We start from the raw sequence: 49,345 nt of genomic DNA on the forward strand, positions 1-49,345 counted from the left end.
CCGCTACAATCCGGGCGCCCGCAACGGCCCCAATATGGGCCTCACCCAGATCAACCACCGCACCGCCCGCAGCCTCGGCTATTCGGGCGCCCCGGCGGGGCTCCTCGATCCCGAGACCAACCTGCGCTTCGGGATGAAGTATCTGGGCGAAGCCTACCGGCTCGCGGGCGGCGACACCTGCGGCACGATCCTGCGCTACCAGGCGGGCCTGCGGGCCGAGCGCATGACCCGCGCGGCCCAGGCCTATTGCGGCAAGGTGAAGGTCCTCCAGGCGAGCGCGGACTGAGCGCCCGCCAATCCCCGCTTGACGCATCGGGCCTCAAGGGACCACATGCCCCGGTCAGCCGGCCGGGCGGCCGCTCCGGGATCCGTCCCGGGGAGGAAAGTCCGGGCTCCATGGAAGCACGGTGCCGGATAACGTCCGGCGGGGGCGACCCCAGGGACAGTGCAACAGAAAGCAGACCGCCCCGGATCCGTCCGGGGTAAGGGTGAAAGGGTGCGGTAAGAGCGCACCGCGGACGCGGTAACGCGGACGGCACGGCAAACCCCACCGGGAGCAAGACCGAATAGGGGCGGCGCGGCGGCTTCATGCCGCCAGGGCACGCTTCCAGCCCAGTCGCCCGGGTTGGTTGCTCGAGGCGATCGGCGACGATCGTCCCAGAGGAATGGCCGCCGGCCCGGGATCCGTCCCGGGCTCTACAGAACCCGGCTTACAGGCCGGCTGACCCCGATCCCCCGCCTAATGGCGGCTGTCCCGGTCGCGATCCTTGCCCTTGCGGTCGGCCCGGCGCACCACGTCGTCGCTCTTGCCGCCCAGCGCGGTGGGCAGCACGTGGCGGGCGGCCTCCGCGACGAGGCCCGTCGCGACCTCGGCGGCGCCTCGCACCGCGTCCCCCGTCCGATCGGCCGCCTGAGCCCCCGCTTCAGCGGCATCCTGCCCCGCGCCCGCGATGGCCTGCCGGCTGGTGCGGTTGCCCGCGAGCGCGCCGGCGAGCGCCATGAGGGCCTCGGCCGCGATCATGCGGGCGGTCGGGCTCTCGAGGATGTCGACGAGGGAGCCGCCCTTCCTGCGCAATTCCTTGGGGATCTTCACCCCGGCGATGGTCTTCGGCAGCTTCTTGGCCTTGGCCTTCTTGCCCATGGCTCGCATCTCCCACCTGACGCCTGGCCAACGGAGGGCACGCCCGCGCGGTTCCGGCAGGTTTTGCGCTAGTGATGGGTCTCGGCCGCCTCGCGCCGGATCCGCACGGCCCGGATGCGGCGTGTATCCGCCTCGATCACCTCGAAGCTGAGGCCGCCCGTCCGAAGGCTCTCGCCGGGCTCGGGCACCCGGCCGAAATGATGCAGGAGGTAACCCGCGAGCGTCGCCGCGCCGTGCGTCTCATGGGCGAGATCGACCCCGAGCGCCTGCCCGATCCGCCGCAGGTCCATGCCCCCGTCCGCCACGAGGCCGCTCTCGGCGTCGATCCCAGGGACGTCCGCCCCGCCGAGGCCGCCCACGATGGCCTCCAGGATGTCGCCCTCGGTGGCGACGCCCACCACGGCCCCGAACTCGTCCGTCACGATCGCGATGGGCGTGCGCCGCTCCCGCATCGCCTCGACGAGCCCCAGAACCGGCATGCCCTCGTGCACCACGAGGGGCTTGCGGTCGATCCCGGCGGGGTCGAGGCGCCCCTGCTCGATGAGCGCGCGCACGATCTCGTGGGCGGGCGCCACGCCCACGAGATCGTCGAGCCCGCCGCGCGCGACGGGAAAATGCGAGTAGCCGCTCTCCACGATCCGGCGCCGCAGCACGTCCGCCGGCGCCTCGACGTCGAGCCAGACCACCCGAGGCGACGGGGTCATGGCCGAGCGGACCGGGCGGGCGGCGAGATCCAGCACGCCGCTCACCAGGGCGCGCTCGGCCGCCTGGAAGGGGCCGTCCCCGGTCCGCGCCGCCGAGGAGGCCGCCAGGGCCGCCACCTCCTCGGGCGCCGCCGCGTCGCCGCCAAGGAGCCGCAGCACGGCGTCGGCGGTGCGCTCCCGCAGGTCGCCGCGGGCCGCCTCACGGATCCGGTTGCGCCGGGAGAGCTGGTTGAGGGCCTCAATCCCGATCGAGAAGCCGATCGCGGCGTAGAGGTAGCCCTTGGGGATGTGCAGCCCGAAGCTCTCCACCACGAGGCTGAAGCCGATCATGAGGAGGAAGCCGAGGCACAGCATGACCACGGTCGGGTGGGCGTTCACGAACCGCATCAGCGGGCCGCTCGCCAGGATCATCACGGCGACCGCGAGGACCACGGCCGTGATCATGACCGGCAGGTCGTTGACCATGCCAACCGCTGTGATCACGGAATCGAGGGAGAAGACGAGGTCGAGGACGATGATCTGGGCGATGACCTGCCAGAACACGGCCCGGCCCCGCCCGCCCGCGGCGGCGGGTCCGTCCGCGCCCTCCAGGCGCTCGTGGAGCTCGGTCGTCGCCTTGTAGATGAGGAAGGCGCCCCCCGCCGCCAGGATCACGTCCCGGGCCGAGAAGCCGTGGCCGAGCAGCGTGAAGAGGGGCGCCGTCAGGCGGGTGAGCCAGGAGATGCCCGCCAGCAGCCCCAGCCGCATCACGAGGGCCAGCGACAGGCCGACGATGCGGGCCCTGTCGCGCCGCTCGGGCGGAAGCCTGTTGGCCAGGATGGCGACGAAGATGAGGTTGTCGACGCCCAGGACGATCTCGAGCACGATCAGCGTCGCGAGGCCGGCGAGGGCCCCAGGGTCGAAGAGCCAATCGAACATCGCACATCCCGCCGAGGCGCTAGCGCAACGGCGGGATGGGGAGGAGGGTTCCGCCTCCGGGCGGGGCAGGCCCGCCGGGCGGGCCTCCGGCGCGGGACGAGGGGGCGCCTATTCCCAGACGATGCCGCTGTTGCGCACCGTGATCTTGTCGGCGTTGCAATAGTCGATGTTGGCGTCGACGTGGGTCTTGTCCGAGAACGCAATCCGGGTGCGCACGGAGCAGTCGCCCTCGTCGGTGCCGAAATCCATGTCGAAGGTCTCGCCCGGGGCGACGTTCTCCTCGAGCCAGTTCTTGCTCCACTTGCCGTCTTCCTGCGTGCGGAAGGAGGTCACGTGGGCGGCCGACTTGTTGATGATCTCGAACTTCCATCTCTTGGCGGAAGCGGGCGCAGGGATAGCGAAGGCGAGAACGAGCGCGCAGGCGCCGAAACGAAGCATGGACGACATGAGGGGACCCCCGGGTGACGGCCGTCTGCGCGGCCACGGCGCCCGATTACCCGGCGCTTGCGAACATTTTCCTTAAACCAGGCACGGGAGCCCCGTCGGGGTGCCGATTCCGCTTGGGATGGTGAAGGGTTTCATAGCGCCGGGCGGATTGACCTGACGGCATCCTGAACTATTGATCCGCCCTAACGTTCTGGCCCGGCACGCCGTGCCGCCCCTCATGCCCCGCACCAGGAGACCTCCGATGAGCGAATGGCCCGTCCACGGCCGCATCACCGGCCCCATCGTCATGATCGGCTTCGGCTCGATCGGGCGGGGCACGCTGCCCCTCATCGAGCGCCATTTCGAGTACGACAGGAAGCGCTTCACCGTGATCGATCCGCAGGTGAAGGACAAGAACCTGCTCGACGAGCGCGGCATCCGCTTCGTGCAGGAGGGCCTGACCCGCGAGAACTACCGCAGGATCCTCACCCCGCTCCTCACCGAGGGCGGCGGCCAGGGCTTTTGCGTCAACCTCTCGGTGGACACCTCCTCGCGCGAGATCATGGCGCTGTGCCGCGAGATCGGCGCGCTCTACATCGACACCGTGGCCGAGCCCTGGGCCGGCTTCTACTTCGACAAGAGCAAGGGCGCGTCCGCCCGCACCAACTACATGCTGCGCGAGTCGATCCTGGAGGAGCGGCGGCAGAACCCCGGCGGGCCGACCGCCGTGTCGTGCTGCGGCGCCAATCCCGGCATGGTGTCCTGGTTCGTGAAGCAGGCGCTCCTCAACGTGGCAGCCGACACGGGCCTCGACGTCGAGACGCCAGCCACCCGCGAGGACTGGGCGCGGCTCATGCAGCGCGCGGGCGTCAAGGGCATCCACATCGCCGAGCGCGACACCCAGCGCGCCAAGCAGGAGAAGCCGCTCGGCGTCTTCGTGAACACCTGGTCGGTGGAGGGCTTCGTGTCGGAGGGCCTGCAGCCGGCCGAGCTCGGCTGGGGCACGCACGAGCGCTGGATGCCCGACAACGCCCGCACCCACGAGACGGGCTGCGGCGCGGCGATCTACCTGCTCCAGCCCGGCGCCGACACCCGGGTGCGCACCTGGTGCCCGACGCCCGGCGCCCAGTTCGGCTTCCTCGTGACCCACAACGAGGCGATCTCGATCCCCGACTTCTTCACCGTGCGCGAGGGGGATACGGTCGTCTACCGGCCGACCTGCCACTACGCCTACCACCCCTGCAACGAGGCGGTGCTCTCCCTCCACGAGATGTTCGGCCAGGCGGGGAAGGTGCAGGAGGAGCAGCACATCCTCGAGGAGGACGAGATCATCGACGGCATCGACGAGCTCGGCGTGCTCCTCTATGGCCACGCGAAGAACGCCTATTGGTACGGCTCCCAGCTCTCCATCGAGGAGACCCGCCGCATCGCGCCCTACCAGAACGCCACGGGCCTCCAGGTGACCTCCGCCGTGCTCGCCGGCATGGTCTGGGCCCTGGAGAACCCGAACGCCGGCATCGTGGAGGCCGACGACATCGACTTCCGCCGCTGCCTCGAGGTGCAGATGCCGTATCTCGGGCCCGTGCGGGGCTACTACACGGACTGGACGCCGCTCGCCGGCCGGCCGGGCTTCTTCCCCGAGGACATCGACGAGAGCGATCCCTGGCAGTTCCGCAACGTGCTGGTGCGGTGAGCCCGGCGATCCGCCTCTGCCGCGAGGACGACGCGGCGGCATGGCTCGCGCTGCGCCTGCGCTCCTTGCGCGAGCATCCCGAGAGCTTCCACTCCACCTTCGAGGAGTGGGAGCACACGACCCCGGCCCAGGCCGCCGAGCGCCTGCGGGTGAACCGGATGGTGGGCGCCTTTGCCGGGGACGGCACCCTGGTCGGCGCCGTGACCCTCGCCCTCCAGGCCCGCCCGGGCGCCAAGCGCCGCCACAAGGTGGAGATCTGGAACGTCTATGTCGCCCCCGAGGCGCGGGGCACGGGAACGGCGCGGGCCCTGATGGAGCGCGCCGTCGCGGAGGCCCGCGCGCTCGGCTTCGAGGCCGTTGTGCTCAGCGTCTCGGCCCATGCCGAGCGGGCCCGCGCGCTCTATGAGAGCCTTGGCTTCGTGACCTACGGCATCGAGCCCCGGGGCATGCGGCTCCCCGACGGACGAACCTTCGACGATCGCCTGATGCAGCTCGACCTGCGCCCCGCCTGACGGGGCGCAATGGCTTATTGCACATGTGCGCCGTGGCAGAGGACTCTAACGGTGTTATGCTTGGCCCGGATGTCCTGGGAGCACTCATGACCATCGCGGCTGGATCGGCATGGCGCCTGGCACAGCCGCCCTCGATCTGCCCCACCTTGCGGCACGGCTGGCCCTTGCCGACATCTACCGCGACATCCCCTTGAGCGACGGCTGATCACGTGCCCCATTTCGACCCGTTCTACGCCGACAAGCTGCGAGGCCCGCTCGGGGCCGCCGAGGCCGACGCGGTGCTCGACCTCACCGGCAAGGCGGCGGCCGAGGCCGAGGCCGCCATCCGCGACGTGCTGGAGCGCAGCCGCTTCGCCCGCCGCAGCACGCTCGCCGTGAAGCTCTCGCCGCCGCCCGAGGGGGGCGGGGAGACCCTGTTCCAGCCGGTGGGCCGGCAATTGCTCGACGCGCGGAAGCGCGATTGGATCGAGCACCTCCACACCCTGCCGGGCCGCGATGGCTTAGGGTTTTTCGTGGTGCTCGCGGGGCGCCCGCGCGAGGGTTGAAGACGGGCACCTGACGTAACGGAACGTTTGCACCGTCGGGGGCGTTGGAGGGCGCCTCTCCTCCCGAGAGCCCTTCCGGAGCCGCCCCATGGACCGACGCACCGCCCTCCTGGCGCTCGCGAGCGCCGTCGCGCTCGCGCCCGAAACCTTGAGCGCCATGCCGCTGCCCCGCGGTGCGCTCTCCCCGCGGGGCTATCGCATGGCGGCGCTGATGGGGGGCGACTTCGCGATCCTCATGAGCGAGCTGGCGCTCCAGCGCAGCCGCAACCCCCATGTCCGGCGCTTCGCCCAGCTCGAGATCAACGAGCAGGTCTCCGTCGCCGCCTCGCTCGGCGCGCAGCCCGGCACCGCAGGGCTCAGGCCCGACCAGGCGGCGCTCCTCGACCGGCTGAACGCCACGCCGCCGAGCCCCCGCTTCGACCAGCTCTATGTGCGCGGCCAGATCATTGGCCACCGGGAGCTGTTCGCCCTCAACACCGCCTATCAGCGCGGCGCCTCCGCCGGGGACCCCACGGGGCTCGCGGTCGCCAACCTCGCGGTGCCCTCCATCGAGACGCACCTCACCATCCTGTCGCGCCTTCCGGCCTGATGCGCCGCCGGCGGCGCAGGCGCCGCACGAGGGCGCCAAGGCCGCTCATCGACAGGAAGGCGGCGATCCAGGCGGTGCCGAACCCGGCGGCGGCGCTCACCGCGCCCTCCGTCGTCACCGGGACGGCGGGCTCGAACACCTCCAGGGCCCCCCGGGCGACGAGGGGATCGCGGTCGCGCACCATCGCCACGATGCGGCCGAACGAGCCCGCCTCGTCCATGCTGCGGCGCTGGCGCTCCAGGGCGTCGAGGCGCGCCATGGTGGACCGCATGCCCTCGCCCTGGCGCCGGGCGAGCTCGTCCGGGTTGGCGGCGAGCCGGCCCACCGCGCCCTGCGGGCTCTCGCTCACCGCCCGCGCGTCCGCCTCGAACCGGGTCACGATCGCGCGCAGCTCGTCGATCGCCGCGCCCAGGCGCTGGCGGTACTGCTGGGCATATTCGGGCGCCTGCGAGGCGCCGAGCGCGCCGGCGAGGCCGAGGCCGAAGGCGACGATGCGGGCGGGGGTGGTCATGGGATCCCCTGATCCTGGCTCATAGGAACACGACGGGTCCTGAGCCCGAGGGTTCCCGTGATCGATGGTGCATTGACCGCCGCCCGGACAACTCCCACTTGGCAGGGATGCACGACGACGACGAGAAGCGCTTCCCCCGGACCACGCTCTGGCAGTTCCTGGAAGGAACGCTCAGGCCGACGATCCGCTTTGTTCTCCTTGGGCCGCTCGCCCTGATCGGGAGCTTCTTCGGGGGAGAGACGGAGCGGCGCAAGACTCCTGATGGCGAGAAGCGTCCGCCCGATGGGCCGTGAGCGGCCCGTCTGAGGCTCGAGCTTCGCGCGGAGCATGCTCGTGGGGGAGTCCGCTGAGGTCACGCACCGGAAGGTGGGGCGGCACCCAGCGCCTCCCGCACGTCGCCCTCCGTGACGTCCCCGATCGCCTTCGGGATTTTCGCGGCCCGCGTCTTGCGGCCGGGCTCCATGACGAGGACCACGGTCTCCACCCCCGGGCAGCCCGGATCGTTGCAGGCGATCTCGTTAACCACCACCGTCGTGGCCGGATCCACGCCCAAGAGGGCCTTGGCCCAGGCCTTCACGCGTTCGATGGCGGCCTTGTCGGTGCGCGGGGCCGCCAGCCCGAGGAGCGCGCGAAGGGACATGACCGTCAGGTCGGCAGGGTGAGGACGCCTGCCTGCCCGTCGGCGCAGCCGAAGGCGAGGCGGGTGCCCTTCGCGTCCCAGGCGAGCGCCGTGACGCCGCTGTCCTTCACGGCGGGGCGGGCCAGCAGCTCGGCCGCGTCGTTGAGGCGGACGAGCAGGATGCAGCCGTCCTCATAGGCGGTCGCGAGCACGAGCGAGCGGGGATGGAAGGCGACTCGCGAGACCCGGGCCGGGCGCACGCCGCATTCGTGGGGCGCCTTGCCGGTCGGACCCTCCTTGGAGCCGAAGGGCCACACGATGGCGGCCTCGGCCCCGCTGGTGGCAAGCCACGCGCCGTCATGCGACCAGGCCAGGGAGCGGGTCTTGGAGGGGTATCCCGACATGCGCATGTGCCCGCGGTCGGGCTGGAGACGCCAGCCATGGAGCGCGTTCTCCTGCATCGACGTCACCACGAAGCGCCCGTCGGGCGACCAGGTCACGTCGAGATGCGAGCCCTTCCAGTCTAGGATCTCGGGCTCGGCCGCGAGGTTCGGGTACCAGAGGGTGGCGCCGTTATAGTGCGAGAGGGCGAGCCGGTAGCCTTTCGGCGCGTAGGCGATGCCGCGCACGCTGGAGGGGGCCGTGAAGGTCTTCTCCCGCCCCTTGTCGTCGCGCGCCGTCACAGCCTTGCCGGTGCTCCAGGCGAGGGCCCCGCCGGGGCTCACCGCCAGCGCATCGATCCATCCTTTGCCCTGATGCAGGGTCGCGGTGGCGCCGTCCGGGCCCGTCACCGCCACGCGCCCGTCGTCCCCGCCCGTGACGAGCCGCCGGCCGTCGCCCGCCGCCGCGAGGATCGCGCCCTCGGGATGGGCCGCGACGCGGTGCGTGGCGCCGTCCCGCCACAGCATCACGCCGCCGTCGGCCAGGGCGAAGGCGGCATGGTCCTTGAGCCAGGCCAGGCCGGTCACATGGGCGCCGGCCTCGACGGGCTGCACCGATTGGGTCAGGGAGGGCGCGTTCATGGGCGCCTGCCTAGCAGGTTCGCGGGCCGGAGGGGAGGGGGCGCGTTGGGCTGCGCGGCGGGCCGCATCCCCCTCCCCCTTGCGGGGAGGGGTTAGGGGTGACGGCGGAGGTGGAGCAGAACGAGGCTCGACCGATGGTTAGTGATCTTTTCGGGTAGGACAGAGCCGTCACCCCCACCCCAACCCTCCCCCGCAAGGGGGGTGGGAGCGCGGAGGCGCCCGTCATGGGGCCGCCTACCGCTCCGTGAGCTTCAGCTCGATGCGGCGGTTGCGGGCGAAGGCCTCGTCGGTGGTGCCGGTGTCGAGGGGCTGGAACTCGCCGAAGCCCGCCGCCACGAGGCGCTGGGGCGGGACGCCGCGGGAGACGAGGTACTGCACCACAGCGATGGCGCGTGACGACGACAATGCCCAGTTCGAGGGGAACTGGAAGGTTGCGATCGGGCGCACGTCCGTATGCCCGTCGACCCGCATGACCCAGGGGATGTCGGCGGGGATCTGGCGGTCGAGATCGAGGAGGGCGGAGGCGATGCGGTCGAGCTCGGGCGTCGCCTCGGGCTTGAGGATCGACTGCCCGGCGTTGAAGAACAGCTCCGACTGGAACACGAACCGGTCGCCCACGATGCGCACGTCCGGCCGGTTGCCGAGGATCTGGCGCAGGCGGCCGAAGAAGTCGGACCGGTAGCGGGCGAGCTCCTGCACCCGCTGGGCCAGGGCCACGTTGAGGCGGCTGCCGAGGTCCGCGATACGGGCCTGGCTCTCCCGGTCGCGGGACTCGGAGGCGTCCAGCGCCTGCTCCAGGGCCGCGAGCTGGCGGCGCAAAGCCGTGATCTGCTGGTTGAGGAGGTCGATCTGCTGGCCGGCGCGCAGCGCGTTCTGCCGCTCGGTCTCCACCTGGGCGCCGAGCTCCGCGATGCGGCCCGCCGCGCCCGAGCCCGCGTCGATCTGGCCGCGCAGGCGGGCCTGGTCGGCCTCAGACTGGGCGAGCGTCGAGCGCAGGCCGTTCAGGGTCTCCTCCAGCCCGCGCCGGTTCGAGCGCTCCAGGGCGAGCAGGTCCGTGAGGTCGGAGATCTGCCGGTTCAGCCGCTCCAGCACCGCGTCGCGTCCGGTGAGCTCCTGGGCGATGAAGAACTGGCTCAGCACGAAGAACGAGAGCAGGAAGATGATGACGAGGAGCAGGGTCGACAGGGCGTCGACGAAGCCCGGCCAGTAATTGAGCCCGGCCCTGCGGCCCCGGCCGCCCTCCGCGAGACCCATGGCCTAGATCCGCTCGCGGGTGAGGCGCTCGAGCAATTGCTTGAACTCCTTCTCCCGCGCGGCCTGGGCCTCGACCCAGTCCCGGATCATCTGCTGCTCGGCCCGCATGTGCTGCACGAGGCCCTGGATGCCCTCGGCGAGGTTCGCCATGGCCTGGGTGGCGGCGCGTCCGCCCGTGCCGTCGTTCACGGCCGCCGTGATGCGCGAGAGCGCGAGCGCGATATCGGGGCTCGTCCCGCCCATGCGCAGCGTCGGCTCGGGCCCGTCGACGGTGGAGGTGGCGAGCCAGTCCTCCAGCTCGGTATAGAACCGGTTCTGCGCCTGGCCGGCCTGGATGTCGAGGAAGCCCAGCACCAGGGAACCCGCGAGCCCGAAAAGGGAGGGCGAGAAGGCGAGCGCGAGGCCCGTGAGGGGCGCGGCGAGGCTCTGTTTGAGCTCGTCGAAGAGCACGCCCGCCTCCGCCCCCGTGCGCAGGCCCGTGATGATGCGCCCGAGCGCCCCGACGGTCTCGATGAGGCCCCAGAACGTGCCGAGCAGGCCCAGCAGGATGAGAAGGCTCGCAAGGTAGCGCAGCGTGTCCCGGCTCTCGTCGAGCCGCGCCGCGATGGAATCGAGGAGCGCCCGGGAGGTCGCGACGGGCAGCTGCACCCGCCCCGGCCGGCTGCCGATGACGGCCGCCATGGGGGCGAGCAGGACGGGGGCTGCGGGCTCGGTGCCGCCCGCGTCCTCGGCCCGGCGGCGGGCGTTGACCCAGCGCACCTCGCGAAAGAGGCGCCCGACCTGGCGCATGCCGAGCACGATCCCGACGAGCAGCACGCCGACGATGAGCCCGTTGAGGCCCGGATTGGCGAGGAACGCCGCCCAGATGGTGCGGTTGAGGATGTAGGCTGCGAACCCGGTCAGGACCAGGAAGACGCCCATGCGGATCAGGTAGATCCGCGGAGGGGTCAGAAGTCGCTCGCTCGACATCACGCCATCGCCTGCTTCGGAAGGCCCAATGTGCCGGGCGGGCGCCGCCGGATCAAGCGGACCGGGCGTACAGGCTGTGGGCGAAAGGCCGCGATCTCAGCGATTTGCGGCCTTCACGAGGTCGAGAAGCTCCTTGTGGAGGATCTCGTTGCCGCAGGCGACACTGCCCGCCGCGATCGGGTCGGGCCCGCCGTCGGCGTTCGAGACGAAGCCTCCGGCCTCGCGCACGAGGATGATCCCCGCCGCGATGTCGTAGGACTGCACGTCGCGCTCCCAATAGGCGTCCTGGCGCCCGCAGGCCACGTAGGCCATGTCGAGGGCGGCGGAGCCCATGCGGCGCACCCCGGCCACCGACCCCATCACCATGGCGAGCTCCTTGAGGAAGCGCGGATGGCTGCCGCGGCCGACCTGTGGGATGCCGCAGGCCACCACCGCGTCCCCGACGTCCCGGCGCGCCGCGACGCGGATGCGCCGGTTGTTGAGGAAGGCGCCCGCGCCGCGCTCGGCGATGAACATCTCGTCCTTGACGGGATCGTAGATGACGCCGGCCACGATCTGCCGGTCGCGCTCCAGGCCCACCGAGATGCAGAATTGCGGGATGCCGTGGAGGAAGTTCGTGGTGCCGTCGAGGGGATCGATGAACCAGCGGTGGCTCGTGTCCGAGCCCTCGACGACGCCGCCCTCCTCCATGACGAAGCCGTAGTTCGGCCGCGCCTTCTCCAGCGCCTCGCGCAGGATGGTCTCGGCCTTGCGGTCGGCGGCGGTGACGAAGTCGCCGGGGCCCTTGCGGGACACCTGCAGGTTCTCGACCTCGCCGTAGTCGCGCTTGAGGGACCGCGCGGCCTTCATCACCGCATCGGTCATCACGGTCATCAGCGGGGAGCGGATCATCGGAGGTCCTTGACGCCGGGTCGCGGGCGCTCCCGCATTCGGGGCGCAAACGCATGGACGGGGAGGGTGGTTTCGGCGTTGCAAGATCACGCGGGGGCGGAACCGTCAAGGGCGGCCCGCCTTTACGAGGGGCGGCGTGGCCGTCGGCCCGGCGCAGGCCGGCCCGGAATGCCGTGCCTCCGGGGCGCGCCGGGGCGTTGCAGCGCCGGCGAACGCGGCTGTGGGTTGATCGGCGTTCGACGCCGCTTGCGTTGAAAGGTGGCGCCGCAAGGGCTAGGTAGGCCGCACCGGGCGTGCCCGGGACCCGCCCTCGGGCGATTGGAGGACCCATTGCCTGATGCCCGCGCAGACGGCCTGATCCGATGAACGTGATGCCCAAGGGGCCGCCCGGCCCCCCGCTCGAGCAGGCCGAGCCGGCGCCGGCGCGCCGCAGCCGGTGGCGCTGGTTCGGGCCGGTGGCGAGCGTCGTCCTGTTCACGGCCTCCCTCGTCGTGCTCTGGACCGTGGTCTCGGAGGTCGACGCGGCGGAGCTGCGGGCGGCGTTCCGGGCGGCGTCGGAGCAGCAGATCCTCATGGCTCTGGCCTTCACGGCCCTGAGCTACATGCTGCTCACCTGCTACGACGCCCTCGCCCTGCGCCAGCTCAAGCTCCAGATCCCCTACGGCACCACGGCGCTCGCCTCGTTCACGAGCTACGCGGTGAGCTTCAATCTCGGCTTCCCGCTGATCACGGCGGGCACGGTGCGCTACTGGATCTACTCGCCCAAGGGCATGCGGGCGAGCCGGGTCGCGAGCCTCACGGTCATCGCGGGCCTCACCTTCTGGCTCGGCATGGGCCTGGTGCTCGGCTGGAGCCTGCTGCGCGAGCCCGAGAGCCTCGCGGCCCTCAAGGGCATCCATCCCAACATCAACCGGCTCCTCGGCGTCCTCGCCCTGTCCGTGGTGTTCGGCTACGCCGTCTGGGTGGCGCTGGGGCGGCGCTCGGTGACCGTCCAGGGCTGGCGCCTGGAGCTGCCGGGCTTTCGCCTCACCTGCGGCCAGGCCCTGATCGGCGCCGCCGACGTCTGCGCGGGCGCGGCCGTGCTCTACTGGCTCCTGCCCGCCTCGAACCCGATCGCCTACGAGGTCTTCCTCGCGGTCTACGTCTTCGCCGTGATGCTCGGCGTGGCGAGCCACGCGCCGGGGGGCTTGGGGGTATTCGAGGCGACGATCCTGCTCGCCCTGTCGGGCCTGCCGCGCGAATCGGTGCTCGGCGCGCTCCTCCTCTACCGCCTCATCTATTACCTCATGCCCTTCATCCTGGCGCTCGCCCTGCTCGGGGGCTACGAGATCGTGCGCCGCATCCGCCTGGGCCGCGCCATGATGGCCGAGCGGGACGAGGACGGAGCCGCCTGAGAGAGGCGACGCCGCCCGGCATGAGCGGCGGTGCGGTTTCGCCCGCGCGGCTTTCGGCGCTAGATGGCGTTACGCCCCGCCCGACGTTCGATGCGGCGGGCGCTAGATGGCGCTGCCCATGACCGATCCGCTCCCGCCCCGTCAGGACGACGACGCCGCCACCCCGGCCACGGGCTGGCGGGCGCCCGCGATCGCGGTCGGCCTCGTCCTGCTCTGGCTGCTCGCCTGGGGCACCCTCGATGCTCCGACCCTCCTCGCCGCCCTCGCGGCCCTCGCCCTCGCGCTTGCGGCGGCGCGCCGGGGGGGCGGAGCCCGGCCCGGCGGGGCGCCGGCGGCGGCGCGGGGCGGCAGCGGGGACCGGCTCGCGGCGGCCGACGCGGTTCTCGCCCGCATCCCCGATCCCGTCATCCTCCTCGATCCCGGCGCCCACGTGGTCGAGGCCAACGACGCCGCCCGCGCCCTTCTGCCCAACCTGAGGCCCGGCGTCCCGCTCTCCTTCGCGCTGCGCGATCCCGGCGTTCTCGACGGGGTCGAGCAGGCGCTCAGGGCGGGCGCGGTGGTGCGGGCCGAATATGTGGAGCGGGTCTCCCCCGAGCGGGCCTTCGAGGTCCAGATCGGCCCCATGGCGGGGGCGGGCGAAGCGGCGCGAGGCGTGCTCCTGTTCTTCCGCGACCTCACGGCGGCCCGGCGCCTGGAGCACATGCGGGTCGACTTCATCGCCAATGCGAGCCACGAGCTGCGCACGCCGCTCGCCTCGCTCCTGGGCTTCATCGAGACCCTGCAGGGCCCGGCCCGCAACGACGCGGCGGCGCGCGAGCGCTTCCTCGAGATCATGCGCCAGCAGGCCCGGCGCATGACCCGCCTCATCGACGACCTCCTCTCCCTCTCGCGCATCGAGCTTCGCGCCCACGTGCCCCCCGAGACCCCCGTCGACATGGGCGACATCGTCCGGCAGATGATCGACACCCTCGCCCCCCTGGCGGCCGAGAACGGCGCCGAGATCGCGCTTGCGATCGCGGAGGGGCCGTTCGCCCTGCGCGGCGACCGGGACGAGCTCTTGCGGGTGGTGGAGAACCTCGTCGAGAACGCGATCAAGTACGGCGCCTCGGGCGGGCGCATCGCGGTGGACCTGCGGCGCGACGATCGCGGTCGGATCCTCCTCGCCGTCGCCGACAGCGGGCCCGGCATCGCCCCCGAGCACCTGCCGCGCCTCACCGAGCGCTTCTACCGGGTCGACACGGCGACGAGCCGGGCCAAGGGCGGGACGGGCCTGGGGCTCGCCATCGTCAAGCACATCCTCAACCGTCACGGCGGCCATCTCGCCATCAGGAGCCGGCCGGGGGAGGGGGCGGCGTTCACGGTGACGCTGCCGCCCCTCTCGGGCGCCGTTCCCCACCGTCATCCGCCTGTCACACGCGCGTCATAGAGGAGAGCCGCCGGCGGACGCGGTCCGCAGGGGCTCACGGCCGCGACGGGACACGGGTTCCCGGCGGCCGGCGGGCCCGGGCATCGGCGACACCAAGGAGACCCCTCGTGAAGTACAGGTCCATCATTGCGGCGCTCGGCCTCGCGGCGGCCGCCTTCGCGGCTCCGGCCTCCGCCCAGGACGTCACGGGCGCGGGCGCCACCTTCCCGTTCCCCGTCTATGCCAAGTGGGCCGAGGCCTACAGGGCGCAGGGCGGCGCGCGGGTGAACTACCAGTCGATCGGCTCGGGCGGCGGCATCCGCCAGATCCGCGCCCGCACGGTCGCCTTCGGCGCCACCGACGCCCCCCTCAAGGGCGAGGAGCTCGCCAAGGACGGCCTCGTCCAGTTCCCGACGGTGCTCGGCGGCGTCGTGCCGGTGATCAACATCCCCGGCGTCGAGACGCGCCAGCTGCGCCTCACGGGCGAGCTCGTCGCCGACATCTATCGCGGCGAGGTCAAGGCCTGGAACGACAAGCGCATCGCCGAGCTCAATCCCGGCGTGACCCTGCCGGCCGCGAACATCACTCCCGTCTACCGCTCCGACGGCTCGGGCACGACGAGCATCTTCACCTCCTATCTCGCCGAGGTGTCGCCCTCCTGGAAGGAGAAGCTCGGCTCCGGCACCACCGTGAACTGGCCCATCGGCCAGGGCGGCAAGGGCAACGAGGGCGTCGCCGCGACCGTGAAGCAGGTGGCCAACTCGATCGGCTATGTCGAGTACGCCTACGCCAAGCAGAACAACATCCCCTACGCGCTCCTGCGCAACCTGGACGGCCAGTTCGTGGCCCCCGACGACAAGACCTTCGCGGCGGCTGCCGCCAACGCCGACTGGAGCGCGGCGCCGGGCTTCGGCATCTCGCTCACGAACCAGGCCGGCGCCGAGGCGTGGCCGATCACGGGCGCGACCTTCATCCTCATCCACAAGGAACCGAAGGACGTGAAGGCGGCCGCCGAGGCGGTGCGCTTCTTCGAGTGGGCGTACCAGAACGGGGACAAGATGGCCGAGGACCTCGACTACGTGCCGCTCCCGGACGCGGTGGTCGAGCAGATCCGCAAGCAGGCCCTGTCGCAGATCAAGGTGAAGTGATGCCGGGGCGGCCTGGACGGCCGCCCGCCCACACCGTAAGGGAGCCGGCGAACCGGCTCCCGTTCGTCCTCGGGAGCGGCGAATGGCAGCGTTGGTGGAAAAGGCCATGAGCGGCGAACGTCAGGCGCTGAACCGCCGCCTCTCGCACGGGGGCTTCGATCGGGCGTTCCGGTGGGCGAGCCTCGCCTCCGCGCTGATCGTGCTCCTGGTGCTCGCCGGCATCATCGCCTCCATGATCGTGGGCGGCTGGCCCGCCTTCCGCGAGGCGGGCCTGTTCGGCTTCGTCACGGGCTCCACCTGGGACATCAACAACGACGTCTACGGCGCCTGGCCCGCCATCGCCGGCACCCTCGCCACCGCCCTCATCGCCCTCGTCATCGGCGTGCCGATCTCGCTCGGCATCGCGATCTTCCTCACCCAGCTCGCCCCCCGCTGGCTCAAGGGCCCGGTGGCCTCCGCGGTGGAGCTTCTCGCCGCGGTGCCGAGCATCATCTACGGCATGTGGGGCCTCTTCGTCTTCGCGCCCCTCGTCGCCGCCTATCTCCAGACCCCGCTCAACCGCGTGGTGGAGGGCATCCCGATCGTGGGCACCGTGCTCTACTCGCGGGTGCCGTCCGGCACCGGCATCATGACGGCGGGGATCATCCTCGCGATCATGATCATCCCTTTCGTGGCCTCTATCACCCGCGACATGCTCGACCAGATCCCGAGCGTGCTGCGCGAGAGCGCCTACGGCATCGGCTGCACCACCTGGGAGGTGGTCCGCCACGTGCTCGTCCCGCAGGCGGGGGTCTCGATCATCGGCGCCATCATGCTGGGCCTGGGCCGGGCGCTCGGCGAGACGATGGCGGTCACCTTCGTGGTGGGCAACGCCAACCGGCTCACCGCCCTGTTCGACCCCGGCTCCACCATCGCGTCGCGCATTGCCAACGAGTTCAACGAGGCGCTGGGCCTCCAGCTCCACGCCCTCATCGCGCTGGGCTGCATCCTCTTCCTCGTCACCTTCTCGGTCCTGATCGTCGCGCGCCTGCTCATCGCGCGGGTCAAGGTCCATTGAGGCGAACGCCATGACCTCCACCCTGCAAGCCTCCTCCACCTCGACGGCGCCCGCCACCGTGCCCTGGGGCCGGGTGCGCCCGGGCCGGCGCCTCGCCGACCGCCTTCTGAAGGGCGCCTGCATCGCCGTCACGGCGCTCGGCGTCTTCGTCCTGGGCTGGATCCTCGCCATGCTGGTGGTGCGGGGGGTGAGCGCGCTCTCGCCCCGCATCGTCACGGCCGCTACGCCGGGCCCCGGCTCGGAGGGCGGGGGGCTTGCCAACGCCATGGCGGGCAGCCTCATCCTCACCCTGCTCGGGATCCTCGTCGCCACCCCCATCGGCGTCATGGCGGGCACCTATCTCGCGGAATACGGCAAGCGCTCGCGACTCGCCGAGGTGGTGCGCTTCATCAACGACATCCTCCTCTCGGCGCCCTCCATCCTCATCGGCCTGTTCGTCTACACGGTCATGGTGATGCCCATGGGCCAATATTCGGGCTGGGCCGGCGCGGTGGCGCTCGCCATCATCGCGACGCCCGTCATCGTGCGCACCACCGAGGACATGCTGCGCCTCGTGCCCAACGGCCTGCGCGAGGCCGGCGCCGCGCTCGGCGCGCCGCCCTCCAAGGTCATCACCACGATCACCTGGCGCGCCGCGCGCTCAGGGATGATGACGGGGATCCTGCTCGCCACGGCCCGCATCGCCGGCGAGACCGCGCCGCTCCTCTTCACGGCGCTCAACAACCAGTTCTGGTTCTCGGGCGACCTCATGGGCGGCGTCGCGAACCTGCCGGTCACGATCTACCAGTTCGCCCTGTCGCCTTACGCCAACTGGCAGGAGCTGGCCTGGGCGGGGGCGCTCATCATCACGACCGCGATCCTGCTCCTGTCGGTCGTCGCCCGCTTCGTCATCAAGAAGGACATCGCCCGATGAACACCGTCTCGGTCATGCAGACGGCCTCCGCGGCGGGGCGCGCGGCGGACGCCTCGGCGCCCGTGCGCATCGCGGTGCGGGACCTCGACTTCTTCTACGGCGCCGCGCAGGCCCTGAAGGGCATCAACCTCGATTTCTTCGACCGTCAGGTCACGGCCCTCATCGGCCCGTCCGGCTGCGGCAAGTCCACCCTGCTGCGCATCTTCAACCGCATCTACAGCCTCTATCCGGAGCAGCGGGCGGAGGGCGAGGTCGTCCTCGACGGGCGCAACATCCTCGATCCCCGCATCGACGTGAACGAGCTGCGCTCGCGGGTCGGCATGGTGTTCCAGAAGCCCACGCCCTTCCCGATGTCGATCTACGACAACGTCGCCTTCGGGGTGCGCCTCAACGAGCGCCTGCCGAGATCCGAGGTGGACGACCGGGTCGAGGCGGCCTTGCGCCGCGCCGCGCTCTGGAACGAGGTGAAGGACAAGCTCAAGGCGTCGGGCATGGGGCTGTCCGGCGGGCAGCAGCAGCGCCTGTGCATCGCCCGCACCATCGCCCAGCAGCCCGAGGTGATCCTGTTCGACGAGCCGACCTCCGCCCTCGACCCGATCTCCACGGGCAAGATCGAGGAGCTCTTGGAGCAGCTGCGCAGCGAGTTCACGATCGTCATCGTGACCCACAACATGCAGCAGGCTGCCCGCATCTCCCAGTTCACCGCCTTCATGTATCTGGGCGAGGTGGTCGAGTTCGGCCCCACCAACCAGATCTTCATGAACCCCGGCAAGAAGCAGACCCAGGATTACGTGACCGGCCGCTTCGGCTGACCCCCAACGCGCCCCGCCCGGTTCCGGAGGAGCCCCATGCCCGACCATATCGTCTCGTCCTTCGACCAGGACCTCGAGAAGCTGCGCCGGACCATCGCCGAGATGGGCGGCATCGCCGAGAAGATGCTCGCGGATTCGATCACGGCGCTCGTGCGCCGCGACGCGAGCCTCGCCCAGGCCGTGATCGCCTCCGACCAGCGCCTCGACGTGCTCCAGCGCGACCTGGAGGAGTTCGCGATCCTCACCATCGCTCGGCGCCAGCCGCTCGCCATCGACCTGCGCGAGACGATCTCGGCCATCCGCATCGCGAGCGACCTGGAGCGCATCGGGGACCTCGCCAAGAACATCGGCAAGCGGGCGCTCGCGGTCGGCGGGCAGTTCGAGCACCAGAAGGTGGTGCTCGGCGTCCAGACCATGAGCGAGCGGGTCTCGGGCCAGCTGAAGGACGTGCTCGACGCCTACACGACCCACGACACCCAGACCGCCATCGGCGTGTGGGAGCGGGACGGGGCCACCGACGCCCTCTACACCTCGCTCTTTCGCGAGCTCCTCACCTACATGATGGAGGATCCGCGCAACATCACGTTCTGCACCCACATGCTCTTCTGCGCCAAGAACGTGGAGCGCATCGGCGACCACACCACCAACATCGCCGAGACGATCCACTACCTCGTCACGGGCCAGACGATCGCGGCCGACCGGCCGAAGAACGACCGCTCCACCGCGCCGGCCGACGCCGCCTCGTGACGCCATGCGCCCGCGCATCCTGATCGTCGAGGACGAGGAGGCCCTCACCCTCCTGCTGCGCTACAACCTCGAGGCGGAGGGCTACGCCGTCGAGACGGCGGCCCGGGGCGACGAGGCGGACCTGCGGCTGCGCGAGGAGCTTCCCGATCTGGTGCTCCTCGACTGGATGCTGCCGGGCCTGTCGGGCATCGAGCTGTGCCGGCGCCTGCGCTCGCGCCACGAGACCGAGCGACTGCCCGTGATCATGCTGACCGCCCGGGGCGAGGAGGGCGACCGGGTGCGGGGCCTCTCCACGGGGGCCGACGACTACATCGTGAAGCCGTTCTCCGTGCCCGAGCTCCTGGCCCGCGTGCGCGCGCTCCTGCGGCGTGCCAAGCCCGCCCATGTAGCGCATCTCCTGCGCGCGGGCGACATCGAGGTGGACCGCGAGACGCGCCGGGTGCGCCGGAGCGGCGAGGAGCTGCACCTGGGCCCAACGGAATATCGCCTGCTGGAATTCCTGATGCTCTCGCCCGGCCGCGTCTTCACCCGCGAGCAGCTGCTCGACGGGGTGTGGGGGCGCGACGTCTATATCGACGAGCGCACCGTGGACGTCCATGTCGGCCGCCTGCGCAAGGCCCTGAAAGGGAGCGCCGAATCCGACCCCATCCGCACCGTGCGCGGCGCGGGCTATTCCTTCGACGAGACCTTCGCCGGGCCGTGAGCGTCAGTCCATCACCGCCGCCTTGAGGATGCACACCATCGTGGCGCGGCCCGGAGCGTTCCCTATGCAGCGCACGATGTGCGGGCGGTCGCAGCGATAGCGCAGGGTCTCGCCCGTGCGCGCCGCCTGCACGACGCCGCCCACCTCCACCTCGAACTCGCCCTCGATCACGGACAGGCACTCCACCGAGCCGCGCTGATGCGCCTCCGAGTCGAGGACGCCGCCGGGCTCGGAGCGCAGATCGTACCATTGCAGCCACTCGACGGTCTTGATCCAGCCGATGATGGCGAGCCGCATCTTGCCGTCGTCGGAGAGCAGGATCGGCGTGTCGGCACGCGACGAGCGGTCGATGAACGGCTCGTCGTCCCCCGACGCCAGCACCCGCTCGATCGACACGTCGAGAGCTTGGCTCAGGCGCCAGATGGTGGCGAGCGTCGGGTTGGTCTCGTTGCGCTCGATCTGGCTGATGATGGACTTCGCCACGCCCGACTGCTCGGCCAGCTCGGACAGGGAAAGGTTGTAGGCCTTGCGCAGGCGCTGCACCGTCTTGCCGAGATTGCCCGAGAGCACCTGCGCCCCGGTCTCCAGCACGCGCTGCCGGTCCTTGCCCTCGATCGCCATCGCTGCGTGCCTGTTCTTGGTCCGGCAAAACGGACGGGTGTTTGATTGATCAAACGCACCTTGCCGGAGGACCGCCCCGACTTCAAGGCCGCTGATCACCTCTCCCCGCCGTGCGGGGAGAGGGCCGAAGCTCCCCTCGTCGGGGGCTGAGGCGAGCGCGGCAGCGCGAGGGTGAGGGGGCGTCCCCGGACGAGTCTCATCCTGTGATACCCCCTCACCCCCGCTCACTTGCGTTCGCTCGCCGCGCCTGCCGGTCCGCAGGCGCGGCCCTCTCCCCGCCCGCGGGGAGAGGCGTGGCTCAGCTCCGCGCCATGGCGCGGGCCATGTCGGCGGCGAGCGCCGACCAGGAGCGGGTCTCGGCCTGCGCCGCCTGGTAGCTTTCGACGATGCGGCGGGCGAGATCGGACGAGGCGGCGATCTCGGCGACGAGCGCCGTGTTGGCCTTGCGCGCGCCCTCGATCACGGCGCGGGGGAACGCCTCCAGGGTGACGCCGCCGCGGCCGAGGATGTCGGTGAGGGCCACGGCGTTGCGGCGGTGGGCGTCGGCGAGGCCCAGCGCGTGCTCGGCCCGGCACGCCTCCGCCACGATCGCCTTGAGGTCGTCGGGCAGGGCAGTCCAGGCGCTCAAGCCGATCAGCGCCTCGCTCGCGCCGTTGGGCTTGTTGAAGCCCGGCGCATAGTAGAAGGGCGCGTGGCGCGGCAGGCCGGTCTCGAGATCCGTGGCGGGGGCCAGGAACTCCACGGCGTCGATGGAGCCGCGCTCCAGGGCGGGCAGGAGGTCGCCCGCCGGGATGGTGGTGGGCACGGCGCCGAGCCGCGCGAACACCTCGGCCCCGAGCCCCGTGACGCGGATGCGCATCCCCTTCAGGTCGTCGAGCCCCTCGACGCGGCGGCGGAACCAGCCGCCCATGGACGGGCCGGTGTTGCCGGCAAGGAAGGGCTGCACGCCGTGGGGGCGGTAGAGCTCCTCCCACAGCGCCTGACCGCCCATGAGCTCGATCCAGGCCTGATGCTCCACGGGCCCGAGGCCGAAGGGGACGGTGGTGAAGAACGAGGCCGCGGGGATCTTGCCCTGCCAGTAGAGGGCGGCCGTGTGGCCCATCTCCACCGTGCCGGCCCCGACCGCGTCGAGGATCGCGAGCGCCGGCACGATCTCGCCCGCAGCAAAAAGATCGACCCGCAGGCGCCCGCCCGCCATGGCATTGATCCGGTCGGCGACGCGCTGCGCCGACACCCCCGGCCCCGCCCGCCCCTTGGGCCACGAGGTCACCATCCGCCAGCGTATGGGCGCCTGGGCGCGGGCGACGGTGGGGGCGGCCAGGAGTGCGGCAAGTCCCAACGCCCCCCGCCGCGTCCCACCCTCTCCCCGCGGGCGGGGAGNNGGGGAGAGGGCTCCGGCTGCGAACCGGCAGCCGGGGCGCGCGGAGCCGGAGGCGAAGCGGGGGTGAGGGGGCCTGGACGGTCGAGCGATCGCGGAGAGACCCCCTCACCCTCGCTGACGCTCGCCTCAGCCCCGGCAGGGGAGCTTCGGCCCTCTCCCCGCCCGGCGGGGAGAGGAGATCGGCGCGTTTCCCCCTCCATGCTCACCACCAGCGGTGAAAATGGTGCACCGGGCCGTGGCCCCGGCCAATGGCAAGCCGGTCGGAGGCGGCGATGGCGGCCGCGATATAGGCCTTGGCGGCCTCCACGGCCGGGAGGAGGTCGAGGCCCCGGGCGAGGCCCGCCGTGATGGCCGAGGACAGGGTGCAGCCCGTGCCGTGGGTGTTGCGGGTGGCGACGCGCGGGCCGGCGAAGCGGTGGATGCCGGTCTTGTCGATGAGGATGTCGGCGCTCTCGGGTCCCGCGGCGTGCCCGCCCTTCACGAGCACGGCCTTCGGCCCGAGCCGCAGGATGCGCTCGGCTTGCGCCCGCATCCCCGCCTCGTCCTCCGCCATGGCCTCGCCGAGGATCGCGGCGGCCTCGGGCAGGTTGGGGGTGACGAGGAGAGCGCGCGGGATCAGCACCGTGCGCAGCGTCTCGACGGCGTCGGGCGCGAGCAGCGGATCGCCGCTCGCCGCCACCATCACGGGATCGAGCACCACGCGCCCCGCGCGGTGGCGCGCGAGCCCCGCCGCCACCGCCTCGATGACGGGAACCTGCGAGAGCATGCCGATCTTCACGGCCCGCACGTCGAGGTCCGAGAACACGCTGTCGATCTGTTGCCTGACGAAGGCGGGCGGCACGTCGTGGATGGCTTGCACCCCCACCGTGTTCTGGGCGGTGAGCGCGGTGATCACGCTCGCGCCGTAGACGCCGAGCGCCGAGAAGGTCTTCAGGTCGGCCTGGATGCCGGCGCCGCCGCCGGAATCCGAGCCCGCGATGGTGACCGCGATCGCCGTCATGTCCTGCTCCGTTCCTGTTGGGGCCTAAGCGCCGCGCGCCGCGAGGGCGCCGTCCACGACCGCGCGAAGGCGCCGGGCGGCGGCGGTCGGGTCGTCGGCATTGAAGACCGCCGAGATCACGGCGATCCCGTCGGCGCCCGCGCCGATCACGGCAGCCGCGTTGCCGGCGTCGATCCCCGCGATGGCGCCGAGCGGCATCCCGGCGCCGCGCCCGGCCGCGACCGCCGCCGCAAGCCCGTCGAGGCCGATGGGCGGCTCGGGGTTCGTCTTGCTCGCGGTCGCGAAGACGCCGCCGATGCAGCCGTAATCCGCGGGCTCCGACGCGAGCGCCGCCGCGTCCGCGGAGGTCTTGAGGGTGAGGCCGATGATGGCGCGTGGGCCGAGCAGCGCGCGGGCGTCGCGCACCCGCATGTCGTCCTGGCCCAGATGCACCCCGTCGGCGCCCGCCGCGAGGGCGACGTCGACCCGGTCGTTGACGAGGAGCGGCACGCCGCTGCCCCGCAGCGCCGCCTTGATCGAGCGCGCCGTCTCGACGAGGGCCCGGGTGGGGCTCGTCTTGTCGCGCAGCTGGATCAGGGTGCAGCCGCCCGCGACCGCCGCGGCCACGAGGGCGCCGAGGTCGCGCCCCCGGGCATTATCGGGACCCACGATCCCGTAGAGGCGAAGGTCGACGGGGTTCATGACAGGCGAGCCCTTGCGGCGATTTGGGATCCGTCGAGCGCGTCGAGGGCGTCGAGGAAGGCGGCCGGGAAGGTGCCCGGTCCCCGGGCCGTCTCGCCCGCGACCTCGCCCGCGACGCCGAGCACCAGGAGGCCGCAGGCCGCGGCGAGCCACGGGTCGGGCTCCAGGGCGGCGAAGGCGGCAAGGAGCGCCGTGCCGGCGCAGCCCATGGCGGTGACCCGGGTCATCAGCGGATGGCCGTTGGCGATGCGCGCAAGCCGCCGCCCGTCCACCACGAGGTCGGTGGGGCCCGTGAGCGCGATCACCGCGCCATGGGCGGAGGCGAAGGCGTGAACCACGTCCGGCGTCGGTGCCTCTCCGGTCAGCGCCTCCGCCTCGACGGCGTTGCAGCGCAGGATCGCGGGCTGCCCGGCGAGGGTGAGGCGGGCGAGCTCCAGGCGGGGCGGGGAGGCCTCGACGAAGACGGGATCGAGCACCCACGGCTTGCCCGCGCCCCGCGCCGCCGCGATGCACCACGGGATCGCGGCGCGTCGCTCGGCGTCGAGGGTGCCCAGATTGATCACGAGCGCGTCGGCCCGCGCCGTGAAGGCGGGCGCCTCCTCGGCGGACGTGGTGAGCGAGGGCACGGCGCCCACCGCGAGAAGCAGGTTCGCCGTAAGCGTCTGCGCCGCCGCGTTTGTGATCGCATGGACGCGCGGGCGTCGCTCCCGCAGCTCCCGCAGGAGCGCGCCGGCACGGGCGATCGGATCAGGGGATTCGCTCATCGTCGCCTTCCCTTCGCCGGCATGACCCGGAGCAGGTTCGATGGGTTGGCGCGAACGCCTCTCAGCCCCAGCGGGCACCCCAAGGGATCTCTCGGGCGGACGTAGCGAGCGGGGGCGGGCTTGGCAAGGGGCGGGCTTGACAAGAGGCAGGCTTGGCAAGAGGCAGGCGTGGCAAGGGGCGGGCGGCGCTCAGGCCGAGCGTTGCGAGGGTACCTCGAGGTCCTTGGCGCGGCGCAGGCCCAGGCGGTGCTCGCGCCACAGGACGAAGATGCCCGCGCCCGCGACGATGGAGGCGCCCGTGAACACCACCGGCTGGGGCCATTGCCCGAAGCCGAACCAGCCGATCAGGAGCGCCCAGATCATCGTGGTGTACTCGAAAGGCGCCACGAGGGAGGCGTCGCCGTAGCGGTAGGACTGGGTGAGCAGGATCTGCCCGATGCCGCCCAGGATGCCGATGACCACGAAGACGCCGAGATCGAAAGCCCCCGGCATGCGCCAGCCGAGCACAATGGTGAGGAGGCCGAAGAGGCTCGACAGGATCGTGAAGTAGAACACGATGGCGCCCGTCGTCTCGCTCGCGGTGAGGCGGCGGACCTGGATCGTGGCGCCCGCCGCGCAGCAGGCGCCCAAGACGCCGAACGCGGCGCCGATCGCGGCGGCGTCCGCGGGACCGTGCGACGGCGCGCCGAGATGCGGCCAGAGCATCACCATGACGCCGAAGAAGCCCACCCCCACCGCCGACCAGCGATAGGCCCGCACCGTCTCCTTCAGCACGACGGCGGCGAGGATCACCACGATGAGGGGCGCGGCGTAGCCGATGGCCACGGAGTCTGTGAGCGGCAGGTAGGTCAGCGAGACGAAGCCCGCGAACATGCCCGTGCAGCCGATGAGGCTGCGCAGGACGTGGCCGCGAAGATTGTGCGTCCGGATCGCGCCCACGAGATCGCCGCGCCAGGCGAGCCACGCCAGCAGCGGCAGCAGCGCGAAGGCCGAGCGGAAGAAGACGAGCTGCCCCGTCGGGTAGGTGGCGCTGACGAGCTTGATCAGCGCCGCCATGAGGGTGAAGGCGAGGGCGGACGAGACCTTCAGCGCGATGCCGAGCAGCGGTTTCACGGGGGGATCCAAAGCGGGCCGGCCAAACAAGTACGGACGCGCGCGCGTCGTAACCCGCCCCGGCGCGCCCGGGGAATGCATAACGCGCATAGGGTCAAGAAAGGGTGTGCGGGCGCACGGGCCCGCGGGGTCACTCGGTGCGGGGGACGGCGACGACGTCGGGGGCGATGACGCGAACCTTGCGGGCGCCGGTGGGGGCGGCTTCCACGCGGGTCTGGCCCTCGCCCTGGCGGACGACGCGTGTCTCCTGCGGCACCTCGCCGATGCCCGACGATTCGCGGCCCGCCGTGGGGGCCGTCTCGCCGTCGCGGGCGGCGGCGGCGGTCTCCGGGGTCGCGGCGGCGGGCGTGACGCTGCCCGTGGTCGCGACGGTGAAGGCCTCCTTCGGGCCCGGGGCGGGTTCGCGCTTCGCATGGGCGACCTTCGGGCGCAGGAGCTTGGGCCGGGACAGCTCCTCGGCCTTGGCGGCCGTAACGATGATGTCGTCCCGGTTGCGGGCCAGCATCTTCTCGGCGCGGGCCAGGGCGTCGGCCCAGCCCTGGCCGGGCTTGCGGCAGGAGCACGAGCGGTCGACGCCCGTAGTGTATTTCAAGGCGTTGGCGAGTTGGCCGTAGGCTTTGCCGCGCATGGACACGGCCTGCGAGATGTCGCCGTCGACGGGCATGGAATAGGCGGCGGCCTCGCTTCCCGGGCATAGCGCCTGGCACATGGTGTCGGCGTCCGCCCGGCCGTCGGGCAGGTTCTGGAGCGGGAAGAAGAACCCGTCGCACGAGCGCACGCAGACCATGCGCCCGCCCCCCGAGCGCCGCGACGCCTTCGGCTCGTCCTCGATGAGACGGGCCACCCGGTCGGGCTCGGCGGCGACGCGGTCGGGATTGCAGAAGCGGTCGATCGCCGCGTTGAGGCGGCGCCGGCGCTGCTCGGTGCCGACGTCCCCCTGCGCCTGGCGCGACAGGGTGGCGTAGTTCGCCTCCATGGCGCGCACGCGCTGGCCGATGGCGGCGCATTCGGGCGCGGGGCCGAACAGGCTCGCCTGCTCGCATTGCAGCGACCGGTAATAGCCTACCATCTGCCGCAGCTCCGCGAGCTGCTGCTGCGCGAGGCGCCCGGCCTCCGGCGAGGGGCCGCCCCCGGCAGGCAGCGAGGCGAGCTCGGCCCGGTATTGGCGGCACATCGCCGTCTGGGCGAGGGCGCCTCCGGCCGTCGCGACGAGCGCGGCAAAGGCGAGGGCGAGGCGGAGGCTGCGGGGTGTGGCCATGATAGATCGAGAACGGCCGGCTGTGGCCCAGGTTCCGACACGATCTGGGCCCCGCCGGCCCTCGCGCGGCGGGGCCGGCAACGCCATATGAGGGGGATGAACGGGAGATCTCGCATGACCACGATCCGCCGCCTCGGCCTCGTCGCGGCCGCCACGGCGCTGCTGGCGGGCCCCTCGCCCGCCGCCCTCGCGCAGGATGCCGACGTCATCTTCAAGAAGTCCACCGTCTGGCGGCCGCTCACCCCCGACGACAAGCTCGTGGTCCAGGGGGTGGATGATCCCCTCGTCGAGGGCGTCGCCTGCCACTTCACCACCCCCGAGAAGGGCGGCGTGAAGGGCACGCTCGGCGTCGCCGAGGAGGTATCTGACATCTCGCTCGCCTGCCGCCAGATCGGCCCGATCCGCTTCAAGGGCAAGTTCGAGCAGGGCGCGACGGTGTTCAGCGAGCGCCGCTCGCTCATCTTCAAGCGCATGCAGATCGTGCGCGGCTGCGACGCCAAGCGCAACGTGCTCGTCTATCTGGTCTATTCGGACCGGCCCATCGAGGGCTCGCCGAAGAACTCCACCTCGAGCGTGCCGCTGATGCCCTGGGGCCAGGAGGCGCCCCCGCGCTGCGGGGATTTCGTCACCGGGTGAGCAAGGCTATCCGGGGCGAAGCCCGCCTCACTGCCCGCAGGTGATCGCGATCGGGCGGGCTGTGGCAGGGGCTTCCGCGTGGGCGGGCGTGGTGCCCGTCACGTCCTCCGGGCGGGAGGGGCCGAAGGCCTCGGCGCGCACGAAGCCCTGCGCCTCGCACCAGGCGGTGGCGATGACCTGGCCGCATTCGGCGCCGGAGGCGAGGCAGTCGGCGACGCCGTAGCCGTCGCTTGCCGGGATCAGGAAGGTCGCTGACGCGGTCGCCGCCGCGCGCGAGGCGCCGTTGGGCAGCACCAGGAACGAGAGCGTGCAGGCGGCCACGATGGCGCTGAAGCCGAGGATCGCGACGGTGCGGCGCATGATGAATGCTTCCTGATGAAAATAGCGCAATTCATCCTCGTCGCGATGTGTAAACGGACCCTTAACGGTCCGCCTCGGGGGTGGGGAGGGCCGACGCCATGGAACCCGGCGGGCGGGGCGGCGTCTTGACGGATCCGCTCCCGAAAGGCAAATGCATGGGCGTCATGACAGCCCCGCGCATCCGCCTCGTCCCGACCATTTGCAGCTAGCGTCCACCGCTGGCTGGAGCCGTCTCGTTCGCGCGATCGATACCCTCTCCGGCCGGCGGCCCACCGGAGACCGTCCCATGGCGCTTCGCCTCTACAACACGATGACCCGGACGAAGGACGCCTTCGTGCCCATCGACCCGGCGCGGGTGCGTGTCTATGCCTGCGGGCCGACGGTCTACGACTTCGCGCATATCGGCAACGCGCGCCCCGTCATCGTCTTCGACGTCTTGTTCCGGCTCCTGCGCCACCTCTACGGCACGGATCACGTCACGTACGTTCGCAACATCACGGACGTGGACGACAAGATCAACGCGCGCGCCGCCGAGCGGGGCGTCTCGATCCGCGAGGTGACGGAGGGCACCGCGCGGCAATTCCGCGACGACGTGGCGGCGCTGGGCTGCCTGCCTCCCACCGTCGAGCCCCGCGCCACCGACCACATCGCCGAGATGCGGGACATCATCGACCGGCTCGTGGCGTCGGGCCACGCCTACGTGGCCGAGGAGCACGTCCTGTTCCACGTGCCCTCCATGCCCGATTACGGCGCGCTCTCGCGGCGCCCCCTCGACGAGATGGAGGCGGGGGCGCGGGTGGACGTCGCGCCCTACAAGCGCTCGCCCCTCGACTTCGTCCTGTGGAAGCCCTCGCCGCCGGACTGGCCCGCCTGGCCCTCGCCCGCCGGCATCGCGACGCCGGGGCGACCGGGCTGGCACATCGAGTGCTCGGCCATGGCGTGGCGGCACCTGGGCGAGGTGTTCGACATCCATGCCGGCGGCGTCGACCTCACCTTCCCCCACCACGAGAACGAGATCGCCCAGTCGCGCTGCTGCTTCGGCACGGACGTGATGGCGAACGTGTGGATGCATAACGGCTTCCTCCAGGTGGAGGGGCAGAAGATGTCGAAGTCGCTCGGCAACTTCCTCACCATCCGCGAGCTGCTCGCCGACTGGCCCGGCGAGGTGCTGCGCCTTGCCATGCTGCGCACCCAGTACCGCCAGCCCATCGACTGGACGCTCCGGTCGCTGGAGGAGAGCGCGCGCGTCCTGGAGCGCTGGTACGGCGCGGCCGGGCGCGACGCGGGCGATCCCGCCCCGGCCGTGCTGGAAGCCCTGTTCGACGACCTCAACACGCCTCTCGTCCTCTCCGAGCTCCACCGCCAGGAGGGGGCGGCGCTGGCCGGCTCGCTCGCGCTCCTCGGCTTCTCCCTCGACCCGGCGGCGCTCACGCGGCCGGGCGCGGCGGAGGTGGACGCGGCGGTCGTGGAGGCGCTGCTCGCGCGCCGCCGCGAGGCGCGCGCGGCCAAGAACTGGGCCGAATCCGACCGCCTGCGCGACGAGGTCGTGGCGCTGGGCGTCGTGATCAAGGACAATAAGGACGGGACCACGAGCTGGGAGGTGGCGCGGTGAGACCGCTCCTGCACCGTCGGCATGGCTACCCTCACCCGGGCCTTCGGCCCGACCTCCCTCATCGAGGGGGAGGTTGGCTCGGCTCCGCCGAGCATCTGCGCCGCCCGCAGGGCGGCAACCTCTCCCCTGGCGGGAGAGGTCGGCGCGAAGCGCCGGGTGAGGGGGGAACCACCACGCCCTGGTGCGCCGGAGAACCGTCATGACCCAACCCGCCCTGCGTCCCTACCTCCCCGCCGACGCGCCCCTTCTCGCGGCGATCTTCCAGGCCTCCGTCGAGGAACTGACCGGCGACGACTACACCGAGGCGCAGCAGGCGGCGTGGGCCTCGGAGGCCGACGACGAGGCGGCGTTCGGCGCGCGGCTCGCCGCGGGGCTCACCCTGGTGGCGACGCTCGACGGGACGGCGGTCGGCTTCGCGTCGCTCAAGGACAACCTTCTCGTCGATCTCCTCTATGTCCACCCGGACGCGGTGGGGCAGGGGGTGGGCACCGCCCTGTGCGACGGCCTGGAACGGCTCGCGGCCGCGCGGGGCGCCAAGGAGATCAAGGCGGATGCCAGCGACAACGCGGAGGGTTTCTTCACCGCGCGCGGATATCAGCCGCAGCGGCGCAACACCGTGACGATCGGCGGCGAGTGGCTGGCCACCACCACCCTCATGAAGCCTCTGGCCACCTCCCCCGCCGCGAGCCCCCGATGAATCCCGACCGGCTCTACCTCTTCGACACCACCCTTCGCGACGGGGCCCAGACCACGGGCGTCGACTTCTCGCTCGCCGACAAGATCGCCGTGGCGGGCCTCCTCGATCGGCTCGGGATCGACTACGTGGAGGGCGGCTATCCCGGCGCGAACCCGCTCGACACGGAGTTCTTCGCGACGAAACGCACCCGGCGCGCCCGCTTCACCGCCTTCGGCATGACGAAGCGCGCCGGCCGCTCGGCCTCCAACGATCCCGGCATCGCGGCGCTCCTCGACGCCGACGCCGACGCGATCTGCTTCGTGGCGAAGGCCTGGGACTACCATGTCCGGGTCGCCCTCGAGATTTCGCTGGAGGACAACCTCGCGGCCTTGAGCGAGAGCGTCGAGGCGGCGCTCCAGCGCGGGCGCGAGGTCATGGTCGATTGCGAGCATTTCTTCGACGGCTACAAGGCGAACCCCGCTTACGCCCTGGCCTGCGCCCGCACGGCCCACGAGGCAGGCGCGCGCTGGGTGGTGCTGTGCGACACCAACGGCGGCACGCTGTCCGACGAGGTGGAGCGCATCGTGGCCGAGGTGGCCCGGGTGGTGCCGGGCGCGGGCCTTGGCATCCACGCGCACGACGATTGCGGCTGCGCCGTCGCGAACTCGCTTGCCGCCGTCAGGGCCGGCGCCCGCCAGATCCAGGGCACGCTGAACGGCCTGGGCGAGCGCTGCGGCAACGCCAACCTCGTCACCCTCATCGGCGCCCTGAAGACGAAGCAGCCCTACGCCTCGGATCTCACGATCGGCGTCGACGGCGAGGCCCTCTCCACCCTCACCTCCGCCTCCCGCGCCCTCGACGAGATCCTCAACCGCGCCCCCAACCGTCATGCCCCCTTCGTGGGCGCCTCCGCCTTCGCCACCAAGGCCGGCATCCACGCCTCCGCCGTCATGAAGGAACCGCGCACCTACGAGCACGTGGGGCCCGAGACCGTGGGCAACGAGCGGCGGGTGCTGGTGTCGGACCAGGGCGGGCGCTCGAACATCCGCTCCGAGCTGGAGCGCATCGGCATCGTGCTCGATCGTGACGACCACCGCATCGGTCGCGTCCTCGACGAGGTGAAGCGCAAGGAGGCCCTCGGATACGCCTTCGAGGGCGCCGACGCCTCGTTCTACCTGCTCGCCAAGCGCGTGCTCGGCGAGGTGCCCGACTTCTTCCACGTCGAGCGCTTCAGCGTGAAGGTGGAGCGGCGCTACAACGCGCTGGGCGAGCTCACCACGGTGGCCGAGGCGATCGTCAAGGCGCGCATCGGCGACGAGGTCACCCTCTCGGCCGCCGAGGGCAACGGCCCCGTCAACGCCCTCGACCTCGCCCTGCGCAAGGACCTCGGCCGCTACCAGCACCTCATCGCGGACCTGCGCCTCGTGGACTACAAGGTGCGCATCCACCAGGGCGGCACCGACGCCGTGACCCGGGTGCTCATCGAGTCCGGCGACGCCACGGGCGTCACCTGGACCACGGTGGGCGTCTCCCCCAACATCATCGACGCCTCCTTCGAGGCGCTGACGGACTCGATCGCCTACAAGCTGATGCAGGCGGAAGGGCGGTAGTCGCGGCGTCGGCGTTCCAGACCGGACCGTGGTGGCGGCGTTGTCGCGCCGCACCCCCCTCTCCATCTCTCCCCCGCAAGGGGGGAGAGGGATCACCGGCATCCGCGCGCAGACCGCTGGAGTTAAGGCGAGACCGGCGTGCCCCCCTCTCCCCCCTTGCGGGGGAGATGCCCCGAAGGGGCAGAGGGGGGTCGGCGAGGCAGATGCCTCGCCGTGCCACGGAGCGATCAGGCGAACCCCGAACGAGTCATCACCGCGGCTCCGAGCGGACGCTGCTGACGCTGTCGCGCAGGAAGCTCGTCGCGACCCGCAGGTTCATCGCGGCGCTGAACATCTCCTCGCCGGCCTTGGCGTCGTTGCCGCCGATCTGGGCGTTGGCGGTCTTCAGGGAGGCCTGCGCCTCGCTGATCTGGACCCGGGCGGCGTCGAGCCCCTGGAGCTCCTTGCCGATGCGCCCGTCCGGATCGCCGCCGCGCTGGAGGCGGTCGTTCAGCTCCGTCTGCCGCTGGCTGATGAACCGGTCGGCGTCGGCCGTGTAGGTGTTCAGGTTCTCCAGATCCCCCCGCATGGCGGACCCGCCGACCGAGCTTCCGCCTTGGATCGTGAGATAGTCCTGCCAATTGCCCTGCGCCGGCTCCGGGGCGCCGCCAGCCAGCGTGTTGGCGCGCTGGAGCGTGTCGGAGCGCATCGCCGCGAGCCCCGGATTGGTCTGCGCGATCGTCGCCCGTTCCTCCAGCTGGGTCGCGATGGTCTGGCGGGCCTGGTTGAGATTGCCGACGGCGCGGACCTGGCCTTGCGCATCCGTGAGGGCGCGCTCGGCCTCCAACATCTGGCCGTCGCCCGCCCGGCCGGTCTCCAACCGGTCGAGACGCTTGTCGAGGTTGGCGAGCGAGGCGGCGGACGAGGTCATCGTCCCCTCGACATTGGTCATCTGGAACCGCCCGCCGCCGCCGAAGGCGTCGGCCGGCATCTGGGCCGCGAGGGCCGGCAGGTCGGCGACCTGCTCGCGGCCCGTGGCGAGCTGCGCCTGGGTGGCGCGGCCCTGGAGCCAGACCGCCGAGGCGTTCGGGTCGAGGATCTCGCCGCTGCGCTGCTCGGCGACGGCGCCCATGACGGCGGCGTTGCCGACGCCCGTGCCGCCGGCCAGGACCGCTTCGGCGTGGCGCATGAGACCGTCCGAGTGCCGCAGCGAGCGTCCCTCGGATTCTTGGGCGATGTTGCCCGTCTGGCGCTGCCAGGATTGGTAGCCGTCGGTGAACCGGTCCGTGACCTCGCTGCCGGCCTTGTCGAGGCGCTGCATCTCCTGGCCGATCGCCGTGCGCAGCACCTGGATCTCGCCCGCCCGGCTACCCGCCTCGCCGGGGGCGGGGCCGGTGGCCGAGCGCTGCTCCGCCTCGAGCCTCCGGTCGAGCTCGCGCAGCTCGTTCTGGCGGCCCTTGAACACGTCCCGCATGGTCTGGGCCTGAGTCTCAACCGTGGCGCGGCCGTGCAGGTCGGTGGCGCCGGGCTGGGCCATGGTGTCGGCCATGGTGGCGACGCGGGCCTGGGCCTGGGAGAGGTTCGTCGCCGTAGAGTCGGCGGGGCCCGACAGGGCCTGGTCCGCGTCGCGCTGCACCCGCGCCTCGAAGGCGACCGCCTCGGCGGCGCGGGAGGTCTGGAACTCCAGGGGGTTCACCGTATGGTGCGGGACGCCGTTCGCGGTCGCGGCTCTGGTCTTGCCCAGGGTCTCGTTGGCAGCGTCAGACTGCTGCCCGGCCGCCTTGAGCGTAGTGGCGAGGTTCGCCATCTCCCAGGCCTGCGAGCCCGGCGTGCGCAGCGATCCCGGCGACTGGCGCTCCAGCTCCTGCGCCCGGGTCTCGAGCTGCTGGATGCGGCTCTCGCGCCCGGCGGCGTTCTGGCCGTGCAGCGTCTGGACCTGGCCCGCCACGGTGGCGAGCGGCGTGCTGCCCGTGTCCCAGCTCACCCGCCTGTTGTCGACGCCGCCCGCGAGGGAATCGTTCGAGAGGCGCGATGTGTCGGAGGAGCGAAGGCTCAGGATCTGGTCCGCGGCCGCGAGCGTGCGCCCGGGATCACCCGAGGCCGTCGCCGCGTTCGTGGCCTGGCTCAGCGTGCTGCTCACGGCCTCGCCGCGCGCCTCGCGCGCCGCCTGCTGCTGGGTCTGGTTGGCGCGGTAGCGGGCATTGGCGGTGAGCTCGCGCTGGCCGGCCTGGACCGCCACCTCGGAGCGGTTGAGCACCGAATAGGCCTGCTGCGAGGCCTGCGAGAGCTCGCGGCGCGCCTCCGCCGAGGTGGGCTCCTGGTTGTAGCGCTCGGTCGCGCGCTGGAGCTTCTCCTGCGCCTGGCGCAGGTCGCGCTGGCTGCCCCGCAGCCCGCTCTCGATGGTGTCGCGCACCGCGGGGGCGAAGCTCGGGTCGGCCTGCACCCGCTGGAGCGTCGAATCGACAGCCTCCATGCGCGGCGCGAGGGCGGTCTGGAGGCGTTGCGCGTTCTCCCGCGCCATGGGGCCGACCTCCTGGCCGGCATTCGGCGTGCCCACGGGGAAGCGGGCGTCGCCGCGCTCCAGGTAGAAGGTGTAGCTGCCGGGCGAGACCGGCGCCTGGCTCGTCTGGGACGATCCCGTCGCCTGGGCCATGACGAGCGGCGTCTGCGCCGTGCGGCTCGCCGCGTTGCTCTCCTGGGCCGTCCCGGTGCCCTGGGCCGTGCCGGCCCCCTGGGTCGCGTTCGTGCCTTGCGTTCCGGTCGTCCCCTGGGTCAGGGTGAAGCCGGTCTGCGGCTGATAACTTTGGGGTATATCTCTCTGGGGAACATTACTAACGAGAGTCATACAAAACTCCTCCGCCTCATGCGTTTGCCGCATTGTATATGATTTGAGGCGTGACGAGTCAAACGCCTGAATGCCCTTCAGGTGTCCAAAACCGCAGGGAGTGACGAGTCCGGCGCCGGCTCGGGCAGGAGCCGCTCGTTGGTAGGCCTTCTAGAACCTGGTCTCGATCGCCTCCGCCGCGCCGGGGCGGGGCTCCGCGCGGCTGGCGGCCTGGGTCAGCATGGGGATGACCTCCTCGACCCGCTCGGCCACGAGATAGTTGAGCTCCAGGCCCTCGCGGATGAAGCCCTGCTCGCGCATGTGGGCGAGGAGCGTGAGGAGGGGGCGCCAGAAGCCGTTCACGCTGAGCAGCAGGATGGGCTTGCGGTGGCGGCCGAGCTGCGACCACGTCATCTGCTCGACGAGCTCCTCCAGCGTCCCGATCCCGCCGGGCAGCGCCACGAAGGCGTCGGCCCGCTCGAACATCATCTGCTTGCGGGTGTGCATGTCGGGGACGACGATCGTCTCCTGCGCCTCGTCGAGCATGCGCTCGCGCCGCTTGAGGAAGTCGGGGATGATGCCCGTCACGTGGCCGCCGCCCGCCAGCACCCCGCGCGCCACGGTTCCCATGAGGCCGACGTCGCCGCCGCCATAGACGAGGTTGAGCCCGGCCTCGCCCATGGAACGCCCCAGGGCTTCCGCCGCGGCGGCGAAGGCGGGGTCGGTTCCGGTGCCCGAACCGCAATAGACGCACACGGAGCGGAGCACGGAGATGGGGATGACGGGGCTCAGAGGGGGCGCCGCGGGATCGAGACGCATTGTTTTTTGTCCTTTTGATAGTAGGTTAACGCGAAATCAACGGGTCGAGGGCTTGGCTGGAACCTGGTGGAGGCGTTCGTGGTGGGTCGTACGAGAGAAGTCGCTCTGGCGGTTTTGGGCCTTGGGGCCTTTGGCGCCTTCGTGACCGTCTTCGGCGCCCTTCGGGACGAGGTGGCGCCCGTGACTCCCGTGGCGGGACCGGCCGCGACGGCGCCCGCGACCGCGGGAGCCGACTCGAACGCGGCGCCCCGCTCCACGGTTCCAGGCCCCTCCACGGCGGCCCTCGTGCCGCCGGCATCCCTTGCTCCCGAGGCCGCCCCGCCGGCACCGAAGCCCGCCGCGGAGGCGCCGCGTCCATCCTTCGACGTGGTGCGCGTCGAGCCCACCGGCGAGAGCGTGATCGCGGGCCGTGCCCAGCCGGGCGCCATCATCGAGCTCCTGCGCAACGGCGAGGTGCACGACCGCGCGGTCGCGGACGGGGCGGGCCTCTTCGCCTTCGTGCCGCCGCCCTTCCCGCCGGGGCCGAGCGAGGTCTCCCTGCGCGCCACGCCCGCGGGCGGCGAGGCGGCGGTCTCGCTCCAGAGCGTCACCGTGGTGGTGGCGCCCCGCCGCGACGAGAGCCCCGTCGTGGCGCTTGCCACCCCCGGCCAGCCTACCGCCGTCCTGTCCACGCCCGCGGCGCCCGCCGCGCCGACCGCCCCGCCGTCGGCGGGCAAGGAGACGCGGCCGCTCGTGAAGGTCGAGACCGTCGAGGCGGAGGAGGGCGGCCAGCTCTACGTGTCGGGCCGCGCGGCGCCCGGCGCCACCGTGCGCCTCTACCTCAACGAGACCCTCGTGGCCTCCGGCGCCGCGACGCCGGACGGGCGCATCTCCTTCTCCATCCGCCGCGGCGTCGCGGCCGGCGACTACCGCGTGCGCCTCGACGAGGCGGGAGGCGAGACGGGCTCGGTGGTCTCGCGCGCCGAGGTCACCTTCGCCATGCCGCAGGCCGGCGCGGTCGCCCAACCCGCACCGGGAACCGATCCGGCGAACCGTGCCGCCGCGACGGGCACGCCCGGATCCCCGAGCCGGACCGCCGAGGCGTCCGCGAAGCCCATGGGGCCGGCTGGCGTCAATCCCGGCGGCGAGCCGGGCCGCACCGTCACCGCCTCGGCCGATCCCTCGGGCGGCCCGCGCATGGGCGAGCCCGGCCTCGTGGTGGTGCCCCAGATCAGCACGGCGGCCGTGACCCGGGGCGACAGCCTGTGGCGCATCAGCCGGCGCATCTATGGCTCCGGGCTTCGCTACACGGTCATCTACGACGCCAACCTGCGCCAGATCCGCGATCCCGACCGCATCTATCCGGGCCAGGTCTTCGTGGTGCCGGGCGAGGCGGCGCGCTGATCCGGGCCGTCAGGGGCGCCTGACGAGGGCGAGCCCCGCGGCGGCGCCCATGAGAAGCCCGCCCGTGATCCGCTGGCGCAGCCGCCCCCGCGCCGCCAGAACCCCCGCGACCCGCGCCGCGAGCAGCGCCCAGGCTCCGTCGAGCACGACCGCGAGGCCGAGAAAGGTTGCTGCGAGCAGCACGAGCTGCCCCGTCGCGTCCCCGGCCGGGTCGACGAATTGCGGCAGGAAGGCCCCGTAGAACAGGAGCGTCTTGGGGTTGGCGAGGGAGACGAGGACGCCCCGCCCGTAGATCGTCCAGCCTGAGCGCGGCTGCGCCTTCGCCCCCGTGAGGTCGTGAGGGGGCGCCGTCCAGGCCCGCCATCCGAGATAGGCCAGATAGGCGACGCCAACCCAGCGCAGCGCCTCGAACCAGGCGGCGAGCCATGCGAGCAGCGCCGTCATGCCGCCCACCGCCACCGCGAGCTGGAGCACCATGGCCGAGCTCGTTCCCGCCATCGTGAGAAGCCCGTAGCCCACCCCGTGCGCCACGCTGTTGGCGACGATCAGCGCCACGTTCGGGCCGGGGACGAGGATCAGCACGACGACGGCGGCGACGAAGGCGAGGTAGAGGTCGAGGGGCATGGGGGCAGGTCTCCGGGGCAGCCGAACGAGGCTAGCACGCCCACGTCCCGTCGCTTCAAGGGGTCGCGCCGCGTCTCCGGGAGGCCTATATCGAGCGCCGCGACTCGATCGGACAGCTGATGCCTCCCCATCCCAATGCCCCGGCTCCCGCCGGCGCCACGCCGCCCAGCGCGCTACGGCTCACCATGCAGCGCCTGTGGCCCTTCCTCTGGCCCCATGGGCGCCCGGACCTGCAGCGGCGGGTGTTCCTCGCCTTCGGGCTCCTCATCGTGGCGAAGCTCGTCACGGTCGGCATGCCCTTCACCTTCAAGTGGGCCACCGACGCCCTCGTGGCGATCACGGGCCAGGGCGGAAGCGGCGCGCCGGCCCCCTCGACGCATTGGCTCTGGGGCGCGCCGGTCCTGCTCACCGTCCTCTACGGCGCCGCCCGCATCCTCATGGCGCTCCTCACCCAGGTGCGCGACGGGCTCTTCGCCAAGGTCGCGATGCACGCGGTGCGCAAGCTCGCGCTGCAGACCTTCCAGCACATGCACCGCCTCTCCTTGCGCTTCCATCTGGAGCGCAAGACCGGCGGGCTCACCCGGGTGCTGGAGCGTGGGCGCAACGGCATCGAGGAATTGTCGCGCCTCATGGTGCTGACGCTCATCCCCACGATCTTCGAGTTCCTGCTGGTGCTCGGGATCCTGGCCTACCAGTTCAACTGGCGCTACTCGGCCGTGGTGTTCGTGATGGTGGTGCTCTACCTGGCCTACACGTACCAGGCCACCCAGTGGCGGATCTCGATCCGCAAGCGGATGAACGAGTCCGACACGGACGCCAACACCAAGGCGGTGGACTCGCTCCTCAACTACGAGACCGTGAAGTATTTCGGCGCCGAGAGCCGGGAGACGGAGCGCTACGACCGCTCCATGGAGCGCTACGAGCGGGCCTCGACCCAGACCTACACGTCGCTCGCCGTGCTCAATTCCGGGCAGGCGGTGATCTTCACCATCGGCATGACGATCGTGATGATCCTCGCCGTGCGCGACATCCGCGCGGGGGAGCAGACGATCGGCGCCTTCGTGCTCGTCAACGCGATGCTGATCCAGCTCTACATCCCGCTCAACTTCATGGGCATGCTCTACCGGGAGATCAAGCAGGCGCTCATCGACATCGACGAGATGTTCCACATCCTGGAGCGAAACCCCGAGATCGAGGACCGCCCCGGCGCCCGGGCGCTCGCCGTGACCCAGGGCACGGTGCGCTTCGAGGACGTGCACTTCTCCTACGATCCCGAGCGGCAGATCCTCAAGGGCGTGAGCTTCGAGGTGCCGGCGGGCCGCACGGTGGCGATCGTCGGACCCTCGGGGGCGGGCAAGTCCACGATCTCGCGCCTCCTGTTCCGCTTCTACGAGCCGGGGCGCGGGCGCATCACCATCGACGGGCAGGACATCGCGGGCGTGCAGCAGGAGAGCCTGCGGGCGGCGCTCGGCATGGTGCCGCAGGACACGGTGCTGTTCAACGACACGATCGGCTACAACATCCAGTACGGCCAGTGGGACGCGGCGCCGGAGGCCGTGCGCGAGGCCGCGCGGCTCGCCCAGATCGACCGCTTCATCGAGTCGCTGCCCGAGGGCTACGACACGCCCGTGGGCGAGCGGGGGCTGAAGCTGTCGGGGGGCGAGAAGCAGCGCGTCGCCATCGCCCGCACGATCCTGAAAGGCCCGCCGATCCTCGTCCTCGACGAGGCCACCTCGGCGCTGGACACCTTCACCGAGAAGGAGATCCAGGACGCCCTCGACCGGGTGAGCCGCGGCCGCACCACCCTCGTCATCGCCCACCGCCTCTCCACCGTGGTCGGCGCCGACGAGATCATCGTGCTGGACAAGGGCATCGTGGTGGAGCGCGGCGACCACCTCCAGCTCCTCGCCCACGGGGGCGTCTACGCCGCCATGTGGAACCGCCAGCGCGAGGCCGACGAGGCCCGCGAGGCCTTGAAGCGCATGGAAGCCGAGGAGGGCGTGCGCCTGCGCCAGAACGTCGAGGCGTGAGGGCGTTCCTTTCGAGGGAAAAGGGGCTGACACCAGCTCTCTCGACCGGCCCGCTCATTCGACTCACCACCCTCGTCCTGAGGCGCCCCGCAACGCGGGGCCTCGAAGGGCGCTCCAGGGATCTCCGGACGGCTGTGGCAGGCGTCCTGCGTGCTTCGAGGCCGGGCTTCGCAAGGCACCTCAGCATGAGGGGGTGGGAGATGGGGAGAGGGCGCAGGCCGCAGTTGACGGGCGCGCCCCTATGCGCCATCCGACCCGTACATTTGTTCGAGGAGTGAAGAGCCGTGGACTTCTACGAGTCGATCCGCAAGGCGCTGGTGCCCATCCACAAGGAGGGCTACCCCTTCATCCTGATCGGCCTTGCCGCGACCCTCATCCTGGCCTGGCTGTGGTCGCCGCTCGGCTGGATCGGGGCGATCCTCACCGTGTGGGTGTGCTACTTCTTCCGCGATCCGCCCCGCACCACGCCCCAGCGCGACGGGCTCGTGGTCTCGCCCGCCGACGGCCGGGTGAGCCTCATCACCACGGCCATGCCGCCCGCCGGGCTCGATCTCCCGGCCGAGCCGATGCTGCGGGTCTCCATCTTCATGAACGTGTTCAACTGCCACGTGAACCGCGCCCCCGTGACGGGCACGATCGCGCAGCAGCTCTACACGCCGGGCCTCTTCCTCAACGCCGAGCTCGACAAGGCGAGCGACGACAACGAGCGCAACGCCCTCGTGATCGAGACGCCGCACGGGCGCGTCGGCGTGGTGCAGATCGCGGGGCTCGTGGCCCGGCGCATCGTGAGCTTCGTGAAGCCGGGCGACAGCCTCGGGGTGGGCGAGCGCTTCGGCCTGATCCGGTTCGGCTCGCGCCTCGACGTCTACCTGCCGGCGGACGCGCGTCCGCTCGTGGGCGTGGGCCAGAACGCCATCGCGGGCGAGACGGTGCTCGTCGACCTGAAGGCCCAGGAGCCCCCGCGCCAGTTCAGAACGAATTGAGCGCGTCGGGAAGGTCGGGGAAGCGGTCGATCAGCCGCTCGGCGCCGAACTCGCCGGGCGCGCCGTGGGCATAGCCGTAGGACACCGCCACCACGGGCAGGCCCGCCGCATGGCCCGCCTCGACGTCGTGGTGGTTGTCGCCCACCATCGCGGCGCGGCCGGCTTCGATGCCGAGCCGCCGCAAGGCCTCCCGCAGCGGCGCGGGATCGGGCTTGCGTTGGGCAAGTGTGTCGCCGCCCACCACGGCGTCCATGAAGCGGTCGAGGGCGAGCGCCTCCAGGATGGCGCGGGTCGCGGCCTCCGGCTTGTTCGTCACCACCGCGAGCCGTAGGCCCGCCGCCTTGAGGCGCTCCAGGGTCTCGACGACGCCCGGATAGGGGCGGGTGTGCCGCGAAGCGTCGGCCTCGTAGATCGCCAGGAAGCGGGGCATGAGGCGGGCGGCGTCGTCCGGTGCGCCGCCTGTGCGGGCGAGGGCGCGCTCGACGAGCACCCGCGCCCCGTCTCCGATCATCGCGCGCGTCTCGTCGAGATCGACCGCCCGCAGGCCCTGCTCGGCGAGAAGCCGGTTCAGCGCCTCCATGAGGTCGCGGGCGCTGTCGATGAGCGTGCCGTCGAGGTCGAGAAGAACGGCGTCGAAGCGCTGCGGCCGGTCCATCGGGTCTGCCTTTCGGTGGTGACGGCGCCCTTCCTAGCCGATTTTCGCGCCGGGTCGCCCCTCAAACGACGACGGCCCCCCGCTCGCGCGGAGGGCCGCCTGAAGAGAAGGTCCTGGCCGGAGCGATCAGGGGCGCGGGGCCGTGCCGCCAGCCGGAGCGCCGCCCGGGGTCGCCGGGGCCGTGGTGGCCGGAGGCGCCGTCGTGGCGGCCGGGGGAGCGGTCGTGGTGGCCGGAGGCGCCGTAGTGGTGCCGTTGTTGCGGGTGCTGCCGGTCTGGTCGGCCGTGTTGTCGCAGGCGGCGAGGGCCAGCACCGCGAAGATCGGCGCGATCTTGATCAGTCGCATGGGTATCTCCCAATGGGTTGGACTGTCCGGTCAACTCGTGAGGGCGCGCAAGGTTCGCCCCCGGCGCCGGCCCGGCCCCCCCGGGAGAGGGCGCCGGTCAGGCCGGGACGGAGCCCGCCGGAGCGCGCTGCGCCTCCTCGCGGGCGGTGGTCCACAGGGCGAGGAGAACGCTCGACACCGACAGAACGTCGCAGGTGAGGCCGAACACCGAACCCACGACGATGTTGTGGCCGATCCAGGCGCCGCTGCAGGCGAGGAGAAGGAGGCGCATCCGCTGGATGTCGGGCTGGAGGCGCGCCGCCGCCGCCAGCAGCGCGCCCGTGCCCGCCAGCGCCGAGGGCCAGCCAGTCCAGGTCGCGACCGTGAGGGCCGCGGCGGCCGCGCAGGTGAGGGCGAAGAAGCCACCGAGCCAGGCCGGCCGGCCCCCACCCTCGATGCGCGTGGCGGCGAGGCTCTGGAGCAGCGAGATCACGCACATGGCCGCCCCCGTGGAGGAGCCCAGGCGCAGGAAGTGGATGCAGAACAGCCCCGAGCACAGGGCCGACGCGGCGAGCAGGAGGTTGCGGCGCGGCATGAGGCCGACGCAGGAGCCCACGAGCACGGCGAGGGCGCCGAACGGCTCGAGAGCCGGCAGGAGATCGAGGATGGCGGGGAGCATGGGAGCAGCGAGGCGGGCGCGACAATGCGCCGGTTCGTTGCTTCGCGCTCCTCACGCTGCGTCAGTCAATCCCAGGAAAAACACGGTATCGCAAGACGTTAACCAGTCGTTAACGATTTGGGCGGCCTTAGCTGGGCAGGACGATGCAGCTGCCGCCCGTCGCCCTGATGCGGCCGCACAGCTCGTCCGCCGCCCGCCGGGTCTGGGCCGGCACGCGGATGCGGTAGAAGGGGCGGGTGCCGCGGCTGCGCATCCGCGTGCCGATGATCATCGGCCGGACGTCGCCGAGCAGGGAGGCATAGGAGGTTCGTGCCCGCCGGAAGGACGCGAGCGCCAGATCCTTCGAGAAATTGCCGGCAAGCTGCACGCCCCAGGGCGCCGACGGCGCGAGCGGCCCGTCGCCCGCCCCGTCCCGGCCCGGACGGCGCAGGAGCGCGGTCGTCTGGAGGCAGGTGGTGGCGGGGGGCGCCTCGCCCTCGGGCCGCGCCGCCGGGTTGCGCGACTCCTCGGCCCATTCGTCGGCGGAGCGGCCGGTGATGAAGCGCACATAGGCGAGGGTCTCGGCGCGCAGCTCGTCGCGCCCGGCAAGCCAGTTCGCGACCCGGTTGGGCCCGCCATTATAGGCGGCCGCCGCGAGGCCGTGATTGCCGAAGCGGCGTTCGAGCTCGGTGAGAAAGCGGGCGGAGGCCGCGATCGCCTGCTCGGGATCGAACGGGTCCGCGAGGCCGCGCTCGGCGGCGGTGCCCGGCATGAACTGAGCGACGCCCTGCGCGCCGGCGGGGCTCACCACGCCGACGCGGAAGCTGCTCTCGCGCCAGATCAGGCGGGTGAAGAAGTCGACCGGCAGGTTGTGGGTGCGGGCGGAGCCCTCGATGAGGCGGCAGAGCGCCTGCTCCACGGTCTCCGTCTGTCCGCCCGCCGCGGCCGGCGCCTCGGCGCGCGCCCCCAGGGCAAGGCAGAGCGAGAGAGGGATGGCGCACCATGCCGATCGGCCGCGCATCGGCGAAGTCCTTCGAGGGAGCGGGGCTTGAGCCTGGCGCCGGAGAACCGGGCCTGCGGGCGCCAAACGAACCCGCTTCCCCCACGATCCGTTCCGCGCCCCGCGGCTGCCCCGGCTCGCGATCGTACCAACTCGAAACTTTTGCCCTTCGGGCCCCGTTCATCTTCGCTGTAGCACGTTGACCCGACACAGATGGAGTCCCGCATGAAATCCGTTCTTTTCGCCGCGTTCGTCGCTACCCTCGGCGCCGCGATCGTGCCCGCGCAGGCGCAGGCGCAGGCACCGAGCGCCGATCCTCTGGTCCGGCTGGCGCAGTTCGGCGGCTACTACGAGGGCAGGCCCCAGCGCTACATCGAGGGACCCGTCTATCGCCGGGGGCCCTCCTACCAGGAGGAGGAGGCCTACGATCCCCGTCCCCGCCGCCGCTATTACGAGCAGGAGGAGGCCTATAGCCCGAGGCCGCGCCGGGCCGGCCGCTTCGGCCAGGCCTGCGAGACCTCCCGCGGCACCTGCTACGTCAATCCGCAGCCGATCGGATCGCGCTGCCGCTGCGACATTCCCGGCTTCGGCCCCAAGCGCGGGAACGTGGCCTATTGAGGCGCGACGCCGCTCGGGCAGGGGCGGCCGGCCGCTTCCTGCCCGACCCCGCTCCGGGCTCGTCCAGGAACGAAGGCCCGGGTGCGCGGTTTTGTCCTAGTCGGTCCATAACAAGGAACCACCGGGATGAAACGCCAAGTCATTCATGCTCTGAGCATTGCCGCGCTGACCCTCACGGCCGGCCAGGCCTTCGCCACCTGTTCCGACGAGCTCGCCCGTCTGACGCCCGGAACCACCACCGGGTCCGTCACGGGTGAGCCCGCGACGGGCGGACGAATCGCCAAGGACGGCAGCAACGCCCCGCTCCAGACGGGCGCGGGCTCCGCCCAGTCGACGGCGCAGGCCAACCGGCCGGCTTCGGGTCAGGGCGGGATCGCCAAGGACGGCCAGACCATGCCGCTCGCCGGCGCGCCGGGCGGCGGCGCCAACGTGGCGACGTCCGGTCAGGACGCCCAGGCGCAGCAGCGCCCGAACCAGCCCGCCAGCACCTCCGACAACCGCGCCGCCGCGCCGACGAGCCATTCGCCCGCGATGATGGCGGCCCTCGACCGCGCCCGGTCGATGCATCAGCAGGGCAACGAGGCCGGCTGCATGGATGCGGTCAACGAGGCGAAGCGCCTCCAGTAAGCTGGTTTCCCCAAGGGCGGCGGCGCGCTCCGCGCCGCCGTTCCACGCCTCAGCGCGCCAGGCGCTCGGCGTGCCACCGGAGGTGATCCTCCATGAAGGTGGCGATGAAGTAGTAGGAGTGGTCGTAGCCCTCCTGCCGGCGAAGGCTGAGCGGCATGCCGGCCCGCGCGCAGGCCTCCTCGAGCCACTCGGGCTTGAGCTGGCTCTCCAGGAAGCTGTCGGCCGTGCCCTGGTCGACGAGGAGCCCGTCGAGGCGCGCCCCGTCCTCGATCAGCGCGCACGAGTCGTAAGTGCGCCAGGCTGCCCGGTCCGGGCCGAGATAGCCCGTCAGCGCCTTCTCGCCCCAGGGGCAGTTCATCGGCGAGGCGATCGGCGCGAAGGCCGAGACCGAGCGGAAGCGCCCGGGATTGCGCAGGGCGATGGTGATCGCCCCGTGCCCGCCCATGGAATGCCCGGTGATGCCCTGCCGGCTCATGTCGAAGGGCAGCTCGGCCAGCGCCTCCGGCAGCTCGCGCTCGATATAGGAGCGCATGCGGTAGTGCCTGGAGAAGGGCTCCCGCGTGGCGTCGACGTAGAAGCCGGCGCCGAGCCCGAAATCGTAGGCGCCCTCCGCGTCGTCGGGCACGCCCTCGCCGCGGGGGCTGGTGTCGGGCGCCACGAGGCCGAGGCCGAGCGCCGAGGCGATCCGCTGCGCGCCGGCCTTCGCGGTGAAGTTCTCCTCCGTGCAGGTGAGCCCGGAGAGGAACCAGACCAGCGGCACCGGCCCCCGCTCGGCCGCGGGCGGGAGGTAGGCGGCAAAGCGCATGGGCGTGCCGGTCTCCCGCGAGACGTGGCGGTAGGTGCGCTGCTCCCCGCCGAAGCAGCGGGCCTGCGAGACGAGCTCCAGGGCCATGGTTCAGTACACCACGACGGAGCGGATCGACTTGCCCTCGTGCATGAGGTCGAAGGCGGTGTTGATCTCGTCGAGCGGCATGGTGTGGGTGATGAGGGAATCGATGTCGATCTTCCCCTCCATGTACCAGTCGACGATCTTCGGCACGTCGGTGCGGCCTCTCGCGCCGCCGAAGGCCGAGCCCTTCCAGACGCGGCCCGTGACGAGCTGGAACGGGCGGGTCGAGATCTCCTGGCCCGAGGGCGCCACGCCGATGATGATGCTCTCGCCCCAGCCGCGATGGCAGCATTCCAGCGCCTGGCGCATGGTGTGGATGTTGCCCACGCATTCGAAGGAGAAGTCGGCGCCCCCGCCCGTGAGGTCGACGATCGCCTGCACGACCTTGTCGCGCCCGACCTCGTCGGGGTTGACGAAGTGGGTCATGCCGAACTTGCGCGCCATCTCGGCCTTGGCGGGGTTGAGGTCGACGCCGATGATCTTGTCCGCGCCCACCATGCGGGCGCCCTGGATCACGTTGAGGCCGATGCCGCCCAGACCGAACACCACGACGTTCGCGCCGGGCCAGACCTTGCCCGTGTAGATCACGGCGCCCAGGCCCGTGGTGACGCCGCAGCCGATGTAGCAGATCTTGTCGAAGGGCGCGTCCTCGCGGACCTTCGCCACCGCGATCTCCGGCAGCACCGTGTGGTTCGCGAAGGTCGAGCAGCCCATATAGTGGAACACGGTGTTCGAGCCGCGGCCGCCCGTGCTCTCGCAGCGAAACCGCGTGGTGCCGTCGGGCATCACGCCCTGGCCTTGGGTGCCGCGGATGGCGGTGCAAAGGTTCGAGCGCTGGGACAGGCAGGTTTTGCACTGCCGGCACTCGGGCGTGTAGAGCGGGATCACGTGATCGCCGACCTTCACGGAGGTGACGCCCGCCCCCACCTCGCGCACGATGCCGGCGCCCTCGTGGCCCAGGATCGCGGGGAACTTGCCCTCCGAGTCGAGCCCGGACAGCGTATAGGCGTCCGTGTGGCACACGCCCGTGGCCATGACCTCGACCAGGACCTCGCCGGCCTTCGGCCCCTCGATGTCGATGGTCTCGATGGAGAGCGGCTTGCCCGCCTCCCATGCCACTGCCGCACGTGTCTTCATGGGACGTCCTCCTGCTCGACTTCTTGGGCGCTCGTGCGCCTGGCGATTCGGAGGCCATCTAATCCATCGATCGATAGAGCCGTCAAGCGCATCGCGCCCAAAACGATAGGCATCATCTATCGATCAAGTGGGTTCCTCATGGGGACTTCGCCTCCGCCACCACGTTCGCCGCGAGGCTTCCCTCAGTGCCGAGCTCGCGCCAGACGGTGGCGCAGGCGGCGTTCCGGTCGCCCGCCATGCCGTTGGAGAGCATCACGAACCGCGTGCGGATCCGCCCGCCGAAGGGCCCTTGCAGGCGCAGGTCCGCCGCCGTGGAGCCGCGCTGGCGCAGGAGGCCGTCGAAGGCCTCGGGGTTGATGCGAAAGCCGCAGATGTTCGCCGCCGCGTAGACGTAGGCCGCGGTCTCGACCGCGAGCGGGGAGGGCGGCGTGATCTCGCCCGGGGACGAGGGAGGCGTGGGCGGCGCGGCCGCGCCCTGGCTATGGGCCGGGAGGGCGGCGAGGATGAACGCGAAGGCGAGGGGAAGGGCAGGGAGGGGCATGACAGGCCGTCCTCTTCGTGTGGATGGAGTCATTGCAGGGGAACAGGTACGACGGTCCAGCCGCGCTCGCGCAGCCGCGCCACGACGCCGCCCTCGCCGATGAGGTGGCCCGCCCCGAACGCGGCGAACAGGCCCGCCTCCCGGCGCAGCAGCCGGTCGATGCGGTCGGCGAAGAGCGCGTTGCGGCCGGCATAGAGCCGCCCGTCGAGAGCATCGACCGCCTGGCGCGTGGTGTCGTCGACGAGGTAGCTCAGGCCTACCGCGACGGCCCGGTCGATGCGGCCGGCCCCGTAGGAGCGGATCAGCGCCGGGACATGGGCGTCGTCGCCTTGCGCGCGGCGCAGCGCCAGGGCGAGGAGCTGGACCTGGTCGGGCAGGGGCAGGTCGAGGCCGCTCGCGCGCAGGGCGGCGTCCTGGTTCTCCAGGGCGTGGATGGGTTTCCCGAGCGCCCGCGCCCAGTCCTGCAGCAGGAGATCGGCGATGAAGGGGGATGCGCCCGCCTGGTGCGGCCCGAGGCAGCGCGCGCCGCTCAGCCGGCGGGTGAGCGCGAAGGGACCGGCCCGGTCGGCCTGCTCCTGGGTGATCCCGTAGCGGCGCAGCTCCGGCTCCAGGAGCCCCGGCGCGAGGCGCTCCACGGCCAGGCTCAGGGGCTCGCCGCGGCCCACCATGAAGATCGGATGCTGGAAGCGCAGCGCATCGCGGTTGGGCGTCGGCAGGCCCGCGTCGACCTCCACGGCGAGGCGACGCGAGGCCAGGAACGTCTCGTAGACGCGCGGGGGCAGCCAGGTCGCGATGCCGTGCGGGATGTGGAGCGTACCGTAGAGGTGTCCCGTCGGGCGGCCCTCGGGATCCGACACGGCCCAGAAGCGGGAGCCGCCGTTGCTGTAGCGCTCGGGGCGGGCCGCGATCTCCCGGTCCACCGCCGCTTCCAGGTCCTGCGGCGGCGCGGTGGCCGTGATGTTCTCCAGCGAGCAGGCCGCGCGGGCCGCGGACCCGAAGACCAGAAGCCCCGCCAGAAGTCCCGTCACGAGAGGCATGACGCCGCGAACGCATCCGCCATGCCGCATGAGCCCACTCCCTTGCGTTGTACGGGGGCGGGAGTATGCCATGGGCCTGACGCAACGGAAGGGCCGAAACGCCGGCCGGGCTTGCGGAGGGCGGGCCGGCGCCCTCCGCAAGCCCCGTGGATTGGGCTGCGGCGGCGCGAGGGCGGGGACGATCCGAGATGCGCCTGTTCATCCTGTCGGACCTGCATCTCGAGCGCCGCGCGCTGGAGAGCATCGCGGTCGAGGCCTCCTTCGACGCCCTCGTCTGCGCGGGGGATCTGTGGGAGGGCGAGCCCCGTGCCGGCGTGCGGGCCGTTGCGGCGTTGAGCCGCGGGCGCCCCGCCGTGATCGTCCCAGGCAACCACGACCATTACCGCAGCGGGCCCACCGATCCCCGCGCCTGGCCGGACCTGCTGGCCGAGCAGGGGGAGGAGGCGGAGCGCCTCGGGATCGCGGTGCTGCGCGGCGGGGCGTCCGTCGAGATCGCGGGCGTGCGCTTCGTCGGCGCGACGCTCTGGAGCGACTGGGCGCTCGCCGCGCGCTGGGCACCCCCGGGGGGAGCCGCCGACGCCGTAGCGGAAGCGAGCGCCCGCGTGCTCGACGCGCGGACGGGGTCGCGGGAATATCGCGGCGCCATCCTCGGCGCCGACGGGCGGCCCTGGAGCCCAAGGGACGCCATGGCGGCGCACGAGCGCGACAAGGCGGCGCTCGCGGCCGCGCTCGCCGCGCCCTTCGCCGGGCCTACCGTCGCCGTGACCCATCATCCGCCCCTCGTCGAGATCGTCGACCCCTATCGCGGCGAACCCGGCGTACCCTGGTGGCTGCCCGCCTTCTACGGCACCCGCGCGCTCGCCGAGCTGCCGGAGGCCGCGCGGCCCGCGGTCTGGGTCTCGGGGCACTTCCACGCCGGGCACGATGTCATGGCGGGCCGCACGCGATGCGTCGCGAACCCCGTCGAGGGGCGGACCTATCGGCCGGATCTCGTCGTGGAGGTTTGACGCTAAGGGAGCGAAACCCGCTCCGTGCCGGCGCATTGGCTTCGCAGGAGGTCCGTCATGTCCGTCTTTCTCGCCGTCGTCCTGGTCTGCGCGACGGCCACGCCGGTCGAGGCCTGCGACGACACGACCGCTCTGGAGATCCGCACCGTCAAGGTCGAGAACGAGCTCGGCTGCACGATGGGATGGCAGGAGATCATGGCCCGCGCCACCGGCGACACGCCGGCCGAGGAGGGCACCTACCTCAAGACGGCCTGCCGCCGCGTCCGGTCGCCGGCCCTCTAGGCGTTTCGCCATATGGTTTCTGATCGATAAATCCAGGCGCTGGGGCACCTCTCGATAGAGATCGCCTATGGGTCCATGCGCATCGGGCGATTGCGCAAGGGGCACCGCTCTGATGCAATCGGAAAAAATACGAGGAGGAAACGCGTGATCCTACGTTCCATGATCGCCCTCGCCGCCCTTTTCACGGCGTCCGGAGCCGCTTTTGCCCAGGACGCCGCGGCCGGCGAGAAGGTGTTCGCGCAG

53 protein-coding genes, 1 other RNA gene and 1 riboswitch (1 of these 55 cut by a window edge) are annotated in these 49,345 nt (G+C 71.7%); of the genes, 26 read left to right on the forward strand and 28 right to left on the reverse strand.

Annotation, left to right across the window (positions count from 1 at the left end; genetic code table 11):
- A protein-coding gene (locus F0L46_RS10550; RefSeq protein ID WP_188311915.1) for a lytic transglycosylase domain-containing protein crosses the window boundary here: on the forward strand, positions 1-286 show its 3' end. The gene continues 302 nt to the left of window position 1, outside the view; only the last 286 of its 588 coding nucleotides appear in the window; its start codon lies off the left edge, out of view; the stop codon is at positions 284-286.
- Between the two features lie 54 nt (positions 287-340).
- Positions 341-729: RNase P RNA component class A (gene rnpB, locus F0L46_RS10555), an RNA gene on the forward strand.
- Between the two features lie 10 nt (positions 730-739).
- Here rnpB and F0L46_RS10560 read toward each other — a convergent pair.
- The 3 genes from F0L46_RS10560 to F0L46_RS10570 form a co-directional block, all read right to left on the reverse strand.
- The gene (locus tag F0L46_RS10560; protein WP_149817223.1) at positions 740-1,141 is read right to left on the reverse strand and encodes a hypothetical protein; all 402 of its coding nucleotides are present in this window, start codon (positions 1,139-1,141) and stop codon (positions 740-742) included.
- Between the two features lie 68 nt (positions 1,142-1,209).
- Entirely contained in the window at positions 1,210-2,763 is a 1,554-nt protein-coding gene (locus F0L46_RS10565; protein WP_149817225.1) for a TerC family protein, read from the reverse strand.
- A gap of 108 nt (positions 2,764-2,871) precedes the next feature.
- Positions 2,872-3,210, reverse strand: a complete 339-nt coding sequence (locus F0L46_RS10570; RefSeq protein WP_149817227.1) for a hypothetical protein — start codon at positions 3,208-3,210, stop codon at positions 2,872-2,874.
- Positions 3,211-3,451: 241 nt separating this feature from the next.
- Between F0L46_RS10570 and F0L46_RS10575 the strand changes: the two genes are divergently transcribed.
- The 4 genes from F0L46_RS10575 (at position 3,452) to F0L46_RS10590 (ending at position 6,528) form a co-directional block, all read left to right on the forward strand.
- Positions 3,452-4,882, forward strand: coding sequence for a homospermidine synthase (locus F0L46_RS10575; RefSeq protein WP_149817229.1), 1,431 nt, complete (start codon positions 3,452-3,454; stop codon positions 4,880-4,882).
- Positions 4,879-5,394, forward strand: a complete 516-nt coding sequence (locus F0L46_RS26115; RefSeq protein WP_188311916.1) for a GNAT family N-acetyltransferase — start codon at positions 4,879-4,881, stop codon at positions 5,392-5,394. The genes F0L46_RS10575 and F0L46_RS26115 overlap by 4 nt, the downstream gene beginning before the upstream one ends.
- 209 nt (positions 5,395-5,603) lie before the next feature.
- Positions 5,604-5,939, forward strand: a complete 336-nt coding sequence (locus F0L46_RS10585) for a hypothetical protein (RefSeq protein ID WP_149817233.1) — start codon at positions 5,604-5,606, stop codon at positions 5,937-5,939.
- A gap of 88 nt (positions 5,940-6,027) precedes the next feature.
- Positions 6,028-6,528: a DUF4142 domain-containing protein gene (locus tag F0L46_RS10590; protein WP_149817235.1), complete on the forward strand. Its 501-nt coding sequence runs from the start codon at positions 6,028-6,030 to the stop codon at positions 6,526-6,528.
- Here F0L46_RS10590 and F0L46_RS10595 read toward each other — a convergent pair.
- On the reverse strand, positions 6,500-7,039 hold the full coding sequence (locus tag F0L46_RS10595; protein WP_149817237.1) for a DUF2937 family protein: 540 nt from the start codon (positions 7,037-7,039) through the stop codon (positions 6,500-6,502). The genes F0L46_RS10590 and F0L46_RS10595 overlap by 29 nt on opposite strands.
- Positions 7,040-7,137: 98 nt before the next feature.
- Between F0L46_RS10595 and F0L46_RS10600 the strand changes: the two genes are divergently transcribed.
- Positions 7,138-7,332, forward strand: coding sequence for a hypothetical protein (locus F0L46_RS10600; RefSeq protein ID WP_149817239.1), 195 nt, complete (start codon positions 7,138-7,140; stop codon positions 7,330-7,332).
- Positions 7,333-7,391: 59 nt separating this feature from the next.
- On the opposite strand, the gene F0L46_RS10605 is transcribed toward F0L46_RS10600, so the two are convergent.
- From F0L46_RS10605 to F0L46_RS10625, 5 genes are all read right to left on the reverse strand, one after another.
- On the reverse strand, positions 7,392-7,679 hold the full coding sequence (locus F0L46_RS10605) for a hypothetical protein (RefSeq protein ID WP_149817241.1): 288 nt from the start codon (positions 7,677-7,679) through the stop codon (positions 7,392-7,394).
- A 5-nt stretch (positions 7,680-7,684) separates the two neighbouring features.
- Complete coding sequence (locus F0L46_RS10610; protein WP_149817243.1) at positions 7,685-8,680, reverse strand: WD40 repeat domain-containing protein; 996 nt, start codon at positions 8,678-8,680, stop codon at positions 7,685-7,687.
- A 234-nt stretch (positions 8,681-8,914) separates the two neighbouring features.
- Positions 8,915-9,934, reverse strand: a complete 1,020-nt coding sequence (locus tag F0L46_RS10615; RefSeq protein ID WP_149817245.1) for a peptidoglycan -binding protein — start codon at positions 9,932-9,934, stop codon at positions 8,915-8,917.
- A 3-nt stretch (positions 9,935-9,937) separates the two neighbouring features.
- Entirely contained in the window at positions 9,938-10,903 is a 966-nt protein-coding gene (locus tag F0L46_RS10620) for a MotA/TolQ/ExbB proton channel family protein (RefSeq protein ID WP_149817246.1), read from the reverse strand.
- A gap of 96 nt (positions 10,904-10,999) precedes the next feature.
- Positions 11,000-11,794, reverse strand: coding sequence for an inositol monophosphatase family protein (locus F0L46_RS10625; protein ID WP_149817248.1), 795 nt, complete (start codon positions 11,792-11,794; stop codon positions 11,000-11,002).
- Positions 11,795-12,165: 371 nt separating this feature from the next.
- Here F0L46_RS10625 and F0L46_RS10630 point away from each other — a divergent pair, with 371 nt between their 5' ends.
- The 8 genes from F0L46_RS10630 to phoB all read left to right on the forward strand — a co-directional run bounded on the left by F0L46_RS10630 (position 12,166) and on the right by phoB (position 19,973).
- Positions 12,166-13,188 (forward strand): lysylphosphatidylglycerol synthase domain-containing protein, encoded by a 1,023-nt coding sequence (locus tag F0L46_RS10630; protein ID WP_240539943.1) that lies wholly within the window; start codon positions 12,166-12,168, stop codon positions 13,186-13,188.
- A 118-nt stretch (positions 13,189-13,306) separates the two neighbouring features.
- Positions 13,307-14,614 (forward strand): ATP-binding protein, encoded by a 1,308-nt coding sequence (locus tag F0L46_RS10635; RefSeq protein WP_149817252.1) that lies wholly within the window; start codon positions 13,307-13,309, stop codon positions 14,612-14,614.
- A 107-nt stretch (positions 14,615-14,721) separates the two neighbouring features.
- Entirely contained in the window at positions 14,722-15,741 is a 1,020-nt protein-coding gene (pstS, locus tag F0L46_RS10640) for a phosphate ABC transporter substrate-binding protein PstS (protein WP_149817254.1), read from the forward strand.
- An 82-nt stretch (positions 15,742-15,823) separates the two neighbouring features.
- The gene (gene pstC / locus F0L46_RS10645; protein WP_149817256.1) at positions 15,824-16,798 is read left to right on the forward strand and encodes a phosphate ABC transporter permease subunit PstC; all 975 of its coding nucleotides are present in this window, start codon (positions 15,824-15,826) and stop codon (positions 16,796-16,798) included.
- Between the two features lie 10 nt (positions 16,799-16,808).
- Positions 16,809-17,711 (forward strand): phosphate ABC transporter permease PstA, encoded by a 903-nt coding sequence (gene pstA / locus F0L46_RS10650; RefSeq protein WP_149817258.1) that lies wholly within the window; start codon positions 16,809-16,811, stop codon positions 17,709-17,711.
- Positions 17,712-17,725: 14 nt separating this feature from the next.
- Positions 17,726-18,523 carry a phosphate ABC transporter ATP-binding protein PstB gene (gene pstB / locus F0L46_RS10655; RefSeq protein WP_240539958.1) on the forward strand — a complete coding sequence of 266 codons (798 nt, stop codon included), beginning with the start codon at positions 17,726-17,728 and terminating at the stop codon, positions 18,521-18,523.
- A gap of 36 nt (positions 18,524-18,559) precedes the next feature.
- On the forward strand, positions 18,560-19,270 hold the full coding sequence (gene phoU, locus F0L46_RS10660) for a phosphate signaling complex protein PhoU (RefSeq protein ID WP_149817261.1): 711 nt from the start codon (positions 18,560-18,562) through the stop codon (positions 19,268-19,270).
- 4 nt (positions 19,271-19,274) lie between these two features.
- Positions 19,275-19,973, forward strand: a complete 699-nt coding sequence (gene phoB, locus F0L46_RS10665) for a phosphate regulon transcriptional regulator PhoB (RefSeq protein WP_149817263.1) — start codon at positions 19,275-19,277, stop codon at positions 19,971-19,973.
- A 3-nt stretch (positions 19,974-19,976) separates the two neighbouring features.
- On the opposite strand, the gene F0L46_RS10670 is transcribed toward phoB, so the two are convergent.
- From F0L46_RS10670 to F0L46_RS10700, 7 genes are all read right to left on the reverse strand, one after another.
- Positions 19,977-20,594, reverse strand: a complete 618-nt coding sequence (locus tag F0L46_RS10670) for a helix-turn-helix domain-containing protein (protein WP_149817265.1) — start codon at positions 20,592-20,594, stop codon at positions 19,977-19,979.
- Between the two features lie 298 nt (positions 20,595-20,892).
- A complete protein-coding gene (locus tag F0L46_RS10675; RefSeq protein WP_240539945.1) occupies positions 20,893-21,933 on the reverse strand; it encodes a TRAP transporter substrate-binding protein in 1,041 nt (346 codons plus the stop codon).
- A 244-nt stretch (positions 21,934-22,177) separates the two neighbouring features.
- A complete protein-coding gene (gene thiD, locus F0L46_RS10680; RefSeq protein WP_149817267.1) occupies positions 22,178-22,975 on the reverse strand; it encodes a bifunctional hydroxymethylpyrimidine kinase/phosphomethylpyrimidine kinase in 798 nt (265 codons plus the stop codon).
- 24 nt (positions 22,976-22,999) lie between these two features.
- Entirely contained in the window at positions 23,000-23,656 is a 657-nt protein-coding gene (gene thiE / locus F0L46_RS10685; RefSeq protein WP_149817269.1) for a thiamine phosphate synthase, read from the reverse strand.
- Positions 23,653-24,420 carry a hydroxyethylthiazole kinase gene (gene thiM, locus F0L46_RS10690; RefSeq protein WP_149817271.1) on the reverse strand — a complete coding sequence of 256 codons (768 nt, stop codon included), beginning with the start codon at positions 24,418-24,420 and terminating at the stop codon, positions 23,653-23,655. The genes thiE and thiM overlap by 4 nt, the downstream gene beginning before the upstream one ends.
- A riboswitch (TPP riboswitch) is annotated at positions 24,412-24,512 on the reverse strand. Its footprint overlaps the gene before it by 9 nt.
- 97 nt (positions 24,513-24,609) lie before the next feature.
- Entirely contained in the window at positions 24,610-25,533 is a 924-nt protein-coding gene (locus F0L46_RS10695; RefSeq protein WP_240539946.1) for a DMT family transporter, read from the reverse strand.
- A gap of 130 nt (positions 25,534-25,663) precedes the next feature.
- Complete coding sequence (locus tag F0L46_RS10700) at positions 25,664-26,791, reverse strand: DUF2865 domain-containing protein (RefSeq protein ID WP_188311917.1); 1,128 nt, start codon at positions 26,789-26,791, stop codon at positions 25,664-25,666.
- A 114-nt stretch (positions 26,792-26,905) separates the two neighbouring features.
- On the opposite strand from F0L46_RS10700, the gene F0L46_RS10705 reads away from it, so the two are divergent.
- A complete protein-coding gene (locus tag F0L46_RS10705) occupies positions 26,906-27,427 on the forward strand; it encodes a CreA family protein (RefSeq protein ID WP_149817277.1) in 522 nt (173 codons plus the stop codon).
- Between the two features lie 27 nt (positions 27,428-27,454).
- On the opposite strand, the gene F0L46_RS10710 is transcribed toward F0L46_RS10705, so the two are convergent.
- Positions 27,455-27,787, reverse strand: coding sequence for a hypothetical protein (locus F0L46_RS10710; protein ID WP_149817279.1), 333 nt, complete (start codon positions 27,785-27,787; stop codon positions 27,455-27,457).
- A gap of 286 nt (positions 27,788-28,073) precedes the next feature.
- Between F0L46_RS10710 and cysS the strand changes: the two genes are divergently transcribed.
- From cysS to cimA, 3 genes are all read left to right on the forward strand, one after another.
- Positions 28,074-29,399, forward strand: a complete 1,326-nt coding sequence (cysS, locus tag F0L46_RS10715) for a cysteine--tRNA ligase (protein WP_149817281.1) — start codon at positions 28,074-28,076, stop codon at positions 29,397-29,399.
- 199 nt (positions 29,400-29,598) lie between these two features.
- The gene (locus F0L46_RS10720; RefSeq protein WP_149817283.1) at positions 29,599-30,096 is read left to right on the forward strand and encodes a GNAT family N-acetyltransferase; all 498 of its coding nucleotides are present in this window, start codon (positions 29,599-29,601) and stop codon (positions 30,094-30,096) included.
- Positions 30,093-31,685 (forward strand): citramalate synthase, encoded by a 1,593-nt coding sequence (cimA, locus tag F0L46_RS10725; RefSeq protein ID WP_149817285.1) that lies wholly within the window; start codon positions 30,093-30,095, stop codon positions 31,683-31,685. The genes F0L46_RS10720 and cimA overlap by 4 nt, the downstream gene beginning before the upstream one ends.
- 250 nt (positions 31,686-31,935) lie before the next feature.
- On the opposite strand, the gene F0L46_RS10730 is transcribed toward cimA, so the two are convergent.
- On the reverse strand, positions 31,936-34,509 hold the full coding sequence (locus tag F0L46_RS10730; protein ID WP_149817287.1) for a hypothetical protein: 2,574 nt from the start codon (positions 34,507-34,509) through the stop codon (positions 31,936-31,938).
- 150 nt (positions 34,510-34,659) lie between these two features.
- A complete protein-coding gene (locus tag F0L46_RS10735) occupies positions 34,660-35,262 on the reverse strand; it encodes an LOG family protein (RefSeq protein ID WP_438646668.1) in 603 nt (200 codons plus the stop codon).
- Between the two features lie 123 nt (positions 35,263-35,385).
- Between F0L46_RS10735 and F0L46_RS10740 the strand changes: the two genes are divergently transcribed.
- Positions 35,386-36,690 carry a LysM peptidoglycan-binding domain-containing protein gene (locus tag F0L46_RS10740; protein ID WP_149817291.1) on the forward strand — a complete coding sequence of 435 codons (1,305 nt, stop codon included), beginning with the start codon at positions 35,386-35,388 and terminating at the stop codon, positions 36,688-36,690.
- A 9-nt stretch (positions 36,691-36,699) separates the two neighbouring features.
- Here F0L46_RS10740 and F0L46_RS10745 read toward each other — a convergent pair whose 3' ends face one another.
- On the reverse strand, positions 36,700-37,314 hold the full coding sequence (locus tag F0L46_RS10745) for a LysE family translocator (protein WP_149817293.1): 615 nt from the start codon (positions 37,312-37,314) through the stop codon (positions 36,700-36,702).
- Positions 37,315-37,433: 119 nt separating this feature from the next.
- On the opposite strand from F0L46_RS10745, the gene F0L46_RS10750 reads away from it, so the two are divergent.
- On the forward strand, positions 37,434-39,344 hold the full coding sequence (locus tag F0L46_RS10750) for an ABCB family ABC transporter ATP-binding protein/permease (protein WP_149817295.1): 1,911 nt from the start codon (positions 37,434-37,436) through the stop codon (positions 39,342-39,344).
- A gap of 284 nt (positions 39,345-39,628) precedes the next feature.
- Complete coding sequence (locus tag F0L46_RS10755; protein WP_149817297.1) at positions 39,629-40,327, forward strand: phosphatidylserine decarboxylase; 699 nt, start codon at positions 39,629-39,631, stop codon at positions 40,325-40,327.
- Here the strand turns inward: F0L46_RS10755 and gph are convergent.
- The 4 genes from gph to F0L46_RS10775 form a co-directional block, all read right to left on the reverse strand.
- On the reverse strand, positions 40,314-40,982 hold the full coding sequence (gene gph, locus F0L46_RS10760) for a phosphoglycolate phosphatase (RefSeq protein ID WP_149817299.1): 669 nt from the start codon (positions 40,980-40,982) through the stop codon (positions 40,314-40,316). The genes F0L46_RS10755 and gph overlap by 14 nt on opposite strands.
- Before the next feature lie 126 nt (positions 40,983-41,108).
- Positions 41,109-41,327 (reverse strand): hypothetical protein, encoded by a 219-nt coding sequence (locus F0L46_RS10765; protein ID WP_149817301.1) that lies wholly within the window; start codon positions 41,325-41,327, stop codon positions 41,109-41,111.
- A gap of 97 nt (positions 41,328-41,424) precedes the next feature.
- Complete coding sequence (locus F0L46_RS10770; protein WP_149817303.1) at positions 41,425-41,985, reverse strand: YgjV family protein; 561 nt, start codon at positions 41,983-41,985, stop codon at positions 41,425-41,427.
- A gap of 127 nt (positions 41,986-42,112) precedes the next feature.
- On the reverse strand, positions 42,113-42,985 hold the full coding sequence (locus F0L46_RS10775; protein ID WP_149817305.1) for a lytic transglycosylase domain-containing protein: 873 nt from the start codon (positions 42,983-42,985) through the stop codon (positions 42,113-42,115).
- A gap of 204 nt (positions 42,986-43,189) precedes the next feature.
- Between F0L46_RS10775 and F0L46_RS10780 the strand changes: the two genes are divergently transcribed.
- Entirely contained in the window at positions 43,190-43,582 is a 393-nt protein-coding gene (locus F0L46_RS10780) for a hypothetical protein (RefSeq protein ID WP_149817306.1), read from the forward strand.
- 126 nt (positions 43,583-43,708) lie between these two features.
- Positions 43,709-44,209, forward strand: coding sequence for a hypothetical protein (locus F0L46_RS10785; RefSeq protein WP_240539947.1), 501 nt, complete (start codon positions 43,709-43,711; stop codon positions 44,207-44,209).
- Between the two features lie 49 nt (positions 44,210-44,258).
- Here the strand turns inward: F0L46_RS10785 and fghA are convergent, their stop codons facing one another.
- From fghA to F0L46_RS10805, 4 genes are all read right to left on the reverse strand, one after another.
- Positions 44,259-45,101 carry an S-formylglutathione hydrolase gene (gene fghA, locus F0L46_RS10790; RefSeq protein WP_149817308.1) on the reverse strand — a complete coding sequence of 281 codons (843 nt, stop codon included), beginning with the start codon at positions 45,099-45,101 and terminating at the stop codon, positions 44,259-44,261.
- Between the two features lie 3 nt (positions 45,102-45,104).
- Positions 45,105-46,235, reverse strand: coding sequence for an S-(hydroxymethyl)glutathione dehydrogenase/class III alcohol dehydrogenase (locus F0L46_RS10795; protein WP_149817310.1), 1,131 nt, complete (start codon positions 46,233-46,235; stop codon positions 45,105-45,107).
- A 136-nt stretch (positions 46,236-46,371) separates the two neighbouring features.
- Complete coding sequence (locus F0L46_RS10800; protein WP_149817312.1) at positions 46,372-46,776, reverse strand: hypothetical protein; 405 nt, start codon at positions 46,774-46,776, stop codon at positions 46,372-46,374.
- Between the two features lie 29 nt (positions 46,777-46,805).
- The gene (locus tag F0L46_RS10805) at positions 46,806-47,813 is read right to left on the reverse strand and encodes a TraB/GumN family protein (protein WP_188311919.1); all 1,008 of its coding nucleotides are present in this window, start codon (positions 47,811-47,813) and stop codon (positions 46,806-46,808) included.
- 188 nt (positions 47,814-48,001) lie between these two features.
- On the opposite strand from F0L46_RS10805, the gene F0L46_RS10810 reads away from it, so the two are divergent.
- Together F0L46_RS10810 and F0L46_RS10815 are read left to right on the forward strand one after the other, a co-directional pair.
- On the forward strand, positions 48,002-48,820 hold the full coding sequence (locus F0L46_RS10810; RefSeq protein ID WP_149817315.1) for a metallophosphoesterase family protein: 819 nt from the start codon (positions 48,002-48,004) through the stop codon (positions 48,818-48,820).
- Between the two features lie 57 nt (positions 48,821-48,877).
- Positions 48,878-49,102, forward strand: a complete 225-nt coding sequence (locus F0L46_RS10815) for a hypothetical protein (RefSeq protein WP_149817317.1) — start codon at positions 48,878-48,880, stop codon at positions 49,100-49,102.
- Positions 49,103-49,345 lie beyond the last annotated feature (243 nt).

It is taken from the genome of Salinarimonas soli, assembly GCF_008386575.1.
Taxonomy (GTDB): Bacteria; Pseudomonadota; Alphaproteobacteria; order Rhizobiales; family Beijerinckiaceae; genus Salinarimonas_A; species Salinarimonas_A soli.

What these genes read in the sequence shown, in the direction of transcription:
- F0L46_RS10560 (WP_149817223.1), bottom strand. Translation starts at nt 1,141, where the DNA reads ATGGGCAAGAAGGCCAAGGCCAAGAAGCTGCCGAAGACCATCGCCGGG.
- F0L46_RS10565 (WP_149817225.1), bottom strand. Translation starts at nt 2,763, where the DNA reads ATGTTCGATTGGCTCTTCGACCCTGGGGCCCTCGCCGGCCTCGCGACG.
- F0L46_RS10570 (WP_149817227.1), bottom strand. Translation starts at nt 3,210, where the DNA reads ATGTCGTCCATGCTTCGTTTCGGCGCCTGCGCGCTCGTTCTCGCCTTC.
- F0L46_RS10575 (WP_149817229.1), top strand. Translation starts at nt 3,452, where the DNA reads ATGAGCGAATGGCCCGTCCACGGCCGCATCACCGGCCCCATCGTCATG.
- F0L46_RS10590 (WP_149817235.1), top strand. Translation starts at nt 6,028, where the DNA reads ATGGACCGACGCACCGCCCTCCTGGCGCTCGCGAGCGCCGTCGCGCTC.
- F0L46_RS10595 (WP_149817237.1), bottom strand. Translation starts at nt 7,039, where the DNA reads ATGACCACCCCCGCCCGCATCGTCGCCTTCGGCCTCGGCCTCGCCGGC.
- F0L46_RS10605 (WP_149817241.1), bottom strand. Translation starts at nt 7,679, where the DNA reads ATGTCCCTTCGCGCGCTCCTCGGGCTGGCGGCCCCGCGCACCGACAAG.
- F0L46_RS10610 (WP_149817243.1), bottom strand. Translation starts at nt 8,680, where the DNA reads ATGAACGCGCCCTCCCTGACCCAATCGGTGCAGCCCGTCGAGGCCGGC.
- F0L46_RS10615 (WP_149817245.1), bottom strand. Translation starts at nt 9,934, where the DNA reads ATGGGTCTCGCGGAGGGCGGCCGGGGCCGCAGGGCCGGGCTCAATTAC.
- F0L46_RS10620 (WP_149817246.1), bottom strand. Translation starts at nt 10,903, where the DNA reads ATGTCGAGCGAGCGACTTCTGACCCCTCCGCGGATCTACCTGATCCGC.
- F0L46_RS10625 (WP_149817248.1), bottom strand. Translation starts at nt 11,794, where the DNA reads ATGATCCGCTCCCCGCTGATGACCGTGATGACCGATGCGGTGATGAAG.
- F0L46_RS10630 (WP_240539943.1), top strand. Translation starts at nt 12,166, where the DNA reads ATGCCCAAGGGGCCGCCCGGCCCCCCGCTCGAGCAGGCCGAGCCGGCG.
- F0L46_RS10635 (WP_149817252.1), top strand. Translation starts at nt 13,307, where the DNA reads ATGACCGATCCGCTCCCGCCCCGTCAGGACGACGACGCCGCCACCCCG.
- pstC (WP_149817256.1), top strand. Translation starts at nt 15,824, where the DNA reads ATGGCAGCGTTGGTGGAAAAGGCCATGAGCGGCGAACGTCAGGCGCTG.
- pstA (WP_149817258.1), top strand. Translation starts at nt 16,809, where the DNA reads ATGACCTCCACCCTGCAAGCCTCCTCCACCTCGACGGCGCCCGCCACC.
- pstB (WP_240539958.1), top strand. Translation starts at nt 17,726, where the DNA reads ATGCAGACGGCCTCCGCGGCGGGGCGCGCGGCGGACGCCTCGGCGCCC.
- phoU (WP_149817261.1), top strand. Translation starts at nt 18,560, where the DNA reads ATGCCCGACCATATCGTCTCGTCCTTCGACCAGGACCTCGAGAAGCTG.
- phoB (WP_149817263.1), top strand. Translation starts at nt 19,275, where the DNA reads ATGCGCCCGCGCATCCTGATCGTCGAGGACGAGGAGGCCCTCACCCTC.
- F0L46_RS10670 (WP_149817265.1), bottom strand. Translation starts at nt 20,594, where the DNA reads ATGGCGATCGAGGGCAAGGACCGGCAGCGCGTGCTGGAGACCGGGGCG.
- thiD (WP_149817267.1), bottom strand. Translation starts at nt 22,975, where the DNA reads ATGACGGCGATCGCGGTCACCATCGCGGGCTCGGATTCCGGCGGCGGC.
- thiE (WP_149817269.1), bottom strand. Translation starts at nt 23,656, where the DNA reads ATGAACCCCGTCGACCTTCGCCTCTACGGGATCGTGGGTCCCGATAAT.
- thiM (WP_149817271.1), bottom strand. Translation starts at nt 24,420, where the DNA reads ATGAGCGAATCCCCTGATCCGATCGCCCGTGCCGGCGCGCTCCTGCGG.
- F0L46_RS10700 (WP_188311917.1), bottom strand. Translation starts at nt 26,791, where the DNA reads ATGGCCACACCCCGCAGCCTCCGCCTCGCCCTCGCCTTTGCCGCGCTC.
- F0L46_RS10705 (WP_149817277.1), top strand. Translation starts at nt 26,906, where the DNA reads ATGACCACGATCCGCCGCCTCGGCCTCGTCGCGGCCGCCACGGCGCTG.
- F0L46_RS10710 (WP_149817279.1), bottom strand. Translation starts at nt 27,787, where the DNA reads ATGCGCCGCACCGTCGCGATCCTCGGCTTCAGCGCCATCGTGGCCGCC.
- cysS (WP_149817281.1), top strand. Translation starts at nt 28,074, where the DNA reads ATGGCGCTTCGCCTCTACAACACGATGACCCGGACGAAGGACGCCTTC.
- F0L46_RS10720 (WP_149817283.1), top strand. Translation starts at nt 29,599, where the DNA reads ATGACCCAACCCGCCCTGCGTCCCTACCTCCCCGCCGACGCGCCCCTT.
- cimA (WP_149817285.1), top strand. Translation starts at nt 30,093, where the DNA reads ATGAATCCCGACCGGCTCTACCTCTTCGACACCACCCTTCGCGACGGG.
- F0L46_RS10730 (WP_149817287.1), bottom strand. Translation starts at nt 34,509, where the DNA reads ATGACTCTCGTTAGTAATGTTCCCCAGAGAGATATACCCCAAAGTTAT.
- F0L46_RS10745 (WP_149817293.1), bottom strand. Translation starts at nt 37,314, where the DNA reads ATGCCCCTCGACCTCTACCTCGCCTTCGTCGCCGCCGTCGTCGTGCTG.
- F0L46_RS10750 (WP_149817295.1), top strand. Translation starts at nt 37,434, where the DNA reads ATGCCTCCCCATCCCAATGCCCCGGCTCCCGCCGGCGCCACGCCGCCC.
- gph (WP_149817299.1), bottom strand. Translation starts at nt 40,982, where the DNA reads ATGGACCGGCCGCAGCGCTTCGACGCCGTTCTTCTCGACCTCGACGGC.
- F0L46_RS10765 (WP_149817301.1), bottom strand. Translation starts at nt 41,327, where the DNA reads ATGCGACTGATCAAGATCGCGCCGATCTTCGCGGTGCTGGCCCTCGCC.
- F0L46_RS10770 (WP_149817303.1), bottom strand. Translation starts at nt 41,985, where the DNA reads ATGCTCCCCGCCATCCTCGATCTCCTGCCGGCTCTCGAGCCGTTCGGC.
- F0L46_RS10775 (WP_149817305.1), bottom strand. Translation starts at nt 42,985, where the DNA reads ATGCGCGGCCGATCGGCATGGTGCGCCATCCCTCTCTCGCTCTGCCTT.
- F0L46_RS10780 (WP_149817306.1), top strand. Translation starts at nt 43,190, where the DNA reads ATGAAATCCGTTCTTTTCGCCGCGTTCGTCGCTACCCTCGGCGCCGCG.
- F0L46_RS10785 (WP_240539947.1), top strand. Translation starts at nt 43,709, where the DNA reads ATGAAACGCCAAGTCATTCATGCTCTGAGCATTGCCGCGCTGACCCTC.
- fghA (WP_149817308.1), bottom strand. Translation starts at nt 45,101, where the DNA reads ATGGCCCTGGAGCTCGTCTCGCAGGCCCGCTGCTTCGGCGGGGAGCAG.
- F0L46_RS10795 (WP_149817310.1), bottom strand. Translation starts at nt 46,235, where the DNA reads ATGAAGACACGTGCGGCAGTGGCATGGGAGGCGGGCAAGCCGCTCTCC.
- F0L46_RS10800 (WP_149817312.1), bottom strand. Translation starts at nt 46,776, where the DNA reads ATGCCCCTCCCTGCCCTTCCCCTCGCCTTCGCGTTCATCCTCGCCGCC.
- F0L46_RS10805 (WP_188311919.1), bottom strand. Translation starts at nt 47,813, where the DNA reads ATGCCTCTCGTGACGGGACTTCTGGCGGGGCTTCTGGTCTTCGGGTCC.
- F0L46_RS10810 (WP_149817315.1), top strand. Translation starts at nt 48,002, where the DNA reads ATGCGCCTGTTCATCCTGTCGGACCTGCATCTCGAGCGCCGCGCGCTG.
- F0L46_RS10815 (WP_149817317.1), top strand. Translation starts at nt 48,878, where the DNA reads ATGTCCGTCTTTCTCGCCGTCGTCCTGGTCTGCGCGACGGCCACGCCG.